Origin of the sequence: Nitrospira sp. CR1.1 (genome assembly GCA_014055465.1) — a bacterium.
In the GTDB taxonomy this organism is placed as follows: domain Bacteria; phylum Nitrospirota; class Nitrospiria; order Nitrospirales; family Nitrospiraceae; genus Nitrospira_A.
Genome location: WIAF01000010.1, coordinates 115,344 through 157,745 on the forward strand (window position 1 = coordinate 115,344; position 42,402 = coordinate 157,745).

30 protein-coding genes and 3 pseudogenes are annotated in these 42,402 nt (G+C 58.3%); 25 read left to right on the top strand and 8 right to left on the bottom strand.

Annotation, left to right across the window (positions count from 1 at the left end; translation table 11 throughout):
- The first annotated feature begins 21 nt into the window (after positions 1-21).
- The 7 genes from GDA65_16330 (at position 22) to GDA65_16360 (ending at position 5,493) form a co-directional block, all read left to right on the top strand.
- Positions 22-723: a hypothetical protein gene (locus GDA65_16330; GenBank protein ID MBA5864259.1), complete on the top strand. Its 702-nt coding sequence runs from the start codon at positions 22-24 to the stop codon at positions 721-723.
- 31 nt (positions 724-754) lie between these two features.
- Positions 755-988, top strand: a complete 234-nt coding sequence (locus tag GDA65_16335) for an SHOCT domain-containing protein (GenBank protein MBA5864260.1) — start codon at positions 755-757, stop codon at positions 986-988.
- A 70-nt stretch (positions 989-1,058) separates the two neighbouring features.
- A complete protein-coding gene (locus GDA65_16340; protein ID MBA5864261.1) occupies positions 1,059-2,999 on the top strand; it encodes a heavy metal translocating P-type ATPase in 1,941 nt (646 codons plus the stop codon).
- Entirely contained in the window at positions 2,929-3,423 is a 495-nt protein-coding gene (locus GDA65_16345) for a tetratricopeptide repeat protein (GenBank protein ID MBA5864262.1), read from the top strand. The genes GDA65_16340 and GDA65_16345 overlap by 71 nt, the downstream gene beginning before the upstream one ends.
- Before the next feature lie 164 nt (positions 3,424-3,587).
- Entirely contained in the window at positions 3,588-4,421 is an 834-nt protein-coding gene (locus GDA65_16350; protein MBA5864263.1) for a cation diffusion facilitator family transporter, read from the top strand.
- Positions 4,422-4,528: 107 nt separating this feature from the next.
- Positions 4,529-4,858, top strand: coding sequence for a YnfA family protein (locus GDA65_16355; GenBank protein MBA5864264.1), 330 nt, complete (start codon positions 4,529-4,531; stop codon positions 4,856-4,858).
- 224 nt (positions 4,859-5,082) lie between these two features.
- A complete protein-coding gene (locus GDA65_16360; GenBank protein MBA5864265.1) occupies positions 5,083-5,493 on the top strand; it encodes a hypothetical protein in 411 nt (136 codons plus the stop codon).
- Between the two features lie 25 nt (positions 5,494-5,518).
- Here the strand turns inward: GDA65_16360 and GDA65_16365 are convergent.
- The 3 genes and pseudogenes from GDA65_16365 to GDA65_16375 all read right to left on the bottom strand — a co-directional run bounded on the left by GDA65_16365 (position 5,519) and on the right by GDA65_16375 (position 6,694).
- Positions 5,519-5,725, bottom strand: a pseudogene (locus tag GDA65_16365) (arsenate reductase ArsC).
- A 394-nt stretch (positions 5,726-6,119) separates the two neighbouring features.
- Complete coding sequence (locus GDA65_16370; protein ID MBA5864266.1) at positions 6,120-6,371, bottom strand: hypothetical protein; 252 nt, start codon at positions 6,369-6,371, stop codon at positions 6,120-6,122.
- Between the two features lie 191 nt (positions 6,372-6,562).
- Positions 6,563-6,694 (bottom strand): annotated as a pseudogene (locus GDA65_16375) (antitoxin, Phd family protein).
- Between the two features lie 133 nt (positions 6,695-6,827).
- Here GDA65_16375 and GDA65_16380 point away from each other — a divergent pair.
- Positions 6,828-7,223 (top strand): annotated as a pseudogene (locus tag GDA65_16380) (type II toxin-antitoxin system prevent-host-death family antitoxin).
- A gap of 945 nt (positions 7,224-8,168) precedes the next feature.
- On the opposite strand, the gene GDA65_16385 reads toward GDA65_16380, so the two are convergent.
- Entirely contained in the window at positions 8,169-9,380 is a 1,212-nt protein-coding gene (locus GDA65_16385; protein ID MBA5864267.1) for a tyrosine-type recombinase/integrase, read from the bottom strand.
- A 321-nt stretch (positions 9,381-9,701) separates the two neighbouring features.
- On the opposite strand from GDA65_16385, the gene GDA65_16390 reads away from it, so the two are divergent.
- The 6 genes from GDA65_16390 to GDA65_16415 all read left to right on the top strand — a co-directional run bounded on the left by GDA65_16390 (position 9,702) and on the right by GDA65_16415 (position 16,260).
- Positions 9,702-10,268, top strand: a complete 567-nt coding sequence (locus GDA65_16390) for a helix-turn-helix domain-containing protein (protein ID MBA5864268.1) — start codon at positions 9,702-9,704, stop codon at positions 10,266-10,268.
- Positions 10,269-10,745: 477 nt separating this feature from the next.
- On the top strand, positions 10,746-11,597 hold the full coding sequence (locus GDA65_16395) for an AAA family ATPase (protein MBA5864269.1): 852 nt from the start codon (positions 10,746-10,748) through the stop codon (positions 11,595-11,597).
- Positions 11,594-12,724 carry a ParB/RepB/Spo0J family partition protein gene (locus GDA65_16400; protein MBA5864270.1) on the top strand — a complete coding sequence of 377 codons (1,131 nt, stop codon included), beginning with the start codon at positions 11,594-11,596 and terminating at the stop codon, positions 12,722-12,724. The genes GDA65_16395 and GDA65_16400 overlap by 4 nt, the downstream gene beginning before the upstream one ends.
- A 425-nt stretch (positions 12,725-13,149) precedes the next feature.
- The gene (locus GDA65_16405; protein MBA5864271.1) at positions 13,150-14,553 is read left to right on the top strand and encodes a hypothetical protein; all 1,404 of its coding nucleotides are present in this window, start codon (positions 13,150-13,152) and stop codon (positions 14,551-14,553) included.
- Between the two features lie 139 nt (positions 14,554-14,692).
- Positions 14,693-14,944, top strand: a complete 252-nt coding sequence (locus GDA65_16410; GenBank protein MBA5864272.1) for a helix-turn-helix domain-containing protein — start codon at positions 14,693-14,695, stop codon at positions 14,942-14,944.
- The gene (locus GDA65_16415) at positions 14,944-16,260 is read left to right on the top strand and encodes a type II toxin-antitoxin system HipA family toxin (protein MBA5864273.1); all 1,317 of its coding nucleotides are present in this window, start codon (positions 14,944-14,946) and stop codon (positions 16,258-16,260) included. Before GDA65_16410 ends, GDA65_16415 begins: the two co-directional genes overlap by 1 nt.
- A 119-nt stretch (positions 16,261-16,379) precedes the next feature.
- Here the strand turns inward: GDA65_16415 and GDA65_16420 are convergent, their stop codons facing one another.
- Together GDA65_16420 and GDA65_16425 are read right to left on the bottom strand one after the other, a co-directional pair.
- On the bottom strand, positions 16,380-17,156 hold the full coding sequence (locus tag GDA65_16420; GenBank protein ID MBA5864274.1) for a DUF4124 domain-containing protein: 777 nt from the start codon (positions 17,154-17,156) through the stop codon (positions 16,380-16,382).
- Complete coding sequence (locus GDA65_16425; GenBank protein ID MBA5864275.1) at positions 17,107-17,778, bottom strand: winged helix-turn-helix transcriptional regulator; 672 nt, start codon at positions 17,776-17,778, stop codon at positions 17,107-17,109. The genes GDA65_16420 and GDA65_16425 overlap by 50 nt, the downstream gene beginning before the upstream one ends.
- A 345-nt stretch (positions 17,779-18,123) precedes the next feature.
- Here GDA65_16425 and GDA65_16430 point away from each other — a divergent pair, with 345 nt between their 5' ends.
- Positions 18,124-25,221 (top strand): hypothetical protein, encoded by a 7,098-nt coding sequence (locus GDA65_16430; protein MBA5864276.1) that lies wholly within the window; start codon positions 18,124-18,126, stop codon positions 25,219-25,221.
- Positions 25,222-25,224: 3 nt separating this feature from the next.
- Complete coding sequence (locus GDA65_16435) at positions 25,225-25,647, top strand: hypothetical protein (protein MBA5864277.1); 423 nt, start codon at positions 25,225-25,227, stop codon at positions 25,645-25,647.
- Between the two features lie 67 nt (positions 25,648-25,714).
- Here GDA65_16435 and GDA65_16440 read toward each other — a convergent pair whose 3' ends face one another.
- Positions 25,715-26,197 carry a transposase gene (locus GDA65_16440; protein ID MBA5864278.1) on the bottom strand — a complete coding sequence of 161 codons (483 nt, stop codon included), beginning with the start codon at positions 26,195-26,197 and terminating at the stop codon, positions 25,715-25,717.
- Between the two features lie 2 nt (positions 26,198-26,199).
- Positions 26,200-26,475, bottom strand: a complete 276-nt coding sequence (locus tag GDA65_16445; protein ID MBA5864279.1) for a hypothetical protein — start codon at positions 26,473-26,475, stop codon at positions 26,200-26,202.
- 100 nt (positions 26,476-26,575) lie between these two features.
- Between GDA65_16445 and GDA65_16450 the strand changes: the two genes are divergently transcribed.
- From GDA65_16450 to GDA65_16490, 9 genes are all read left to right on the top strand, one after another.
- Complete coding sequence (locus tag GDA65_16450; protein ID MBA5864280.1) at positions 26,576-29,305, top strand: hypothetical protein; 2,730 nt, start codon at positions 26,576-26,578, stop codon at positions 29,303-29,305.
- Positions 29,302-29,700 (top strand): prepilin-type N-terminal cleavage/methylation domain-containing protein, encoded by a 399-nt coding sequence (locus tag GDA65_16455; GenBank protein ID MBA5864281.1) that lies wholly within the window; start codon positions 29,302-29,304, stop codon positions 29,698-29,700. The genes GDA65_16450 and GDA65_16455 overlap by 4 nt, the downstream gene beginning before the upstream one ends.
- A complete protein-coding gene (locus GDA65_16460; protein ID MBA5864282.1) occupies positions 29,615-30,508 on the top strand; it encodes a LysM peptidoglycan-binding domain-containing protein in 894 nt (297 codons plus the stop codon). Before GDA65_16455 ends, GDA65_16460 begins: the two co-directional genes overlap by 86 nt.
- A gap of 3 nt (positions 30,509-30,511) precedes the next feature.
- Entirely contained in the window at positions 30,512-32,233 is a 1,722-nt protein-coding gene (locus tag GDA65_16465; GenBank protein MBA5864283.1) for a pilus assembly protein PilB, read from the top strand.
- A gap of 4 nt (positions 32,234-32,237) precedes the next feature.
- Complete coding sequence (locus GDA65_16470; protein ID MBA5864284.1) at positions 32,238-33,188, top strand: hypothetical protein; 951 nt, start codon at positions 32,238-32,240, stop codon at positions 33,186-33,188.
- Entirely contained in the window at positions 33,080-33,868 is a 789-nt protein-coding gene (locus GDA65_16475) for a hypothetical protein (protein MBA5864285.1), read from the top strand. Before GDA65_16470 ends, GDA65_16475 begins: the two co-directional genes overlap by 109 nt.
- A 9-nt stretch (positions 33,869-33,877) precedes the next feature.
- On the top strand, positions 33,878-34,486 hold the full coding sequence (gene pilO / locus GDA65_16480; GenBank protein ID MBA5864286.1) for a type 4a pilus biogenesis protein PilO: 609 nt from the start codon (positions 33,878-33,880) through the stop codon (positions 34,484-34,486).
- Complete coding sequence (locus tag GDA65_16485) at positions 34,483-35,139, top strand: hypothetical protein (protein MBA5864287.1); 657 nt, start codon at positions 34,483-34,485, stop codon at positions 35,137-35,139. The genes pilO and GDA65_16485 overlap by 4 nt, the downstream gene beginning before the upstream one ends.
- 260 nt (positions 35,140-35,399) lie before the next feature.
- The coding region (locus GDA65_16490; protein ID MBA5864288.1) for a hypothetical protein at positions 35,400-42,402 on the top strand (7,003 nt) is incomplete at its 3' end.

Genomic DNA, 42,402 nt, shown 5'->3' on the forward strand with positions numbered 1-42,402 from the left:
CCCATCACAAAGAGTACACAAATGCAGACGTTCGAGGAGACACCGTCTCCAGAGATCGAACCGGTCATCCGGACTCAGCTTATCGAGGAGGTAGAACTCAGAGTGCAGCGGCTGTTGACGGAACAGTTGGCGGCGCAACCGGGATTCCAGGTCATGCCATTCAGCGAGACCAGGCGTCTGGCCGGCAATCTTGGTGTTCGGCGGGAACCACTCAGTGACGCGCAACTCCGTGCCCTGGCCGACGAGAGCGGGGCCGATATTATTATCACGGGACGCATCCCGGATTATGGGGCCGTGCGCTGGCAGTACTGGGTGGGAGGTTGGGCCATGACGGCGACCGCTCATCTCATGACCGTCGGGTTCGCCTCAGGCTGGAACCCGGCCATCGTGGGCGGCTTCATGGCGCTCGATCTGTCCACAGATCTGCCCTTTTGGTGGGGCGGGGCATATGCTTTTGGTTGGGGACTTCGACCCGTGCGGGTCCAGGTCGAGGCCGTGCAAACAGGGCGCTGCGGCGGACCGCTTTGGGATACGCAGACGGTCATGGTCCTGATTCCCGGGAAAACGCTTGCCGTCTTCCCTCCTGAAGAGCGACGGCGGAAAGAGGTCCAACTCGGGGTCAATCTGGAACGCGCCATCCGAGACATTGCGGATGCAGCGGGCCGGTCGCTCCGGCTGAAGCCCTGTGGGCCAGAACCGGAATCCGAACAGGCGCCACAATGAGGCGTTGGTTGAAAAGCTACAGGAGACCAGCATGCACGAACCGATGATGGGACTTTGGGGTTTGGTTGGTTATGTGCTCATGGTTGCTTTTTTGGCAGTGGGGATAGTCGCACTCTTACTGTGGCTAAAGTCATGGTTAGAACAAGGACGACTTGGCTCAGCATCACGAGAACCGGAATCAGCTTTGGAAATTCTGAAAAAACGCTATGCCCGTGGGGAGATCAGCAAAGAGGAATTCGAAGAGAAGCGCAAGGATCTTCTTTAAAAATCCGAAAGGGACAGAAGTCGAATCACGGCTCTGCGAGTGGCACGCTCGTGATAGCAGTTCAACCCTGATGGAGGCCCAGAAGAAGGTGATGGATAAAGACCACGACCGAGGCTTTGCAGGCCCATGGTGGCAATACCCGGTCCTGCGCAATGCGCTGATGGCCGGCCTGCTGGCGGGCGCGGGATTTGCGCTGGCTCATCTGGGTCTGGTCTCTGAGCAGACCGAGGCCCTGTTCTATTTTGTAGCGATTCCGCTGGGCGGCTACCACTGGGGCTGGGAAGCCCTGGAGGCGCTGATCCACGAGCGGGTCATCGGGATCGACTTCCTCATGCTGGCGGCCACCGTCGGGTCCGGCATCCTGGGGCTGTGGGATGAAGCCGCCTTCCTCGTGTTCCTGTATGGGTCCGCTGAAGGCTTGGAGGAGTACACGTATGCGCGGACGCGGTCGGCGATTCGGGCTTTACTGGATCTTGCGCCGAAGGAAGCCCACGTTCTGCGCAACGGGGAGGAGCTGAACATCCCGGCTGAACAGCTGCAGGTGGGCGAGCACTTTCTCATTCGCCCCGGCGAGACGCTCCCCACCGATGGAATCATCCGATCAGGAACCTCGAGCCTCGATGAATCCGCAATAACGGGAGAGTCGATTCCGGTGGACAAAGGGCCTGGGCTTAAAGTCTTTGCCGGTTCGCTCAACCGACAGGGCCTCTTAGAAGTCGAAGCGACTGCAACGTTTCAGGACAATACGCTCGCCAAGATCATTCACTTGGTCGAGGCCGCACAGGAACGAAAGGGCGAGGCCCAGCAATGGATCGAACGGTTTGGGCGGCGCTATAGCCCAACGGTCCTACTGGTGGCGCTTGGTTTTCTCGTGGTGCCATTTCTCTTGGACTTGCCGCCGTCCGACTGGGCAATGCGAGCCGTGGTCCTGCTTGTCGCAGCGGCCCCGTGCGCGCTGGTGATGTCCACGCCGGTGGCGACCGCCGCCGCGATCGGCTGGGCGGGCAAGCATGGCATCCTCATAAAGGGGGGCGTCCACCTAGAACATCTCGGCCGGATTTGCGCCGTCGCGTTCGACAAGACCGGGACGCTCACCTCCGGGAAACCAGAGGTGACGGATCTCGCCCCGTTCACCGGGTCGGAAGACGACCTGCTCGCCTTGGCTGCCGGTATCGAATATGGCTCGGAGCACCCACTAGCGAAGGCCATTGTTGACCGAGCGCGGATTTCCAAGACCGTTCTGGTTGAGGCGCGAGCGTTTCAAGGGCTTACGGGTGCGGGAGCGACCGCGGTCGTGGGAGACCAGAGCTGGTACGTGGGAAGTCCCGATCTGTTCCAACAGTTCGGCATTGATTTGACGACGATCGAGGACCATGTGCGGGCGCTTCAGGCAGATGGAAAGACCGTGGTGCTGGTGGGCAATCAACAGACTCTGCGAGGCCTGCTCGCGCTGCAGGACCGTATCCGTGAGGGCGCGCGCGAGGTCATCGCTGGCCTGCATACCATGGGCGTCCGCGTCGTCATGCTGACAGGGGACAATGCACGAACGGCGCGGAGCGTCGCCCAGGCGTTGGGAATCGACTCCTACCTGGCGGATCTCAAGCCGGAAGACAAAGTCCGAGCGGTGCACGACCTGGAAGCCCGCTATGGCGCTGTGGTGATGGTGGGGGACGGGATCAATGATGCGCCGGCCTTAGCCGCCGCCACCTGCGGGGTGGCAATGGGGGCTGCGGGGACCGATGCCGCCATCGAAGCCGCCGATGTGGCCCTGATGGCCGATGATCTCTCGAAGGTGGGTGAGGCGCTACGGCTGGGAGCCAAAGTGAGGCGGATCAGCACGGAGAACATTGCCTTCTCCCTCTTGCTGCTCGCGGTCCTGATTCCCTTGGCGGTCGGCGGCTTCCTCAGCGTCGCCGTTGCGGTCCTTGTCCATGAGGTGAGTGAACTTCTGGCCGTGGCGAATGGGCTCCGGGTTGGCTGGCCAGCAGCCCGCGTCTCAATCTCGGAGTAGCCGATCGAAGGAGGAATCGATGCTGCGCAAGACGGTGGTTGTTGCGATCGTGTTAATTGTGGAGAGCGGATGTCAGTCGGCATCCCCATCTACGTTGTTGTCCGCGCCGACAAGTGTAAGCGCAACGGCAGCACGGCATCATGAAGAAGGGATCCTAGCGTACAAGCGCAACCAGTGGGCGCAAGCGAAGCAACACTTCGAAGCTGCGATCACAGCCACGCCAAGCTTGGCAGAGGCGCATTACAATCTCGGTATGGTTTTGTACCGGCTCGGAGCAGTGCGGGAAGGAGACGCACATTTTATGAAGGCTGCCGACTTGGCCCCAGGGAACACCGTCATTTGGGATTCACCGCCGCTCCGCAACGTGACGGTTCCGGACAAAGCATCGACAGTCCCAGGGTTGTCTGATGGCCATGGCCATTAGAATTCGCAAGTCCTGGTGCGATCCCGCGATGCGCTGCAGAGTAAGCCGCGCTTTGAAGAAGACTGGTGGGCCACAACGAAGGAGCTCTCGTGCATAGCAACTCAGAAAGCAGATCTGTGCAGCAAAAGAATCTGCGACGCGTCTTGCTGCTCACCGGGGTGTTTATGGTCGTCGAAGTGATCGCCGGCCTCTTCACGGGAAGTTTGGCGTTGTTGGCCGACGCCGGTCACATGCTGACGGATGTGGCGGCGTTGAGCCTGAGTGCATTTGCCATGTGGATGGCTGGGAAACCATCGACTCCTGAAAATACCTATGGCTACCATCGCGCGGAGATTCTCGCTGCAGTTGTCAATGCCGTGGTGCTGCTGCTCCTTGCGACGTGGATTCTATACGAGGCCTATGACCGCTTCGGAGCGCCAATTCAGGTCCTTGGCATTCCAATGTTACTGGTTGGACTGATTGGGTTAGTGGTGAATCTTGCCAGTCTGAAGCTGCTCGACGGCCATGCTGACGAGAGTGTGAACGTGCGCAGCGCCTATCTTGAAGTGATGAGTGATGCGATCAGTTCCCTCGGCGTCATTCTCGGTGGCGCGATTATTTGGACGACCGGATGGGTGCTCATCGATCCACTCCTCAGTGTGGGGATCAGTGCGTTCGTCATCTGGCGCACATGGGCGCTCCTTTCCCAAGCCGTCCACATCCTCATGGAAGGAGTCCCAACCGGTGTGGATGCACGGGAGATCGGGCGGGCAATGGCCGGCGTCCCGGGCGTGAAGGGGGTACACGACCTCCACATCTGGACGATTACGACCGGCATGGATGCACTCAGTTCCCATGTTGTCGTCCCGGTTGGGGAGGATCGAGCTGCTGTGCTACAATGCCTGCAACAGCTGCTGGCAGAACGGTTTGGGATTGAACATGTCACGTTGCAGATTGTGGAGGAAGGTTCGGATCGCATTCGTATCGATTCGCAGCCTTCTCGCAATGTGATCGAATGAATCCAACTCTCAAGCATGGCCGGGACGACGCGGACAACTCGTCATTGTTCTGAGACCTTCCAGCCTCCTCAACCTGTGACAATCATTCCAACTATGAGGACATGGGGATGTCTCTGCTCTCTTCGATAGGACTGTTCATCCTGGCTGGGCTTTGTGAAATTGGCGGCGGTTATCTGGTGTGGCTATGGCTCCGTGAGGGGAAGCCGATCGGCTATGCACTCGCCGGTGCTCTTATCTTAGTCCTCTATGCCATCATTCCAACATTGCAGACCGCCCACTTTGGTCGAGTCTATGCAGCCTATGGGGGAATGTTCATCGTATTGTCGCTGCTCTGGGGCTGGGGCTTCGATGGCACAAGGCCAGACCGGCTCGATGCGGTCGGAGCGATGATTTGCCTGGTTGGCATGGGAGTGATCATGTACGGGCCACGTTGGTGAACGACGACGTTGCTGTGTCGTAAAAGAATCGGTGACGAGTACGGGCTGGCCTCCGCTGGGTCGGCGTCTCGCAATGACAGCAGCCGCCCGTACTCACGCCAACCGCTCTCGGTGCTTGGTTGACGGTCGGGTGAGGCGCTCATCCGCGAACGAGTTGGCATTGAACAGACGCAGTTCCAAGAGATCGCAGCCTCGAAACCGACTTCTATCAGTGAGGTGACAAAATGAGGGGCAATTGTCGTGATGTTCCTGCATTGGTCATGGTCACGCTGCTGATGGCCCTCGTTTCTACCGCGATCAGTGGCTGCATCAAGACACCTTCGTCTCGCCTCGCCACTGCCAAGCAGGCGCTACTTGGCAAGCCGGAGTCAGCGATCCTGGCCTGCGCTGGCGCACCGCGGATGGTCTCATCGCAGCATGGTCTGAGAGCGTTGAGCTACTACAAGGGGGTAGGAGTGCTCGAACAGTCCTTCCCTGGAAGCAAAAGCGGTCGTCCGGAAGGCGTGCGGCACGCCTGTTTGGCGATCGTGACGATGGAGAACGATCGGGTTACAGAGGTGGAGTACCAGATCACGTCGGAGTCAACGGCCGGCCATGAGCATTGCGAAGAGCTGTTTCAGCACTGCAGGCCCTAACCCCAAGCCTATCCACGACCACACGTCATTTCATCAAATCTTCGACACGCTGCCGGAGCATACAAAAAGCCTCGTCAAACGCCGCGTCGATTTCGGCGTCAGATCCGATCGCTTTGGCCGGATCTGGCGTACTCCAATGCAACTTCGCTGGTTTCCCGGGGAACAGGGGACAACTTTCACCAGCGGCCTGATCGCACACCGTAATCACGAGATCAAAGGATTGATTCGCAAACCGTCGAGGTAGGTGATTTTATTGTCTACGCTCGATGTGAGCGCCTGAAGGTCGGCGAGAAACCCTACCCACCATTCAAGCTAGCTGAAATTGTGGGGGCAAACGAGCGAACCGATGCGAGGATGGGGTTTCTCAACGAGGCGTGGGAGAAGCTGTTTCGCATCCAGCCTGACCGGTGTGAGGGCCGTTGACCAACTCCCGCCCTCAGGTGACAATACCCACCAGATCTCTAGGAGGTCGCGAATGAACGCTGAATACGAGAGCTGGGCCGAAACGCTGGATACTCTAGCCGACCCGGAGGAGATGGAGGCGATTCTTGAGGGTGAAGCCGATGTCCGCGCCGGGAATGTCGTGTCGTTCGCGGAAGTGTTTGGAGAGCCGCAGGGCAACGCCCCTATTCCTTCCTAACGAGCGGTTTATTGCTTACAAACGGCTCGTCGTAGAACCCCAGCTCCTGCGATAATTCCACTAGCTTATCGAGCGTTCGCATTCGCGCCGCTTTCAACTCCTCGTCTAACATCTGATCCGTCGGCTTCTCGCTCGGAGCCTCGGCCATGAGCTCGTCGAGCCGGGCGGCATCGTCGCGGTCTGGTTTGGGCATTTCAGAATCCACCTTTAGGATCGTAGTGGCACATACGATCTCCATCTTTCTTCCTCCACTCCTCAACCTTAGCCATCCTCTCATTCGACGCATCACACAGCGCAATCGTCCGGTCGATGGACTTCTCGGCTCGTTGCGTGGCCTCTTTGACCGCGGCCAGGAGGGCGTCCCAGTCGGCTTCGCTGTGGGGTTGGTTGTGGGGTTTGGGCATGGTGGTGATATATTACAGCGATCAGCTAGTTGCTCACGAACGGCTTCTTGCGCTTGGCACGCAGGCGAGCCACCACATCACCCACCGGCTTGACCCGGCCCGCCGCCACATCCCTGTTGCCGAGCGCCAGGATCTTGAGCAATGCAAGCGTTTCCTGGTCTGGATTGGGAGGTGTGGGCATGATTGGGATATTATACGCCGGCATCTGAGGGGGGAAAGTGTGGGGTGTAGGCGTGGCTAAAAAATTGATCAGCGCGAAACGCCAGCAAATTGAAAGTGTCAGGCTCACCATGGAGTATTGGGAGGACGGGGATTGGTACGTGGGGCAGATACTGGAGGTGCCAGGCGTGATGAGTCAGGGGGCGACACTGCGTGAGCTTGAGCAAAATATTTGGGACGCCTATTGGCTCATAAATCCTAAGACTGTCGGCATACACGAGGCAAAGGCGCGCCTCTCTGCACTCCTCGCGCAAGTCGCCGCCGGTCAGCAGTTTACCATTACGAAGCGCGGACAGCCCGTTGCGCAGTTGATTCCGGTTGAATGACGGAAACCTCTACGACGCCCCGGGCTCCTGAAAGGGCGGATCCAAATCGCTCGCGACTTTGATGCACCGATGAGCTTGATACTCCACTCCTCAACCCCCGTCACTAAAGAAACCAAAGGCCCGGAAGATCCGAGCCTTTGATCCGGCTTGCAGCTTTGCGCAACCCCCGGGCAACGCCCCTATGCCTTCCTGGTGAGCGGATTGTCGCTCACGAACGGCTCATCGTACATTCCCAGCTCCTGCGATAATTTGACGATCTCATCGAGCACACGCATCCGCGCCTCTTTCAGCTCCTCGTCTGTCATCTGATCAGTCGCCTTCTGACTGAGGTCGTTGTCGAGGTCTGGACTCGGATTGCAGTAGCACACATGTCATCCCCCATGGCCTTCGTAAGCAAGTTCGCGCACTCTGTCCCATCCCTTCCCTGAGGCATCAGGGTGCAAGCCTTGTCCCTTGAAGGTGACCTTTCTGAGCCGAAATGGCATGTGCAGCCTGCTATCGGTCGAGACGTGGTCTGCATCGTCGTGGCCTGAATTGGGAGGTGTGGGCATTATGGGGGTATTATACGCCGGCAGGAGAGGGTGGGAAAGCGGGTTAGGCTGCTAATTCAATATGATGGAGGTCCGCATCTGTGTATCTGCGCCCAGGCTTCTCAAGGAGAATTGGCGTGTGATACGTGATGCCGTTTGTGGGGTGCGTGATGAACAGTGCCTGCTTCGGGTCGTCGTGACAGGCGGAACACCACCGAGTCTGAGGCGCGAGCCGAAATTTTCTTGCGTCGGGCGGGGCTGAGCTTACTCATGATGTCACCGCGGTTCGCTTCACAGTCTTCAACTGAACACTCCGTAGTCGATGCGGCCGACTCCCACGCGATCGACCAGGCGTGGACGACCGAGGGCGCGAATACATGGCATAGCATCACGGTGTACGTGCTTGCGCTCCTGACGATCCGCTCGCAGCGGCTCATCATCACATGCTCTCCATCTCGAGGGTTGGAAGGCCCAGATGAATGATTGGGAGGGTCTGGGGAACGCGCCGTGGGTGGCAGCCATGCGTCGGACGTGCGAGGATCATCGTGCTCGCCGGTTAATACCGCGTGATCGCAAATTCCGCCCCCTCCTCCAGTCGATCGATCGCGTGAAAATACTTTTGCGTCGTCCGGATGTCCTTATGATCCAGCATAGCTTGGACTTTGAATGGCGATTCGGTGCGCGCCGCCTCCGTCGCAGCCGTATGGCGGAGACTATGCGGCGTCACCCGTCGTTGCCGGCGCCGGCGACTCATCGGCGGTGAGGCCTCGTCCGGCCGAGCGGCGTCCCGCAGCCCGCAACGGGTCATGGCCTCCGTAATCCGCAGCTGAATGGCACGGGTCGTGAGCCGCAACCGCTCGTCCGGCGCCATCGGCTGCCCCTCCCCTGCGCCCTGCTTCGACCGTGCCTGCTCCAGATGCGCGGTGAGCTTGTCATGATGCCGGGCAAACAGCGGCTGGCGCGGCGACACCGGCCCGCGGGCATGGAGATACCGCTGCAGCCGGGCGTAGACCTCGGGCATCAGGTTCACAAAACTCTCTTTCGTCTGCTGCCCCTTGCCCTGTGTCCGCAAGATCCATTGCTCCCGCATGGCCGTCGAGCCCCTGCGCGCCCCTTCCCGATCGGCCCCCTGCGCCACCTGAACCTGCAGGCACTCGAGATCCCCACAATCCGCCCGTTGGACCTGGATCGCGCGCAGGCCGGTTTTCGCCATGAGATAGGTCATGGCGGCATCGCGTCGACCGATCAGGGAATCATTGAAGCGCTCGATCAACGTGGTGACTTGCGCGGGGCTCAGTGGCAACCGCTGATAGGTCTTGTTATCGACCCGCTCATCCGGGATCTCCCGGCCGGGATCCCAATTCATCGCATGACGGGCTTTGATCCACCGACACAATGCCCGGACCGCGGCGAGATAGTTATTGATCGACCGCGCCTGCAACCGTTCATGCCCCTGATCGCGGGTCTCGCAGAGCCAAATCTTGTAGGCATGGAGCAGCGTGGGACCCAGCGTCTCGTAGGGTCGTTCCTGGCTCCACCAGCGGTAGAAGGCCCAGAGGGTGGACCGGTAGATCCGGTGCGTGCTCGCCGCTTTGTTCGCCTGGCAGAACAGCAGGTAGTGATAGAACGTCGCTTGGAGATGAATCCGATCATCGTCGTGAGCCGGCTGGAGGGTCAGGGGATGCTTGATCCGCTCCCCTGCCCCAGCCTGGGAAACCGCCATCGGGGACAGGCCATCAGTCGGTTGGTCGCATTCGTCCGCCGTCACGATTTCTCCTCTTCACGTCCATGACGCGCACAGCATAACCCATTCCTAGGACTTCGTCAAAGGCGCTCTTTTATGAAGTAGTAGTCCAGCACTTGACATTTGTCCATAAGACGACTATACACATTTTTATATGGACAAATGACAAGCTAACGCAAAACCGCTAATCGCACTTAGACATCAATGGCTTAGATGAATATTCCTGAGCACAATCCTACCCCTGAAGGCACTGAATCCGCCCCTCTTCCAGCTGCCCTTCTTAGCGAGTCCGTCTGGTCACCCCTCGCCTACACCGGCCTACTCCACTTTCTCTTGGATGGTGGGATGACGGCCCTGTCAGCGCCTACCCAACTCGTCTACTTACAACTTGTCCGAGAAGCATTCGGTCGCCGCCGCAATCCCGTGGCGATGACACTGGATCGTATGCAAGCTCGCACGGGATTGAGTCGCTCCACCATTCACCAGGCGCTCCAACGGCTGGCACATCCGGATGTGGATATCGTGAATGTCGTTCATCCAGGAGGGGGAAAACGCGCCGGTCTGTACGAGCTCAGACCATGTTCCTATCAAAAACTCGTACACCAGCAGGCGAAGCCATTGCGGACGCGTCGCCGGCCAAAGCTGGTAGATGCATCAGATGTGCGGTCGATTGAGAACTTGCTCGCACATTTGAGCGAGGAAGATCGGGCTGATTTGCAGATCGTCTACGAGTCGCTGCAGGCCTCTGAGCGGAAATCTCTTGAGGAGGAAGTCCGCGCTCGGTTTCATGACATCGGCCAGAATCCTGATAAAACGACGTTTCAGCAAGGCCTGCTTTTTTATTTGCTGAAGCAGCGAATGTACGGACGGCTCAGATCAAAGTACCCCACCCTATCTTCGCCATCCCAATAAGATCCCTATCCAACTCGAAGTTGCGCGGGCGCAACTCTCAAATATTCTATTCGCGTCATTTAGAGCATTACGTGGAATATGAACATTTTCACATTCCACGCTGGCTCATAGAAACATACTTAAACCATATCGATATCAATATAACGGCAAGATAATGTTTATAGTTATATTTCACGCACAATTAAAAGTATTGAATCGAACGCTGCTGCCATATCCAGCTCGCATCGCATCTCCTTGAGTTGCGCGGGCGCAACTGCAAAATATTTGTGCTTTGAGCTGATTGAATATAGTTATTATATAAAGTAGTTGACAGACTGCACCGTCAGGCGTAAGGAAACATCTAATTGCTGCCCCATGTCCACAAGCTAATCCTGTGCATGTTAGACAAAACGCCATGGCAAGTTAGATGTCCGGACCTGGTTGGTTATTCTAATCGTCCGGAGTCTGGCCTATACATAGTAGGTCAAGGAGGTACTAATGCCGAATGTAGTGGCCGTTATTAACCAGAAAGGTGGAGTTGGCAAAACCACGACGGTGGTGAACCTCGCGGCAGCACTTTCTAGACTTGGTCATCCCGTTTGCGTGGTCGATATTGACCCGCAAGCGAATGCATCTTCGACACTTGGGAAGGTAAGTCCATACGAAGCCAGAGTGACTGCCGCCACACTACTGATGGATAACAAACGCGATGAGGACATGACCGCACCGTGGTATGACACCATCGAGAAAGAGGTTCGCCTCATCTACGGCCATGTGTCCTTGACCAAAGCAGATCGCGAACTTCCCAGGGTGTATCCTACGATGCCCTCTATCGTGTTGAAGCGCCGCCTGGAGCAGATGGCATTTGGGGATGATGATATTGTCCTGATTGACTGTCCGCCAACCCTTTCAATCCTCACGATCAACGCTCTAGTCGCTTCAGACTACTACCTGACCCCCATGATGTCCGGATCAAAATACAGCATCACGGGATACGAGGACCTCATGGAGCTGGTGCGCGATGTAGTTGATAGCGCCAATCCTGCCCTGAAGTGTTTGGGGATCCTTGTCACGCAGCATGATGGGCGGAAGAACGTCTGTAAATCCATGCGGGGCGTGATCGAACGTCGTTTCGGAGACCTTGTATTTAAGACCGCGATTCCATTGGCTGCCAAGATCCAAGAATCGGAATCGCTAAAGAAGACGATCTTTCAACTAGATCGGCAGAGCAATGCCGCACGCGAGTTTATGGATTTAGGCCGCGAGGTCTTGGCGCGTATGGGGTTAGGTGCATTGGCGGAGCCGGAAGACATGGACGAACCGGTCGAGGTTGGGGCAGGTGAATCATGACGACCAAACAAGTCTCCAAAGGCAAAGAGGAGAAACCCCCTCTCTCGAAAGGCAAAGAGATTAAATCGGAACGCCCAAAGTCATCACACCTGGCTGATCTCGAAGCCTCTTTTGATCGTGATGCTCGTCGTATTCGCCCGTTTGCCCTTCTCGGCTTGGATACACAAGGTGAGCAGCCCGGACCAGAGCCCACAACGCCCAATAGCCCAATACCATCAACACCCCCCACCGCAGCTGTTGGAGGTAGCGCATCTGCATCCGTCCCGGTAAGCCCAGAAGTCACGGCTTCGTCTGTGGCTGTCAAAGTGGCTCCCGTGGTTGCGGAAGAGGGGGATCGACTACGTCGGCTAGAAGAGGTCGTCGAAGTCCCGCTCGATCGGCTGGTGCCGAGTCCTGACCAACCACGATCCGAGGTTGATGCTTCGGCTGACCAGGAGCTATTGGAATCAATTCGCGCTTACGGAGTCCTCACTCCTATTCAGATCCGACCTGTGGAGGAGGGCAAGTATGAAGTGGTTGCCGGCGAGCGGCGATGGCGGGCTTGTGCGTTACTCGGCAAGCCTTCGATTCCGGCTCTGGTACGTCGGAAGGACCGAGACCGAGCTGCCGCCGAGGCGTTGATCGACAACGTCGTCCGGAAGGACTTGTCGGCCTTAGAGGAAGCCAAGGCCTATCAAGCCCTGATCGAACGGTATGGTTTTCAGCAGTCCGAGTTAGCCGAACGTCTGGGCTGTCATAAATCACGCATTTCAAAGGCGCTCAGCATTCTGAAATTGCCAGAGACTATCTTGAACGTATTCTTTGGACCTGAAAGTCACATGACGGCGGCCCACGCAGAGGCATTACTCCCCCTGGCTCATGACGAGCCACGCCTCCACGCGATCGCTCGCCGTGCCTCAAAAGAATCGTGGACTCGAGACCGCATCCGACAGGAAATCGATCGCAAACCAAGAATTAATGAAGGCGCCCAAGCCGTGCGGTTCGTGGAGCGTGGGAGGGGTGGAGACCGTGGGTTCATGCTGACCATTCTCTTTCATTCCAACAAGCCGCATGAAATCCCAATGATTGAAGAAGCCTTAAAACAGGCGTCGGAGCGCATCCAGGAGTTTCGTGACAAGTTGACCTAGTCTGGGATCTTCGGTGAAAAGTTTCATTCAACTTACGAACAGACGGGCGGCATGCTGAACAACGTTGGCAATGGTTTTTCTCAGTCCGAAATATTTCAGCATTTTTGAATATTTATAGTATTACCGGATCGAGCACGAGCGATGAGAGGGTGCGAGAAGTGAGTTATCCACAGTCCCATCGCTACTTGAATGAAGATTTCGCGTTAGTTCGGTGAAGCTCACGCTAGTTGAGTGAAGAAAACGGCTCAATTCCTTCGCTAGTTGAGTGAAGAACGACGTAACTTGAATGAAGTCACGCTACTTCGATGAACAACACAGTTTTTGTAAGACATTGATTGTGCAATACAAAGCAAGAATTAAGCGCCTGACAAGTCGTGTCCCTACGTTAGAATCTTACGAAAGAATTAATACATAACGTTACGCTGATGGACGTTGATTTAACACCGCTTTCGGAACCGGATGAAGAGACTCTTTCCCCTGTCGGGATCTCCGCTGAGTTAGTCTTTCCCGGCACTCTTACCGATCCAGGCTCCTTGTCCGTTACCACTCCCGATCATCTCCTCAGCGAGCATATCTTGGGATCGATTCCACTGTGGGAAGCCAAAGGTCGGCCGACGGGAGCGAAACGAGCCTCTTACCAGAAACAGATCTATAGAGATGTGTGGCGCAACGGCCGTCTGTGCAAAGTCTCGTTGGTGGTCTACGGTAGCGGCGATTTGGGGCTTCCAAATTCAATCGATCTCGAGTTCTTTCGGGGGTTTGAACGGTGGACGAAAGCCGCGATGAGCAGCGGCGAGCCGTTTAATCAGTTAGTCAAGATCTCAGGGCGCGAATTGTTGGAGGCGAGCGGGAAAGGTCTTGGCGGGGCTTCGTATCAGGAAATGGATCGATTCTTCCTACGCATGGCTGGGACGATGATTGGCGCCGGGCGGGATTGGCGACAGGAAGGCGAATCAGGAGGAACGGAGAAGCGTCCTCGCTCGAACAAGGGAATCGTTTTTCATATCTTTCAAACGGTAGTGTTGCCAGGGCAAGTCAATGCGGATGGCTTTGTGGCAGATAAGTACGAGGTTGAGCTTGCCACGTGGTATTGGATGAGCCTGCGGTCGGGCAATTGTATCGTCATCGATCATGAACTCTTTCGAGATCTTCATGGATCAATCACAAAACTGCTGCATCAACTGTTGCACAATCTGTTTTACCTTGGGCGTGGAACGGCTTCACAAAAGTATTCCGAACTGGTCCGGAATTGGCAGATCAAGCGACACAGTGCCCTGTCGCTGGTAAAGCAGCAATTAGATGAGGCTCATCGTGAGTTGCTCGAAAAGGAATTTATTTCGCGCTGGGAATATGTGCCGATTCGAACGCCTGAGGGGAAGGAGTTTGAGATTATTTGGGAGGCGGGGCCAGCCTGGTGGGCGACGGATAAAAAGACGCGAGAATTCCGTGAAGAGATGGTCGGAGCCAGTCAGCGTGAATTGCCGCAGCTCGGACGAGAGCTCGACCCGTTCCTCCTCATTGAGCAATCGGATGAGAGCAGTCCCGAGAAGGATGAGGAACGAGAAGCTTCGAACGCGAGGCTATTGAGCATCGTGCTAGAGCTGTCCGGCCGACGGAAGGACCCAAAGGTGTGGGAGAAATGGTGGAAGCGCGCGATTGCCAGCGTGCCACATCCGATGATCTGGAGACGGATCGGCGAAGTGCGTGAGCGCAGTGCGCGCGGCGAGCGTCTCAATATGGGCAGTTATTTGGCCAAACTAGTCTCGATTGATGCGACGCGATTGAATCTCCCCTGGACCACTCGAGATTCTAGTTCTTCAGAAAAGTAGCATCCCTTCACCGCACACCCTCGCGCGTCATACGTCTCGTATGATAGATGTCGCATACAGGCTAAATATGCTCCAAGTATCATATTGCCATTTTATGTGACATGGCACATAATGATCAGTTAGGAAATAAGGCATGTCGATGAAAGACCTCGCACGCGATCCACGACAGGTCGGAAATCTCGTACGCCGCGCCCGGAAGAAGCAGGGGCTCAGCCAGTCACAGCTTGGCGATAAGGCGGGATTGCGACAGGAAACGATTTCTCTGATCGAGACGGGTCATCCGGCAGCGAAGCTGCAGACCATACTGGGGATTCTGGCGGCGCTCGATCTCGAGCTTCGGATTGTGCCACGGTCGAAGGGGCAGGCTGCGGACATCGAGGAGATCTTCTGATGTCCCGCCGCCGCGCCCATGCGCCATTGCGCGTGCTGCTAAATAACCGACCGGTCGGCCGACTCAACAAGGCTGCCACGGGCGCCATTGATTTCCAGTATGAGCCCGCGTGGCTCGACTGGGAGTATGCAATGCCCGTGTCGTTGTCGCTTCCTCTTCGGGAGGACGCATACAGGGGGGCGGCGGTCACGGCGGTCTTCGACAATCTGTTGCCGGATTCCGATACGTTACGCCGGCGCGTGGCCGAAAAGGTCGGCGCGGCCGGAACAGATTTTTACAGCCTGTTGGCGGCCATCGGGCGCGATTGCGTGGGCGCGCTGCAGTTCATGGGGCTCGACGAGAATGCGCCCGATGGTGAGAGCGGCGCGATCACAGGTGAGTTGGTGAACGAGTCGGCGATAGAGAGACTACTGCAGGGCCTGTCGCAGGCTCCGCTAGGGCTGAGTCGGGATGTGGACTTTCGGATTTCTGTGGCCGGAGCCCAGGAGAAAACAGCGCTGCTCCGGCACAAGGGACAGTGGTGGAAGCCGTCGGGTACCACGCCGACCACGCATATATTCAAAAAGCAGATTGGCCGCTTGCCAGATGGGATTGATCTGTCCAATAGTGTCGAGAATGAATTTTACTGCCTCAGGCTTGCCGCCGCGTTTGGGTTGCCGGTCACTAAGGCGGAGATGCAGGACTTCAATGGGATGCGGGCATTGGTCGTCGAACGGTTCGACCGGCGATGGACCGCGGACAAGCGCCTGCTGCGCATGCCCCAGGAGGACTTCTGTCAGGTGCTCTCGGTGCCGCCGACGAGAAAATATCAGAGTGAAGGCGGGCCGGGACTGATACAGATGCTTGAGGTCCTGAGAGGCAGCGATAGTCCGACGGTGGACCGAGAGACGCTATTGAAGGCGCAGATATTTTTTTGGCTCATTGGGGCCACGGACGGACATGCGAAGAATTTCAGCATCTTTCTCGGCCCCGGCGGCAGCTATCGCTTGACGCCGCTCTATGATGTGCTGACTGCCCAGCCAAGCCTTGAGGCAGGACAGGTGCAGCGCAAGCAGATGAAGCTTTCCATGTCGGTCGGCACGAACCGTCACTACCGGATCGATGAAATTCAGCGCCGGCATTTCGTGCAGACCGCACTAGCCGCCGGTCTCTCGAGATCAGCTATTGCCATGGTGCTAGAAGAGGTCGTGGACACGGCGCCCAAGGCGCTCGAAACAGTCGAGAATGCTCTGCCGAATGATTTTCCAACCGCTGTGTCTGTTTCCGTGAGCAGAGGTGTCAAACAGCGCCTCGACGTCCTTGTTGCCGCACCGTAGTCTGTGTTGAAGCGCGCGACGTGACTCCAGCACAAGTGGGGGCAGATCGCCACAGCGAAGAGATTCAAGAAATCACATGTCCGCGCGATGTCACTGCTCCGGTTCCCACTGCCACTTATCTATCTATCCCCGAGTTCACGTGTTTTCTCTGGCAGTGACTTCAGATGCAATTCTCCTCGGCTGCTGTCGAGGGTAATCTGATACGCCCCGAGAAAGCTCAATCCCAAGAGCCCGTCAACCGTAAATGGGAGATCGGGAAGGTCGTGGATTAAGACCTGGCTATTCCTGAGCTCTGCCCCGCCGATGCGAATCGCATCCAGTATCACCGCGTCCACCTGAACCGAACCGCTTGCGGTGTGCAACAGTACGCGTGTTGCGTAGGCGGTCGAGGCCAATCCAAGCTCCGTGGCAAGTCGACGCGAAATGATGGTCTGCGACGCACCGGTGTCGACAATGAGTCGTGCCTGTTTGGAGTCATTCAAGGTGGCCATGACAACGAGGACACTTCCCGAGCGTTCCACCGGAACGGCGGTAGCATGGGAATAGTCCAACAAGAGGGGAGAGGAGGGAGTTTTACCGACATGCTGCGGCGCGTTAGGGGGAAACGGCATGCCGGTCGGAGGCATCGGTCCTGTCGAGGCCTTAGGCGACAGAAGATTGACGGCGTGACAGGAGAGAAACTGGCGGGGACTATCTGTGAATACTGTCTTGCCATGGGCATCCACGCACTCAAAGAGGGTGCCGTTTGCGAAGGTAGTCGGTACGACCAGCAGCACTAGTGTTAAGACGGTGAGGACTGTTGCCGGTGCCATCCGCGGTATGGGCAGAACATCGAGCGGAGCTTGATTACACCGCGAGGTCATGGATGTCCTGGTCCGCGGAAGGGACGGGCGCATTTGCGAGTTGAGCGAGCAGACGGTGGTCACTCAGCAGTCGGCTGACCACGGCGGTTCGGGTCGTCACCCGAGTTTTTTTCATCAAGCGTTTCAGATGATCCTTCACCGTGTGCTCGCTGATGCTCAGCTTGTTCGCAATTTCTTTGTTCGTGAGGCCCTCGAGGAGGTAGCGCATGACCGCTGCTTCGCGTGGTGTCAAATGAATCGGCGTGGCCGAGGCGGGGTGTGCATAGCCTCGTTCATCTGACAGCTCAAGTCGGTCAATCAGCACGAGTAGCTGCCCGTCACCAGGATGCAGCGGTGACGGGATACCAAATGCGCGGAGCATGATTCGACCAGAGCGAGACAAGGCGGTCTGAGAGAGGCGCACATTCTCCCAGTCGGTCGATTCGGGAGACGGAGGAAGCATTTGGATGAGTTCCTGGCAGAATGATCGTATGACTGGAGGCAGGTCTACCGTTGGCCCTGGCCGCATGATCAATTCCTGAAGCAATGCGCGCCCGTCAGCATTGAGGTGCACCACTTGAAAGGTGGATGAAAGGAGAAGCACGCCGGTTTGAGCTGGTCGACTCGACTGGTCACTGTAGGGAAACGGCCAATGAGACTTCTGTGCAGCCACCATAGTATGTCCTTGCTCCGAACGGAAGCCTGAGTCGTTCTTGCTGGAGGAGAAGCACTCCGGCGAGTCTAATGCCAGTACATGCAGCACTCAATCCCGCCTTCGGGGGCCCTCCTTCTGAGTAAGCGTCGGCGCTCCCTCGCCACCGTGCTCTCTTCTGCTGCAAGGTCCAGACATGTTCACTCTTCTTTCCACGAACGCCAGATTGAAGCATTTACCACCCTTGACCCGTGTCGAATTCCTTCCTTTCTGTGAATCGACCAGCCTGTGACCTGATGCCCGCCAGATGGGTGTACATGCATCTGGGGTGATTGTGGAGATGACTCTGGCTCTACTACTCTCAGGCGCATGCACAAGTGGTTTCCCACCATCGACGTCATCGCGCAACAAGGAGCCAGAATGCGTACCATTCGTCGTCTGCCCTTCATATTCATACTGGTACTCGGCACGGCCTTGATGTTCATGCTTGGCTCCCCCAGCATGGCAAAAGAGACGGATACGGATTCTCCAATCGGTGGTGTTGGAGGTGCTGTCCACGCCGATCCATTCACGGGTATGGCGACGACGAGTATTCCCATTGACGTGGTACCTGGGAGAAACGGGGTGCAGCCGAATTTAGCGCTGACCTATGCGAGTGCTGGCGGAAATGGCTGGGTCGGGATGGGCTGGAAGCTGGAGGTCGGGGCCATTGAGCGACAAACTCGCTGGGGCGTGCCCTATCTTCCTACGGCGAGTGACGAACAAGCCGGCAGAGTCTATACCATTCGTGTCAATGGAGTGAGTGCTGATCTCGTGCCGGCTCCATCCCCCGCGTCGTCTGACGAATATCGCGCCAAGATTGAAGGCGGATTTCTCAGGGTCAAGAAGCTTTCTGGAGGATCAGCTGGGTGGGAGGTCACGGATAAGACGGGCAAGAAATATCTCTTTGGTACAACATCATCGACTCGGATGAGTGATCCTGCCGATGCAACAAGGATATTCAAATGGTGTTTAGAGCGAGTAGAAGACCGTGACGGCAATTTCATGACCGTCGCCTATGCGGGGGACCAGGGACAGGCCTATCTTGACCATATCGATTACACCGGGAATGGCGCAACAGCCCCAACGAACACGGTCAAATTCTATCTTGAAAATAGATCTGATGCACCGGCGATGTATCTCGGCAATTATCTCATCAAAACTGCGAAGCGATTGAAGACCATTGAGGTCAGGGCGAACTCGGCCCTCGTCCGCGCCTATGCGCTCACCTATAGTCAGAGTACCAGTACGTCCAACTCCATATTGGTCTCCATTCAGCAAACTGGGAAGGATGCTTTAATTGATGCCTCCGGAGCCGTGAGTGGGGGAAGCGTACTCCCTGCGATCACAATGGGCGTATCCAGTGCACTATCGAATTTTAGTAATGCCACTTGGTCGTCGTTTGGATCAGGGGGAGGAGATTTAAGGGATCGCATGCTCGTCGGCGACTTTAACGGTGACGGCAGGAATGATTTGGCGTTTCACGCTCCGTGGATGGGTCAGATTCTTGTCGGCATCTCGACAGGAACAAGTTTGAGCTGGTCCGCCTGGGCCGGTGCTGGCACGACAGATTTGATGGGACGATGGCTGGTGGGGGATTTCAACGGAGACGGCAAGAGCGATCTCACTTACCATGATCCGTGGGGCGGCCAACTGAATGTCTTTATATCCACAGGAAGCACTTTCGGTTCAGCGCAATGGGGCAATGCAGGGGCGACGGAGCTCAAAGGTCGGTGGTTGGTTGGGGATTTCAATGGGGATGGCAAGAGTGATCTCACGTATCACAACCCGTGGGGTGGCCAACTCTATGTCTTTCCATCTACCGGGAGCGGTTTTGGTTCGGCGCAATGGGGGAATGCGGGGGCAACGGAATTAATCGGACGCTGGCTGGTCGGGGATTTCAATGGGGATGGCAAGAGTGATCTCACGTATCACAACCCGTGGGGTGGCCAACTCTATGTCTTTCCATCTAACGGGGACAATTTTGGCGTGGCCGAATGGGGCAATGCAGGGGCGACAGAACTCAATGGTCGGTGGCTAGTAGGGGACTTTAATGGAGATGGCAGGAGTGACCTCACCTACCACGATCCGTGGGGCGGCCAACTCAATGTGTTCGTATCTACCGGGCGTAATTTTGGCTCGGCGTCATGGGGCAATGCAGGAGCGACGGAATTAAGCGGACGCTGGCTGGTCGGGGATTTCAATGGGGATGGCAAGAGTGATCTCACGTATCACAACCCGTGGGGTGGCCAACTCTATGTCTTTCCATCTACCGGGAGCGGTTTTGGTTCGGCGCAATGGGGGAATGCGGGGGCGACCGAGCTCAAAGATCGGTGGATAGTGGGAGATTTTAACGGGGAAGGGAAACATGACCTCGTCTATATGAATCCCTGGGATGGTGGCTCCTACATGTTCCTGTCTGATCCGAACAATCCCCTGCCGGATTTGCTAACGAGTCTCTCCAATGGCCTTGGCGGAACAACAACCATCACTTACGTACCTTCGTCGCAGTACACGAATGCGCAGTTACCGTATCCCGTCCAGACCACCGCGACGATTACGACGTGCGACAATTGGAACAGCACGACTTCGGCCTGTGCTGGAACTGCGCTCACAACGGCCCACACCTACAGCGGTGGGTATCACCATATCGGCGAGCGGGAGTTCCGAGGTTTCAACTACGTCAAGGTGACTGGGCCGGTGGGGCCCACAGGCGAGCAGCTCCTTTCCGAGACATGGTTTCATCAAGGCAATGACGTGGCCGTGGGGACGAACAACCCGAACGTCGCGCATGGCTACACGAAGGGCCTGCCCTATCGGACAAAGGTGACTGATGCGACTGGCCATGTCTGGTCGGACGCAACGACGGCCTATTTGGCTGATGCCGATGGTGTGGCGCCATTCTTTACTCCAGTAACTCAGGTGGATGCCAGCATTGACAATGGGGCGAAGCAAACCAGAACCGTTTACGCCCAATATGACACCTACGGCAATGTCCTGCGCGAAGACCAGGTTGGAGACATTAGTACGACTACTGACGATCGGACATTGATCCGGACCTTCGCCAATAACACGGCGGATTGGTTGCTGGGGTTCCCGACCAGTGAGACGGTTTATGAAGGGATTGGACTCAGTCTTCAGGTCGCTCAGACTACGCTCTATTACGACGGCACGGCTAGTTGCGGGACGGCCTCGACGAACCAGACTCCCACGTTGGGGCATCTCACACGTACGGTCCGCTGGCTCAACGGTGGGACCAATCCCGAGACTCGCATGGCCTACGATGCCATGGGGAATATCCTCTGTACCCGCGACGCCAATGGAAATACCACGACCTTGACCTACGACAGCATGAATACCTTCGCGAAGACGACGGTCAATCCGCTGGGGCATGTGGTGACCACCCAATATTACGGGGTGGACGGCGTGGCCACGGACAAGGGGCTCTTTGGCCAGGTCAAGAGCGTAACCGATCCAAACAATCAAACGACGACCAGCGAATATGACGCCTTCGGCCGCAAGAGCAAAACCACGACTCCGGATGGGCTGATCACCACGGCTACCTACAACTACGGCATAGGTTTCACCATCGGCACCCAGCATGTGTTGACGAGCACCTCCGGCGCCGGCCTGGCTACGGCACTTACGAGCGCTACCTACTTTGATGGATTAGGCCGTTCGCTCAAGAAAGAAAGCACCGGACCGGATGCCAAGATCATTGTGACCGAGGTGCAATACGACAGCCGCGGAGCAGTCCGGAAGAAAAGCTTGGCCTATTTTAAAACCCTCGAATCCGTCACTGGCCGGTGGGCCACGACAAGCTATGATGCGCTCGGGCGGGTCGTGCGCATGGACAGTCCAGACAGCACCCGGGGCCTCGCTTGCTTCGCAGATTGGGTCACGGTCACGATTGATGCGGCCGACCATCGCAAGCGTGAGACTAAAGACGCCTACGGCCGGACGGTTCGTGTCGATGAATATCAAAGTACCACGAGTACTTGTGACACGGCGGTCGGCACCCCCTATGCTACGACCACTTATCAGTATGACGTACAGGGCAATCTTCTGTCCGTGACGGATGCCAAGGGCAACGTCTCAACTATGACCTATGACACCTTAGGCCGGAAGACCGCCATGCATGACCCCGATATGGGGAATTGGAGTTACCTGTACGATGCGGCCGGCAATTTGACCAAGCAGACCGATGCCAAAGGCCAGGTGCTGTGGTTCCAGTATGATGCGCTCAACCGTCGGGTGCAAAAGGACTTCACGACGCAGAAGGCCGTCGGCTCCGGGGATGTCCGCTACACCTATGACGGATCCACAAATAACCGAAAGGGGCGATTGCAACAGGTCGTCGATGCGTCAGGGACGGTCGTGTTCCAGTACGATGGACTCGGTCGTATTACCCAGTCGGACAAAACGTTGGATGGCACGACCTACACCACGCAAAGCACCTATGACGGGCTCGGGCGGCTCCTGACGGTGACCTATCCGAGCGCCCCTGCGAAGACCATTAGTTATGCCTACAATGGGCCGGTGTTGGACAAGGTGTTTGAAAGCACCACCACCTATATTCAGTACATCAACTACAATGCGTTTGGGCAGGCCGGCACGACGGCCTATGGCAATGGCGTGTCCACCACGATGACCTATGCCAATGCCAGCAATACCGTCTGCAGCCAGCAGAACTTTCGGCTCTGTACCTTAAAGACGAATGGCCCAGGTTCTGGTGGCGGAGGTGGTGGAGGGGGATCCAATACCACTTATAGTGCTGTGGCCGATTTTTCCGGCACGCAGGGCTTCCATGGCTGGTACTACCTGAGCTCAACGGGAGCTCAGCTCACCTGGAACGGTAATTTTTGGAGTGGGACCGACGGCTATATCGGCCTGTGGAACGATGGGGGGCATCCGGGCAACAGCACCGATGCCGTGCGCCGCTGGGTGGCGCCCTCTGCTGGCAGCATCCAGATTACCGGTACGACGTTCGATGGGGACACCTCCTGCGGGATAGATGGTGTTCAGGTGACCATCAAGAAGAATGGGGCCGTCCTGTGGCAGCAGACCATCGCGGCCGGGGATACCACCGGCTACAGTTTCAATCTGTCCAATACGGTGGCGATGGGAGATCAGCTTGATTTTGTGACGAATAAGCTGACCACCTCGGCCTGCGACAACACCGTGTTCAGGCCCACGATTGTCCTGACGACTTCTGGCGGCGGCGGTGGCAGTAGCACGACCTATAGTGCCGTGGCGGACTTCTCTGGGGTACAGGGTCAGCAGGGCTGGTACTACCTGAGCTCAACGGGAGCCCAACTCACCTGGAATGGCAATTTTTGGAGTGGGACCGACGGCTATATCGGCTTGTGGGACGATGGGAGCCATCCGGGCAACAGCACCGATGCCGTGCGCCGATGGGTCGCGCCGTCTGCGGGTAGTGTCCAGATCACCGGTACGACCTTCGATGGGGACACCTCCTGCGGGATAGATGGTGTTCAGGTGACCATCAAGAAGAACGGGGCGGTCCTCTGGCAGCAGACCATCGCCGCCGGGGATACCACCGGCTACAGTTTCAATCTGTCCAATACGGTGGCGACGGGAGATCAGCTTGATTTTGTGACGAATAAGCTGACCACCTCAGCCTGCGACAATACCGTGTTCATGCCTACGATTGTCCTGACCACAGGCAGTGGTGGTGGCGGCAGTAGTGGTACGGCCTATCAGGATCTTCGGTATGTCTATACGCCAGACGGCAATGTCAGCGACATCTACGACAACCTGGTGGCGGGAGGAGGCGGGGATCAGCACTTGAGCTATGACAGCTTGAGTCGGCTGACCTTGGCGAACGGTCCTTATGGGACCAGCGGGACCAATACGTCACTCACGTACACCTACGATGAACTGGGGAATCTGACCTTCAATACCCAGGTAGGCACCTACACCTATCCCCCTAGCGGCTCGAGCAGTGTCCGTCCCCATGCGGTTGCGACCGCCGGCAGTAATACCTACAGTTACGACGCGAATGGCAACCTGACCAGCGGGGCGGGGCGCACGCTGACCTACAATCTCGAGAACAAGCCCGTAACGGTGACGACGGCGGGCCAAACTACCACCTTCGTCTATGACGGCGACGGCGAGCGGGTCAAAAAGAACGCAGGGTCCACGACCACGCGGTATATCAGTAAGCTCTACGAGTGTGACAACACGAGTTGTTCACGGATGATCTTCGCGGGCGGACAACGCATTGCGACCATCGGTTCCGGTGGAGCGACCTACTATTACCATGCGGACCACCTCGGCTCATCGAGTGTGATCACCGACAGCACGGGGTTGAAGGTTCAGTCCATCGCATATTATCCGTACGGCGCGCCACGCATGAATCAGAGCTTGATCACACCGGTCATCGACGTACCGTATAAGTATACGGGTAAGGAGCTCGATAGTACCACAAACCTCTACTACTACGAGGCACGCTACTACGATGCGACTATAGGGCGCTTTATGAGTGCAGATACGATCGTTCAAAACCCAAAGGATCCTCAGACGCTAAATCGCTATACATATGTACGAAACAATCCCTATAGGTACACAGATCCAACTGGTCAGCGCTTCCTGGGCGATGTGGGGAAATTCCTGGGCCGCTATGTAGCGCCCGTAGTGTCGGGGGCTATAGGCTATTGGGTTTGTGGCCCAGCGGGACCGATTTGCGCCGGCGCAGCATCAGGACTTACACAAGCTGCGGTTGCGCAATCCGAAGGAAAAAATGCCAATTTGGTAAGAGGAACTTTGGGCGGAGCTGCAGGTGTCGTTGCGATGGGAGTTGCGAATACGCTTCCGGTTTGCGCACAGCTTGGCGGTGCATGTGGATTTGCGGCATCCGGTGCAACCTATGCCGCAATTAACAAGAGAGACCCGAGAGAAGGGGCAAAGCAAGGCTTGATAGGGGGCGCGATTGCATTGCCTATCATAGTGGCAACATCGTATATAAATGCCAGCGGTCCCTCAGGTTCAAGAGAATTGACCCCTGATGAAGTTGAATTAGCCCGATCTGTTTTTAGTGAGAAGGTCGATCTATCGTCCGTGCGGATTTACAACTCTAAATACATTTTATTGCAGGGGCAACGATTTGCCATGGCTCCAGACGGAAATATCTATTGGCCACAGGATAATGGCAATATGGCTAACAGTTTCCCAAAACTGTTCATTCACGAAATGACTCATGTTATGCAATTTCAACACGGCATCAATGTGCTATTTCAAGGGTTTCTCCTACAAGGCGCGAAATACTTGAGTGGTCAGCTGTATGACCCCTACAAATTTAGTTATGATAAGGACCGCCTATTCAGTGATTATAATATTGAACAGCAAGGTGAATATGCCGTAGAAATCTATAAAGGTACGTACCCTTCAACCGCAATAGACTATTGAAAAATGGCAAGAAATCCGTTGATTTTCATTGTACTGCTAGCAGTTATTTCCTGTACCTTTTTGTCTTGCTCCCGGGGCTTTATTGTGACAGTGGAGGGTAAATATGGCGACGCAGTTTATTTCCGTTTCCATGACCCTGTCGACGGTAAGATTACGAAGTACAACGTAATCGAGCTCATCATTCAAGAGAAAAAGGAGGGTAATCAGTGGGATGTAATTTGGGCTTTAAGTGGGGAGCAATCGATTGATGAGGTGCAATATGGTAAGAAATATGAGGGCTTCAACGAGATTACCCAACCACGGGTCCTTTCGCTGAAAGGGGAATATCGTGTGCACGTCAAGGATATGCCAAGGTTCGAGCCTCCTGGATACGGCTATGCCCGATTTACATTCAATGAAAGTGGGGAAATAGTCATGCTGAGATAAGTGAAAATTACCGTTGGTCCCCACCAGATCTGTGCGATTCGGAGACATCGGTTCACTTTTCTTGGGCCTAAAATCTCGCTTCGATATGGCGCCTGAGTGCTAAGTCTGTTTGGTAGTGAATCACCTGGAATCGCTCACCAGTCGGGTCATACTTGGATTCGACCTCATCCCAAACCGACGTGGCTTCCTGCTTGGCACAGAACGTTTCGATTGGTTTGTGCTCGTTCAACGAGCCATGAGGCCGAGCCCAGTTGTAGTGGTGTTGCCACTCGGCCAACCGCAATTCCACGTCAGGTGTTCGCGGATCAGTCACAGCCCAGAATTCTTCGCGGTTGGTTTTCTGCGAGCGTTCGACTTTGCCATTCAAATGCGGAGAGGCCGGTCGATTGGGGCGGAATTTGATGCAGTGGTCCATGAGCCACTGCTGAGCGGCCATCGCGAAGAATTCGCGACCGCGATCCGTTTGGACCCGCTGCACAGGAAACGGCATTTCTTCGATGACAGGGTCCAAGAAGACCAGCGTGCTGGCCGCAGTGCGTCGAGGGAACACGGCTAGACGCGATAGAGTGTGCAGTCATCGACGGCCGTATACTGATAACAGCCCGGGGCAATCTTACACGTGTCGAGTTGCACGCGGTCTCCAGGAATCAGTCGGGCATACTGATGGCGTGACTTCCGTCGAGCTGGGCGAACCAAAGGGAGCACCTGATTGGTAACCAATACCTTGTGAATCGAGTCGAGCGAGAGGCAGAGATCATGATGGCGCCGCAATTCGTGTTGAATCCGGCGCGCCCCTAACTTCCGCTCCGTACGCAGACTCAGAATCAAGGCGCCTCGTGCTCGAAAATGCGTCGGTTTGGAGATCGGGTGAGACGGCGGCTGCGACTGAGCTTCGCGATCCTTCGCTCAAGGTGGTCGAATACGTTTTATGCCATGGGTACCTCTCTGGTCAACTTCTGGTTTTGGTCGCAGGGATAATCTCCATTGTACTAAGCGCGCGGTAACCTCTCGGTTTCTCTATCTGCCTGATACGGCTGGCGGAGCTGCTTCCAGGGATCGTTCCCTCCTTTTGAGTCCCTACCACTGGGGAGATTGTCGATTTAGGTATTCCGGGGTACACCTGATGAACGCCCATTCCAAATGTTCTTGGTTCTCTGCGACGGCTGAGTGTCTAAGGGGATGGTGCAATAGGGTGCAAAAGAATTCTTTCCGGGAGACCTGCTGTATGCGTGAACCCGCTTCGCGACCATGGTCTGGACTCACGTCTCTGGTCCTCGTGGTGACGTTGTTGGCTGGTTGTGCCTCACCGACCTTGCGACGCGCTGAGCGCTTGGCCGAGGACGGCGAATGGGATAAAGCCGTGGTGGCCTATCGGGATGCCCTCAAGACGGACCCTTTCGATGAAGCGCTCAAAGACAAACTCGAGGCCGCCAAGCAACAGGCGGCGGTCCCCCATTACAGCAATGGACGTCGGGCATTGGAGGAGCGTCGCATCGCGGACGCCCTGACTGAGTTTAAGGCCGCGCTTGGCCTTGACCCGACGAAGGTGGAGCACCATACGGGCATGGCGGATGCGCTCCGACTGAAGGAAGCGAACGATCAACTGCACATGGCCGATAAGCTGCTCAACCTGGGCCGTACCGAGGAAGCCCTCACGGCCTATGAACGGGCGGTCGAACTCGATCCGCATCTGACGCAAGCCCTGACTCACATCACCGAGATCACGGCACAACAGCGCTCCACGAAGATGTTCGGCGGATCCAGCCAGCCCATTTCGCTCCGATTCCAAAACGCCAAGCTCAAAGAGGTCTTCGAAATCGTCGCACGGACGGCCGGCCTGAATGTGATCTTCGATAAAGAAGTGCGGGACGAACCGATCACGATCTTCCTCAAGGAGATGGCGTTCGACGATGCGCTGAACCTCATCCTGAATACCAATGGCATGGTTGCCCAACGGGTGGCGCCCGAGACGCTGTTGATCATGCCGAACAACAAGCAGAAGCAGGCGCAATATCAGGATCTCCTGATGCGGACGTACTACTTGAATAATGCGAAGGCCAAAGACGCGGTGAATTTGCTCAGGACGATGTTGGAGAGCAAGCATATTTATGTCGATGAGAAGGTGAATGCGATCGTCGTACGTGAGGAGCCGGTAAAGCTGCAACTCGCTGAGAAATTACTCTTTGCGATCGATCGCCGTGAACCGGAGGTGGAGCTGGACGTCGAGGTGCTGGAGGTTAATCGCACGAAGAGTCTGAAGTACGGACTGAACTATGCCAAACAAGCCGGAACAGGACTGGTCCCGACGGGCGGATCGGGGGGGATCTCCACGGCGACAACTCAGTTTACGTATCAGCAGCTCACCTCCATTGGTCCACAAAGTTATCTGTTTACCTTGCCTGCGAGCGTCATCCTGGACTTTTTCAAACAGGAGTCCGATGCCCAGACCCTAGCCTCTCCCAAACTCCGCGTGATGAATAATAAGGCTGCATCCATCAACGTCGGCGACAAGCAGCCGATCTTGCTCTCCACGACGAACGTGTTGCCGGGTCAAGCTGCAACGGGCGCGGTGCCGACGACCTCCACGGTCACCTCCATTGAGTTCAAGGACGTGGGCGTCAAATTGACGGTCGAACCGACCATCAATTTGATGAACGAAGTGATGATGAAGATCAAGGTGGAGGTCACGCGGTTGGGCGATCAAGTGACCCTGCAGGCCGCGCCGGAGATCAAACAGTTTAAATTCGGCACGCGCACGGCAGAAACGGTCTTGATGTTGAAGGATGACGAAACGGTCGTGCTCGCGGGCCTCATTCAGGACGAAAAACGTAAGACTAAGTCCACCATCCCTTTCATCGGCGACATTCCCATCCTTGGCGACATTTTGACCTCCAAGCAGGATGATCGAGTGTCCACGGAGGTCGTGTTGACGATTACGCCTCGCGTGGTTCGTAACATGGATCTCCCGTCCTCGGCCGCACAGGCCTTTTGGTCGGGGACCGAGAATACCTTCGCGACATCGCAGCTCTATGCTCCGCAAGCGATCCCTGTGTCGCAGGCAACGAGTCAGAGCCAACGGCCGCATCCTGCTCCCGATTCGTTGGGATCGAAGCCAGGTATGCCTGCAGTCCCACCGAGTAGCGGGGCTCCAGCAATCGATACGGGATTGCCCGCTGGAGCAGGATCGGCACAGGAGGCACTTCCGCCATCAGGTCTTCCTACAGTGCCGAACGGGCAGGGCATAGTTCCCATGACCCCTGGCTCAGGTGGAGAGCGGGCGACCGGATCTCTGGTGCTCCGGCCGTTGGATGTATCCGCCGCAGTCGGGCAAGAGTTTCGAGTTGACCTGACGGCGTTGCATCTCGAACAGATCAGCGAGACCTCAGTCACCGTGACATTTGATCCCAAGCTCTTGGAGTTCCATCGAGTGACACCCGGGATGGTTGCACTGGCGTCTCGCACGGCCGAGGGCCAGGTCATGCTGACGCTGCGCCGCGATGGTGCCGTGCCGTCAGGCGAAGGGCTCCTCGCCATGCTGTTTTTCCAGGCCAAAGCCCCAGGACAGATTCCGCTGGATCTCCAGGTGTTGCCCGGGAAGGCCTCGCCGGCGGGGACTGATGTCACGGGCACCAGCCGCGCCATCATTCGGGCGCGATGAGGTCAATGGTGAGAGACACACCCCGACATGGCAACCGAGGCTTCACCCTCGTCGAACTGATGATGGTTGTGACGATTGTGGGAATTCTCGCGACGTTGGCGATTCCCTCATTTCAACGCTCGGTCATCAAGGCCCGTGAGGGGACGCTCAAGTATGACCTGGCCACTATGCGTGACGTGCTGGACCAGTATCGGGCGGACAAGGGAACCTATCCCCCAGCGCTGGGCGAGTTAGTGCAGGTGGGCTATCTCAAGCGGATTCCCGTCGATCCGTTTACCCACTCGGACCAAACCTGGCAGGTGATGGCCGATGAAGGAGAGAGCGGCGGCATTGCCGATATCCACAGTGGCAGTCCGCTCGTCGGACCAGAGGGCACTCCCTATAACACATGGTAGGTGTATGGACCGTCGTTCCCGAATCCGTACAGTCGCCGTTACGCTGATGGCCAGTGGTGTGATGCTGGTGGGGTGTGCAAGCCAGCGTCAGGATCGTCTTGCTTCCACTGACACACGGGAGCAGGTCCTGGCGGTGGCACGGGAGCGCGAAGCGGAGCTCTCGATGCTCCGGGCCGAGATGGCTGCGACCCGGATCGCCGCCGCGAAGAAAGAGGCCGAATTGGTTGAGCTGCGGGCGCTGGTCGCTCAACTCCGGCAAGAGAACACGGACAGCCACCAGCGATTGCTGGAAATCCGACAGGCCGTCGAGGTGCGTCAGACCGAGATGAATACCCTGAAGGCGGAGCGAGACCAATTGTTGGTCACGAAGCATGATCAGTCACTCACAGCTCTCAAGGAGGGGCTGATGGTGCTCACCAAACAACTCGACGACGTACGGCAGGACATCGGCCAGAAGGCTGCACGCACATCGGGGAAAGCACTTCGGCCGCCGGTGGAACGCACCACCGCATCGTCGCCACCAGTGGTGACGCCATCACCCGTCCAGGTGCGCCCCTCACACGTATACGAAGGTCCCTCTTCCACATCAGCCGTCTCGCTGGTGGCCATCCATGCCGCGCAGACCCCTTCGGACGTGCTTCGGATTCGCGTGCAACCAGGGGAGTCCTTGTCAGGTCTCGCGCGCCGCTACCGCACCACGGTGACGGCGATTGCGCAGCTCAATCAGTTGCACACCGATGTGATTGCCGTAGGCCAGGGGCTACTAATATCGTCCCCTAGTTCTTCACCGAGTGACCGGGAGCGTTAAACGATGCCGACACTGGTTCGACAGGCGACCCTGCTGGATGTCTTGGTTCGACGAGGTGTGCTGACAGCCGCCCAGGCTGATGAGGCGTCAGCTCAGGTGTCAGGCCCAGAACGGCAACTGCATGCGTCCTTAGTGGCTGATGGGCTTCTCACCGACGCGGAATTGGCTCAGGCGTTGGCCGAGCAGTGCGGAGTGCCCTACCACTCGCTTCACGAGTTCCGGGTGGACTTCGAATCGTTCCCCTCAATACCAGTCGACGTCATGCGGCAGTTCGAATGCGTACCCATTGGAGAGGAGGAGGGAGCATTCCTGTTGGCGCTGGCGGACCCCACTGATTTGCCGCGGCTTGATCAACTGGAACGAGCGCTTGGGCGGAGTTGTCGAATCCATGTGGCACCGCGTTCTGCCATCGCTGAGTCGCTTCGTGAGAGTACGCGGAATAGCCAGGTGGTTGCCAAAATTAAGGATGAATTCCGTCCGCTGTTGGTGCGTGAGAACGATGAAGGCGAAGAAGTCCTCTCCGTGGAGAAGGTGCAACGGGATCTGAGTCCGATTGTCCAACTGGTCGATACGATCATCCTCAACGCGCTGCAGAAACGAGCCAGTGATATCCATCTCGAGCCGGCAGATGGCGTCACGGAGATTAAGTATCGCATCGACGGCGTGTTGTACCTGGCCATGGAACCTTTGGATCTGCGCTTCCACAATCCGCTCGTCTCGCGCATCAAAGTCATGTCGGATCTCGACATTGCGGAGCGTCGGGTCCCACAAGATGGGCGGTTCAAGCTCCGCCTCGAGAAGCGCACCATCGATTTTCGTATCTCCGTCATCCCCAGCGCCTTCGGGGAATCGGTCGTTATTCGTATTCTCGCCAAGGAAGAATTTGCCGCGAAACGGAACGGCCTGCACCTCGACTCGCTGGGGCTGAAGAAAGACGATTTGGACCGGTTCCGCCGCGCCATCACGGCGTCCTATGGCATGGTGCTGGTCACCGGGCCGACGGGAAGCGGGAAGACGACGACGCTCTATGCCGCCCTGAACGAAGTGAACACGAAAGAGGACAAGATCATTACGATTGAAGATCCCGTCGAATATCAGCTGGCGGGCGTCGTGCAAATTCCCGTGAACGAGAAGAAGGGGCTCACCTTCGCAAAGGGATTGCGGTCGATTCTTCGTCACGACCCCGACAAGATCATGGTGGGGGAAATTCGTGATGCCGAGACGGCCCAGATTGCGATCCAATCGGCCCTGACCGGACACTTAGTCTTCTCAACCGTGCACGCCAACAATGCCTTTGATGTGATCGGCCGGTTCGTGAACATGGGGATCGAGCCCTATAACTTCGTCTCGTCTCTGAACTGCATCATGGCCCAACGGCTGGTCCGCACCATCTGTGAATCCTGTAAGGCCCCGCACACCGTGTCTCAAGCTCAGTGTGAACAACTGGGGTTTGATTACGAGCTCTTCAAGGACCGTCCCGTGTATGAAGGCAAAGGGTGCCTGGACTGTCATGGATTGGGGTATCGCGGGCGCCATGCCATTACAGAGTTTCTGCCGCTCACCGATCGGATTCGGGAGTTGATGTTAGATCGGCGGCCGCCGTCTGAGATCAGGCGCGCGGCGGTCGAACAGGGGATGACCGATTTGCGTCAAGCCGGCGTGGAGAAGGTACGACGAGGGGAGACCACCATGCGCGAAGTCAATCGGATGACATTTTTGGGATAGTCGTATGAGGCCCACACTCTTTCCTATCCATCGTCCCCGTGTCGGCATCAGCGTGTCTGCATCCGCACTGAGTCTGGTGGCTCTCCGCCGGCCGTGGTTCCGCAGGCCCATCGTGAAACAGGTCGTGGAGCGTTCGTTGCCCAGTGGCTTGCTGAAGGTCTCCGCAACTGAGCCGCACATCACCGATCTGGATGCCTTCGTGCAGGAGTTACGTGCCTTGACCGAGGGGCTCAGCGAGCGAACGGTCGCGCTGAGTGTGCCCAATCGCGCGATGCACATGGGGGTGTTTGCGTTTGATCGATTCCCTGACGCGCCCGAAGAACGAGCAGGTCTGATCAAGTGGCGGTTTCGCGAGGACCTCAACCTGACGATTGGCGACGCTCGGGTGATGCTGCGGGTCTTCCCCACCGGGACACGCACCCAGGTACTGGCCGTGGCGGTGCGTCAGACAATTCTGGATCAATATGAGGACGTCTGCGGCCGGGCTGGGCTCATCCCGGTCTCAATGGGATTTTCGCACCTTCAACTCATCGGTCTCTATCGTCGTCTGATGAAGGGCACTCGACGGCTGTGCGTGATGCACTGGACTGGGGACGAGTTCATGCTGCTGCTGTTCGATCAGGGGCAACCAGTGTTTCTTCGCACCAAATCAATGACCGGTGGGACGCAGGATCTTCGACGCGAACTGGTCGGAACCCTACAGTACATGGCAGATCAGGCGACGACTGTCCATGAAACGGGTGAGTCCTCGTTTCCCCTGTACCTGATCGGTGGTCAGTCGAACGCATTGATCACGCAGCTGCTCGGAGGGGAGGCAACGGTGACGGTGCCTGGCCTTCGGGGTGGATGGCAGCTCGAGGTCGTGCCATTGGGATGGGACAGTCTTCCGGCCCATCTCAACAACCAGACGGGATCGTTGAACGGACTCTCGGCGATGGCGACGGTGGTCGGATGATGAGAAATCCGGTGGGCCTAGTGTGGATTCCATTCCTGCGCTCGCCGAGTGCGGTCAGCCCCGTGCCTCACATCGCATTCTCGGTCACGCCGACTGCCATTACCATTCTGCGTGTCATGCAGTGGATGGCGGTCGTCCTGTGCTGTGCCTCATTGGCAGTTGCGTTCACGTGGTGGGACGACAGTGTGGTGATGGAGGAGACCGCAACCCATCTGGATAAGGCGGTGCAGCGGTTGAATCAGGCCAATACCAGCCGTGCAGAGCGCATGACCCGTGAGCGACTGACGTTGTCAGCGGATCAGATTGCGACCATCACGCGTGATGTGCGGTTTGTCAATCAGCTCGCCGAAAAGCGGGCGTTCTCATGGTCCCGTTTGTTGGCAGATTTGGAGACCACTATTCCTCCACATATGGCCCTTCGTACCGTTCAATTGAACTTTCAGGACTCGACGGTGGCGCTTCACGGATCGGCGGCGTCGCTGCAAGACATCCATACGTTCATGACTAATTTGGAACACCATGCGGCGTTCCGGCATGCGGCGTTGGCCAGTCATCGTCTTGAGCATCAGGAGAGTCAGCCGGCGGGAGGCTCGCAGGCGAGCATGGCGACGCCGGACACCGTGCATTCTGCGCGAGGCGTAGACTTTCAGTTGACCGTGGGGTACCGACCGTTATTGTAGGCTGAACACATGGCGAATCTGCTCAGACATAGACAGTTGCCAGTATGTAGCCGGTCGCTGCTCTTATCATGCGTACCGCTCATGAGTGTCACGGTATTGGCTTGTGTAATTGCCGCGACGAACTATTTTTACAAATTGAGTCCTGCGCAGGAACATCTTGCTCAGGCCGAAGCGGCCTATCAGACCACCTTGCGGGCGCAGGCCGCACTGCAGGCCACACGCAAGACACAGGAGGAGATGCGAACGATCAAGCTGAAACTCGACGAGGTCTGGCGGGGTCTTCCGACCGAGACGGAGTTTGCCTCACTGGCGCTCGCCATTTCTGAACTGGGACGCAGCGAGCGAGTGACCATTCCCGGAATGCAATATGCGGTCGAGCGATCGCCCGCCGATGGCATGCCAGTGAAGGCGTCGATCTCGTTTTCCGTGACCGGCGACTATGCGGCGGTCTATCGGTTCATCCACCGATTGGAATCCGCTGATTCCTATGTGGTCATCGAGAGTCTCAACGCGAGCCGAACCGCGAAAAGTGACAAGGGGAGTTCGTCTTCCGTGGTCTTTCATGTCACGGTCGCGACGTTCTTGCGGCCAAATCCACCGACGGGGAGTCTGTCATGAGAGTACCGGGCAAAAACGTGATGCTTGGGGGGCTGATGGGACTGTGGGCGACGGTGGCCGCGGTGCAGGTCAGCAGTCTGCCGGAGTTGAGTGAGGTGCCACTGACCTATACCTCTGGACAGTCTGTGGCGAAGGCGGCAGCATCACATGTCGCGAAGGATGCCCTGGAGCTACGTCCGATGCGGATTGTGGCGGCGCACTTGCCGTCGACGCCGACACGCAACATTTTCGAAGCAGCCGAGACACCGACATCCGAAAAGCGCCTCGTCAGGGCAGCGGTGAACAAGAAAGAGATGCCACCTCCGATCCCGGTGCCGGTGGTCGCGATGCCGGTGGTTCCGCCCGCGCCACCGATGCCCTCTCCGGAAGAAGTGGCCGAACAGGCCGCGCGACTGGCGCGGGAGCGCGCCCGGCAGCAACTGCGGGAAGTGATGGCGCAGTACCGCTATCTTGGGTACCTGACCGGGCGGGGTGAGCAACAGGCGTTTCTCGGCAAGGGCCAGGAGATCTATATCATTCATCTTGGAGATACGCTCGACGGTCAATTTCAGGTGGCCTCTATCACTCCCACGACCGTCAAGATCCTCGCGGCACACGCCGACGTCGAAACCACCATCCAGCTGAAGACCGACTCTTCGGTCGAACCTTCGTAATTTCTTCGCGTTCACGCACGCCGACGAACATCCGTTGCTCGGGCAGGCCTTGGTGGACCAGTCCCCGGGTGCACGGGATTCGCGCTAGGGCCGAACGGGCCTAGCACGCCGCCACTCGTCCCGAGCCGTTTTTGTACCCTCCAAAAACACGAATCTGTTCGCCAGAAGCCAGATGCCGTGCTAGTTAAGGCTACGTACGCCCGCTCCTCGCGTGCTTCCCGCACCACCTGCTGCTGTTCACCGCTCACAAAGGATCGTCGATGACCCACGCGCGTGTTCGAACCGGCATGCTGAGTCGCATCATCGGGGCGGGGGGCCTGGCCCTTCTGGGTGCCATCCTGCTCTCTGTCACCTCGGTCTTCGCACAATCCTCGACGGTCACGCTCGATGCTTATCTGCATGGGAGCGGGGGGACCGCCAATCCCCCGACCTTGACGGCGGACCTCATTCCACCGCTCAGCCTCACAGCCAAGACCAAGGACTCCGCCGGCCTCGCATTCAGTGGGGGCAATCCCTGGGTGACCATGGGTACATGGACCCCGCCCGCCGGGATCAATGGCAAAGCGACCCTGACGGCGCTCACGACGGCGCACCTGTGGATGGGCTTCAAGAGCAGCGGGGATGTCGGCGGCAAAGTCGATGTGTTGGTCGACGTGCTGGTCAACGGGCAAGTCCTGAGTTCCGGCCTGACGCGCTGCGTGAGTACCCTGACCGCCTCCGCCAGTACCGCCCAAGACATCAGCCTCGCGCTGGGCAGCATCCCGACGACCCAACTTGATACCATGACGCAGACCCTCGCGCTTCGGATTTCCACCCGCATGGGGACCACGGCCAGCAATACGGCCTGTGGCACTAAAGCCAGCGTGACGGGAGTCCGTACCTATTACGATGCCCTCACTCGGGCCAGCCGTCTTGGCGTCACGATCGCCCTGCCGCCGCCGCAGCCGGTCGTGCTGCTGCCGAATCCTAAAACCATCCAGGCCGGATCGACCAGCTCGATCCTCGCCCTGTTGTTCCCAGTTCCGCTCCAGGCGACGACCCTGTCGGTGGTCAGTACTGCGACCAATGTGGCTACAGTCCCCAGTAGCATCGCCGTCGGCATCGGACAAGCTGTGGTCTCCATCCCGGTCACGGGGGTGAGCGCCGGCACCACCCAGCTCAAAGTCACCCTCAATGGCAAGACCATCACCGGCACTGTTCGGGTGGTGGGTGGAACCGCCACCATCAGTAGCCTCATCCCTTCGCCCCTCAGCATCACTCAAGGCGGGAGCGGGCAGTTGACTGTCTCGCTCAATGCCACTCAGGCGACCAATACGGTCGTCGCCCTCAGCAGTTCCGCCGGCAGTATCGCGGCGGTCCCGGCGACCGTCACGGTGCCGGCCGGTCAGGTGAGTGCCGCGTTCAACGTGGCGGCGAACACGGCGGGTCAAGCGGACATCACGGCGACCCTCAATGGGACCAGTGCGACCAGCCATGTGACCGTCACCCCGGCCTTGCCCACGGTGGTCTCGCTCACGCCGCCGGCGAACCAGCTCACGCTCGGCGCCACGACGCCATTGACGGTGGCGATCTCTGCGGCCCAAGTCGGCCCGACGGTGGTGACCTTGACCAGCACCCCCAGTGGCCTCGTGACGGTCCCACCCTCGGTGATCGTTCCGGCTGGGCAGACGACCGTTTCGTTTACGGTGACCTCCGTCGCGTTGGGCACGGCCATGGTCCGGGCGACGCTTGGCAGTTCACTGGCGGAAGCCGCCATCGATGTCGTGCCACCAGTGGTGGCACTGGTGGACTTCCAGCCTGCGAGTCAGTCCCTCGTCGTCGGGGCCATTGGCACCCTGACCGTCACCCTCAACGCGGCCCAAAGCAGTCCGACGGATCTCGCGCTCTCCGTGGACCAGCCGACCGTACTCCAGATTCCCGCCACGCAGACGGTGACCGTCCCGCCCAACCAGACGCAGGCCATCTTCACGGTCACGGCCCTGGCCACGGGTACCGCGCAGGTGACGGCGACCCTGGGCGCCATCAGTAAGCAGGCGACCGTGACGGTGACGCCGCAGCCGCCGCAAGTGCTCTCGCTCACGCCGAGTCCGCTGGCCGTGGTGCAGGGGGCCACCGGGACGCTGACCGTCACCCTCAACGCCGCGCAAGCGACCGATACGGTGGTCCCGATCACGACCACCAATGCCACCATCGTGGGAGTTCCGGTCAGTGTCACCGTGCCGGCCGGGCTGACGACGGCGCCGGTTTCGGTGAGTGGCCTGACCATCGGGACCGCGCCGGTCACCGCCACGTTGAATGGGACGGCGACGGCGACCGTGAATATCGTGCCCCCTCCGCCGGTCGTCACGGCGCTTGCCCCGATTTCGCCGGTCACCGCTCCCTTGACCCTGGCCAAGGGCCGCACGGGCGTTTTGCAGGTCACGATCAATCGAGCCCCGACGGATCCGACGGTCATCACCCTCCAGAACAGTGCGACCTCCGTGGTGACGGTGCCGCCGAGTGTCACGGTCGCCGCCGGGCAACTGACGGCGTCATTCCCCGTCACGACTCAGACCCAAGGCCAGGCCACCATTACAGCCTCGTTCAATAGCACCAGCGCCACCGCCCAGGTCGTCGTCACGGCGCCGGAGGTGGAGTCGCTCACCGTTGCGCCTGCCGCCCCGACGGCTTTTGCAGGGGAATCAGTTGCCTTCACGGCCACGGGCTTGTTCACCGACGGCAGCAGCCAACCGCTAGCGAACGACATCACCTGGAGCTCGACCAATCAGTCAGTCGCCTCCATTGGCAGCAGCGGCCTGGCCACGGCCTTGACCGTTGGCACCACCACGATCAGGGCCACCGTGACCACGTCGGTCGGCCCGGTGACCGGCGAGACGACGCTCACGGTGCAACCCGCGCCGGCATTGGTGGTGACGCCGCTCACGACGTCGCTGACGGTCGGCCAGAGCGCGCTGTTCACGGTCGGGACCGCCGTGGCCCCCACTTCGGCGCTCACGGTCACGTTGGCCATTTCCGGCAGCGGCACTGCGCTCCTCAGCCCCGTCTCGGTCGTGATCTCTGCCGGACAAACGACCTCGCCCACGCCGGTGCAAGTCACTGCGACGGGGATCGGCTCGGTGATCCTCACCGCCACCGCGCCGGTGCGACAACCGGCCAGCAGCACGCTCACGATCACCGCCGGCCTCCCGGTGATTACCAGCGTGAGCCCTGTCAGTGGTGTGATCGGATCGGTGGTGACCCTGAGCGGGTCGAGCTTTAATCCCGTGGCGGCCAACAATCAGGTCCGGTTCGGTGGTGTCCTTGCGACGGTTCTCTCCGTCAGCACGACCGGGAGCTCGCTCACCACCGCCGTGCCCGTCGGGGCCCTCACGGGACCGGTGACGGTCACGACCCCCCTCGGCATCGCGACCAGTCCAGTGCCATTCACCCTCCTCAATAGTGCGCCCGTCCTCTCGCCCATCGGAAACAAAACGCTGTCGTTAGGCAGCACGCTGGCCTTTACAGTGTCCGGGGTCGATCCGAACGGGCAACCCGTGACGTATAGTGCGCAGCAGGCCGCACCGGCGTCGCCGACGTTGCCGGCACATATGACGTTCAATGGCCAGACGGGTGTGTTCAGCTTCACGCCCGATGCGACGCAGGTCGGCACGTTCAACCTCGTCTTCGTGGCCTCTGACGGATCGGTCTCCTCGTCAGAAACCATTGCCCTCACCGTGACGGGGGCCGTCCCCGGCGCACCGACCAGCTTGTCTGGCCGAGTGGACGATAGTTCCGGCAATCCCGTCGTCGGCGTGGCCGTGTCCTTACGCGATGTGCCGACGACGACCACGACGAACACGGCGGGCGAATTCACCCTCGCCTTTGCCGGCCATCCGGCGGGGCGTCAACTCCTCGTCGTCACGGGGCTTCCGGCCGGATATGCGAACTTAGTGGCGCCCGTGGATCTGATCGCCAATACGGCGAATGTGTTGCCGAGTCCCGTCACCACACCGCCGTTGGATCTCGCGACGGCCGTCACCGTGAACCCTGCGGCCACAACCACGCTGACGAGTGCAACCGCCCATGTGACGGTCGTGATTCCACCCGGCCGGGCGAAGAATGCCGATGGCACGCCCTATACGGGGCAGCTGACGATCAGCCCTGTCCCGGAATACGGGCGTCCAGAATCGCGGCCCGTGGAATTGCGGCCAGGTCTCTCAGTGACGATTCAACCGGCGGGCGTCATCCTCGATCCGCCTGTCCCCATCACCTTTCCGAATGTCGACAATATGCCGCCGGGCAACGAGTTTGACCTCTGGTCCTTGTATCCGGACACCGGCACCTTCTTGGTGGTCGGCCGGATGCGGGTCAGTGCCGACGGGGCGACCGTGGAAATGATTCCCGGCACCGGAGGGGTTCGCAAGACGGCCTGGCATTTTGCCATGCCTCCGGAATCCAGGGGAGATGTCGCCGAAGTGCCGAGCAAGGATGGGGACTGTGTGGCCTGTCGGACGGGCTCGGAAGCGGACCTCACAGCCGGTGCCTTGGCTCTAGACGAACTCATCCCGGGGATTCGCACGCTGGGGGTCACACGGGATCTGGCCCTTCACTATCGGTCGACCAATGCGGACGTGCAACGCATTGTCCCGGTGAACGCGACGCTTCGAGTGCAGGCGGCCGTGCCGACAACCTTTTCGGCGCGCCTCTCGATCGGTGGGGTCCAGCTCGGACAGGACCGGTATTGGGATAGTCGTGCCTTGCCGGAAAATGCGGATTCCGTCTCCCGTCTCGGGGTGCAATTCGATGGCAGCGCCCTCCCGACCGGCGTCTATCCGTCTGAACTCCTCCTGTTTTCTAACTACCCGCAGTCGAGCATCGGCGGGGTGACGCGGAGTCAGGTCTTGCTCCGGAACGAACAGGCGAGCCCGTTCGGTGCCGGGTGGACCATGACGGCCCTGGATCGCCTCTATCCACAATCGGACGGATCGGTCCTGTTGGCCAAGGGAACCGGCAGTACGCTGCTCTATGGTGCGGCGGGACGGCCACTCGTGGTGGAGAGTTTCGATCAGGCCCGCAGCCTGACGGTCAGCGGCGTCAACGCCAGTTTTGTCGCCGGTCCGATGCATGCGGCGGCGCGCGCCGACCTCTTGAACCCCGCCAACTTTGGGGCGCTCGGGACGATCCGTCGACCCGTCACCCTTCGGAGCGGGCTCAACGTCGTCACGTTACCGGCCTTGGCCGGCGTGGATGTGTTCGTCCTGAATCTTCTGACGACCGAATTGACGGCCACGGAAGTGCAGGTGCTGGAGCAATTCGTGCGCGAAGGAGGGACCGTTCTGGAAATTCGGAATACGGCCGTGACCCGGCCGTTGCTCTTTGGAACCTTGCCCGCGCCGTTCATCGGCGACCTCACGGCAGACGTGACGCCGGAGGGTCTCACGTCGCTGCTGGGCAATGGGCCGTTCGGCACGATCATCAGCCCCTTGCTGACCGGCGGGAATGCGGGGTATGCGACCACCGGGTTGGCGACCGTGCTGGCCCGGAATGATCTCGGCCCGAACGTCCTTCTCCTGCCGCCGGGGACAGTCTTCTCCGGAGCGGGACGGGCAGTCTTGATTGGGGATGAAGAGATCGTGGCTTCAGGCTATACGGGTGGTGCGGGGGCGAACCGCTATACGGAAGGATCGAATCGCACCTTCTTTCTGAACGCGATGGCCTACCTGGCCAGTGCTCCAGGATACAGGCCTGTATTGCCGACGGGCCCGACCGCCATCACGTTGCAAGGCCCCCCGGATGAGTATGCGGTCTTGGTGCGACAGGTGGATGGCACCTATACCCGAACCGCCAAAGACGGCACGGTGTCCCAATTCAGCCCGCAGGGCCTGTTCACGAGTCTGCGCGATCGGAACGGGAACCAGACCACCTATGCCTATGATGGCAGCGGACGACTGTTGACCATCACGGACCCGACCGGGCAGGTGACCACGCTGGCCTATAGTGGGACCAAGGTGCAGAGCATCACGGACCCGGCGGGTCGCGTGACGCAATTGGAGTATGACGCGGCGGGCAACCTTCAGCGGCTTCGCGGCGCCGATGGGACGGCGGTGACGTTCGCCTACGATGCACAGCATCGGCTGATTCGTCGGACCGATGCCCGGAATCAGATCACGCAGTACACCTATGAGGCCAGCGGTCGATTTGCCCAGGCGACATCGCCGGACGGGACGACCCGCGCGGTCATTCCCAGTCACACCATGGCGGTGCCAAATTTTGCTGCGGGGCAGGGGACGGCCGGCAACCCGGCGCCCTTGAGTACCACGAGTGTCAACCGAGCCACGTTTACGGATGCCACCAATCACAGCACAACCTTTGAACTGGACGCGCTGAGCCGTATCACGAAGCAGACCGATGCGTTGAACCGCGTGACCACCATCACGCGGGACGCCCGGGGCAATCCTACGCAGATCGTCCGTCCCAATGGCGCGGTCACCACCATGACTTACGACGCGAAAGGCAATCTACTCACGAGTACGGAGCAGGCCCTCGCCGCGACGACGACATTTACGTACGAGCCCACCTTCAACCAGGTGACCAGCATCCGCGATCCCAAGGGGAACCTGACGCAGATCGCCTATGACGCCAAGGGCAATCCGCTGACGATCACCGACGCGCTGAACCAGGTGACCACGTTCACGTACAGCCCGCAGGGCCTCTTGCTCACCACTAAGGACGCGCTGAATCAGACCACCACGTTTACCTATGACGCGCTGGGCCGACTGCTCACCACGACCGATCCACTGAACCGGACGACCACGCTGACCTACGACGCCGCGGGCAATGTCGCGACCAGCACCGATGCCCTCAACCGCGTCACCACGTTCGCCTATGACGTGAAGAACCGGCTCACCCAGGTGACCGATCCCAATACGGGTGTCACGGCTTATGCCTACGACGGCACCGGCAATCTCCTGACCGTCACCGACGCCAAGAACCAGGTGACCACCTTTGCCTACGATGGCCGGAACCGGCTGCTCAGCACCACCGATCCCCTCGGCAAGATCGAGCGCTATACCTACGACGGGAATGACAACCTGCTCACCAGAATCACGCCTAAGAACGAGACCATCAGCTTCGCCTACGATGCCGTGAACCAATTACTCAGCAAGACTCTGCCGGGCAGCCAGGTGACGAGTTACCTCTATGATCTCGCCGGCAACTTGACCACTGTGACCGATCCGGATAGCGTGCTGACCATGACCTATGATCTGGCGAATCGCCTCATTA

Bases quoted from the DNA above. Each gene is read 5' to 3' on its own strand.
- GDA65_16335 (MBA5864260.1), top strand. From the start codon at position 755: ATGCACGAACCGATGATGGGACTTTGGGGTTTGGTTGGTTATGTGCTC.
- GDA65_16390 (MBA5864268.1), top strand. From the start codon at position 9,702: ATGACGGCCCTGTCAGCGCCTACCCAACTCGTCTACTTACAACTTGTC.
- GDA65_16430 (MBA5864276.1), top strand. From the start codon at position 18,124: ATGCACAAGTGGTTTCCCACCATCGACGTCATCGCGCAACAAGGAGCC.
- GDA65_16455 (MBA5864281.1), top strand. From the start codon at position 29,302: ATGAGGTCAATGGTGAGAGACACACCCCGACATGGCAACCGAGGCTTC.
- GDA65_16415 (MBA5864273.1), top strand. From the start codon at position 14,944: ATGTCCCGCCGCCGCGCCCATGCGCCATTGCGCGTGCTGCTAAATAAC.
- GDA65_16395 (MBA5864269.1), top strand. From the start codon at position 10,746: ATGCCGAATGTAGTGGCCGTTATTAACCAGAAAGGTGGAGTTGGCAAA.
- GDA65_16405 (MBA5864271.1), top strand. From the start codon at position 13,150: ATGGACGTTGATTTAACACCGCTTTCGGAACCGGATGAAGAGACTCTT.
- GDA65_16330 (MBA5864259.1), top strand. From the start codon at position 22: ATGCAGACGTTCGAGGAGACACCGTCTCCAGAGATCGAACCGGTCATC.
- GDA65_16360 (MBA5864265.1), top strand. From the start codon at position 5,083: ATGAGGGGCAATTGTCGTGATGTTCCTGCATTGGTCATGGTCACGCTG.
- GDA65_16465 (MBA5864283.1), top strand. From the start codon at position 30,512: ATGCCGACACTGGTTCGACAGGCGACCCTGCTGGATGTCTTGGTTCGA.
- GDA65_16460 (MBA5864282.1), top strand. From the start codon at position 29,615: ATGAAGGAGAGAGCGGCGGCATTGCCGATATCCACAGTGGCAGTCCGC.
- GDA65_16370 (MBA5864266.1), bottom strand. From the start codon at position 6,371: ATGGAGATCGTATGTGCCACTACGATCCTAAAGGTGGATTCTGAAATG.
- GDA65_16470 (MBA5864284.1), top strand. From the start codon at position 32,238: ATGAGGCCCACACTCTTTCCTATCCATCGTCCCCGTGTCGGCATCAGC.
- GDA65_16355 (MBA5864264.1), top strand. From the start codon at position 4,529: ATGTCTCTGCTCTCTTCGATAGGACTGTTCATCCTGGCTGGGCTTTGT.
- pilO (MBA5864286.1), top strand. From the start codon at position 33,878: ATGGCGAATCTGCTCAGACATAGACAGTTGCCAGTATGTAGCCGGTCG.
- GDA65_16350 (MBA5864263.1), top strand. From the start codon at position 3,588: ATGGTCGTCGAAGTGATCGCCGGCCTCTTCACGGGAAGTTTGGCGTTG.
- GDA65_16425 (MBA5864275.1), bottom strand. From the start codon at position 17,778: ATGGTGGCTGCACAGAAGTCTCATTGGCCGTTTCCCTACAGTGACCAG.
- GDA65_16340 (MBA5864261.1), top strand. From the start codon at position 1,059: ATGGAGGCCCAGAAGAAGGTGATGGATAAAGACCACGACCGAGGCTTT.
- GDA65_16420 (MBA5864274.1), bottom strand. From the start codon at position 17,156: ATGCGCCCGTCCCTTCCGCGGACCAGGACATCCATGACCTCGCGGTGT.
- GDA65_16450 (MBA5864280.1), top strand. From the start codon at position 26,576: ATGCCATGGGTACCTCTCTGGTCAACTTCTGGTTTTGGTCGCAGGGAT.
- GDA65_16410 (MBA5864272.1), top strand. From the start codon at position 14,693: ATGAAAGACCTCGCACGCGATCCACGACAGGTCGGAAATCTCGTACGC.
- GDA65_16485 (MBA5864287.1), top strand. From the start codon at position 34,483: ATGAGAGTACCGGGCAAAAACGTGATGCTTGGGGGGCTGATGGGACTG.
- GDA65_16475 (MBA5864285.1), top strand. From the start codon at position 33,080: ATGGCAGCTCGAGGTCGTGCCATTGGGATGGGACAGTCTTCCGGCCCA.
- GDA65_16435 (MBA5864277.1), top strand. From the start codon at position 25,225: ATGGCAAGAAATCCGTTGATTTTCATTGTACTGCTAGCAGTTATTTCC.
- GDA65_16400 (MBA5864270.1), top strand. From the start codon at position 11,594: ATGACGACCAAACAAGTCTCCAAAGGCAAAGAGGAGAAACCCCCTCTC.